General features: G+C 39.9%; 55 protein-coding genes. 16 read left to right on the forward strand and 39 right to left on the reverse strand.

Annotation, left to right across the window (positions count from 1 at the left end; all coding sequences use genetic code 11):
- On the forward strand, window positions 1-831 hold an 831-nt coding region (locus ACESK1_RS01820), incomplete at its 5' end, for a response regulator (protein WP_372917325.1).
- On the opposite strand, the gene ACESK1_RS01825 is transcribed toward ACESK1_RS01820, so the two are convergent.
- The 9 genes from ACESK1_RS01825 to ACESK1_RS01865 form a co-directional block, all read right to left on the reverse strand.
- Window positions 821-2167 carry a sigma-54-dependent transcriptional regulator gene (locus ACESK1_RS01825; RefSeq protein WP_372917327.1) on the reverse strand — a complete coding sequence of 449 codons (1347 nt, stop codon included), beginning with the start codon at window positions 2165-2167 and terminating at the stop codon, window positions 821-823. The two genes, ACESK1_RS01820 and ACESK1_RS01825, sit on opposite strands and share 11 nt — an antisense overlap.
- Before the next feature lie 424 nt (window positions 2168-2591).
- On the reverse strand, window positions 2592-2936 hold the full coding sequence (locus tag ACESK1_RS01830; protein WP_372917329.1) for a hypothetical protein: 345 nt from the start codon (window positions 2934-2936) through the stop codon (window positions 2592-2594).
- A 474-nt stretch (window positions 2937-3410) separates the two neighbouring features.
- Window positions 3411-3812 (reverse strand): alternative ribosome rescue aminoacyl-tRNA hydrolase ArfB, encoded by a 402-nt coding sequence (arfB, locus tag ACESK1_RS01835; protein WP_372917331.1) that lies wholly within the window; start codon window positions 3810-3812, stop codon window positions 3411-3413.
- Window positions 3813-3817: 5 nt separating this feature from the next.
- Entirely contained in the window at window positions 3818-5371 is a 1554-nt protein-coding gene (locus ACESK1_RS01840; protein ID WP_372917333.1) for a DUF4301 family protein, read from the reverse strand.
- 3 nt (window positions 5372-5374) lie between these two features.
- Window positions 5375-5941: an AAA family ATPase gene (locus ACESK1_RS01845; protein WP_372917335.1), complete on the reverse strand. Its 567-nt coding sequence runs from the start codon at window positions 5939-5941 to the stop codon at window positions 5375-5377.
- A complete protein-coding gene (gene pnuC / locus ACESK1_RS01850; RefSeq protein WP_372917337.1) occupies window positions 5902-6534 on the reverse strand; it encodes a nicotinamide riboside transporter PnuC in 633 nt (210 codons plus the stop codon). Before pnuC ends, ACESK1_RS01845 begins: the two co-directional genes overlap by 40 nt.
- Window positions 6518-6778 carry a YkoF family thiamine/hydroxymethylpyrimidine-binding protein gene (locus ACESK1_RS01855; protein ID WP_372917339.1) on the reverse strand — a complete coding sequence of 87 codons (261 nt, stop codon included), beginning with the start codon at window positions 6776-6778 and terminating at the stop codon, window positions 6518-6520. The genes pnuC and ACESK1_RS01855 overlap by 17 nt, the downstream gene beginning before the upstream one ends.
- A gap of 76 nt (window positions 6779-6854) precedes the next feature.
- On the reverse strand, window positions 6855-7547 hold the full coding sequence (locus ACESK1_RS01860) for a geranylgeranylglyceryl/heptaprenylglyceryl phosphate synthase (RefSeq protein ID WP_372917341.1): 693 nt from the start codon (window positions 7545-7547) through the stop codon (window positions 6855-6857).
- Between the two features lie 3 nt (window positions 7548-7550).
- Complete coding sequence (locus tag ACESK1_RS01865; RefSeq protein WP_372917343.1) at window positions 7551-8195, reverse strand: 4'-phosphopantetheinyl transferase superfamily protein; 645 nt, start codon at window positions 8193-8195, stop codon at window positions 7551-7553.
- A 64-nt stretch (window positions 8196-8259) separates the two neighbouring features.
- Here ACESK1_RS01865 and ahcY point away from each other — a divergent pair, with 64 nt between their 5' ends.
- Window positions 8260-9576 carry an adenosylhomocysteinase gene (gene ahcY / locus ACESK1_RS01870; RefSeq protein WP_372917345.1) on the forward strand — a complete coding sequence of 439 codons (1317 nt, stop codon included), beginning with the start codon at window positions 8260-8262 and terminating at the stop codon, window positions 9574-9576.
- Between the two features lie 78 nt (window positions 9577-9654).
- Here the strand turns inward: ahcY and ACESK1_RS01875 are convergent, their stop codons facing one another.
- From ACESK1_RS01875 to ACESK1_RS01890, 4 genes are all read right to left on the reverse strand, one after another.
- Window positions 9655-10023, reverse strand: coding sequence for a hypothetical protein (locus ACESK1_RS01875; protein WP_372917347.1), 369 nt, complete (start codon window positions 10021-10023; stop codon window positions 9655-9657).
- An 87-nt stretch (window positions 10024-10110) separates the two neighbouring features.
- Entirely contained in the window at window positions 10111-10371 is a 261-nt protein-coding gene (gene rpmA, locus ACESK1_RS01880) for a 50S ribosomal protein L27 (RefSeq protein ID WP_372917348.1), read from the reverse strand.
- 28 nt (window positions 10372-10399) lie between these two features.
- Window positions 10400-11098, reverse strand: a complete 699-nt coding sequence (rplU, locus tag ACESK1_RS01885) for a 50S ribosomal protein L21 (protein ID WP_372917350.1) — start codon at window positions 11096-11098, stop codon at window positions 10400-10402.
- A 102-nt stretch (window positions 11099-11200) separates the two neighbouring features.
- Complete coding sequence (locus ACESK1_RS01890; protein WP_372917352.1) at window positions 11201-11665, reverse strand: DUF4199 domain-containing protein; 465 nt, start codon at window positions 11663-11665, stop codon at window positions 11201-11203.
- Between the two features lie 180 nt (window positions 11666-11845).
- Between ACESK1_RS01890 and ACESK1_RS01895 the strand changes: the two genes are divergently transcribed.
- Entirely contained in the window at window positions 11846-13168 is a 1323-nt protein-coding gene (locus tag ACESK1_RS01895; protein ID WP_372917354.1) for a M16 family metallopeptidase, read from the forward strand.
- A 19-nt stretch (window positions 13169-13187) separates the two neighbouring features.
- Window positions 13188-15251, forward strand: a complete 2064-nt coding sequence (locus ACESK1_RS01900; RefSeq protein ID WP_372917356.1) for a M16 family metallopeptidase — start codon at window positions 13188-13190, stop codon at window positions 15249-15251.
- Window positions 15252-15307: 56 nt separating this feature from the next.
- Here the strand turns inward: ACESK1_RS01900 and ACESK1_RS01905 are convergent, their stop codons facing one another.
- The 5 genes from ACESK1_RS01905 to mutY all read right to left on the reverse strand — a co-directional run bounded on the left by ACESK1_RS01905 (window position 15308) and on the right by mutY (window position 19802).
- Window positions 15308-16213: a DMT family transporter gene (locus ACESK1_RS01905; protein ID WP_372917358.1), complete on the reverse strand. Its 906-nt coding sequence runs from the start codon at window positions 16211-16213 to the stop codon at window positions 15308-15310.
- A gap of 60 nt (window positions 16214-16273) precedes the next feature.
- Complete coding sequence (gene gldD / locus ACESK1_RS01910) at window positions 16274-16846, reverse strand: gliding motility lipoprotein GldD (RefSeq protein ID WP_372917360.1); 573 nt, start codon at window positions 16844-16846, stop codon at window positions 16274-16276.
- The gene (locus ACESK1_RS01915) at window positions 16843-18165 is read right to left on the reverse strand and encodes a gliding motility-associated protein GldE (RefSeq protein ID WP_372917362.1); all 1323 of its coding nucleotides are present in this window, start codon (window positions 18163-18165) and stop codon (window positions 16843-16845) included. Before ACESK1_RS01915 ends, gldD begins: the two co-directional genes overlap by 4 nt.
- Window positions 18166-18186: 21 nt before the next feature.
- On the reverse strand, window positions 18187-18633 hold the full coding sequence (locus ACESK1_RS01920) for a single-stranded DNA-binding protein (protein ID WP_372917364.1): 447 nt from the start codon (window positions 18631-18633) through the stop codon (window positions 18187-18189).
- A gap of 119 nt (window positions 18634-18752) precedes the next feature.
- Window positions 18753-19802 (reverse strand): A/G-specific adenine glycosylase, encoded by a 1050-nt coding sequence (gene mutY / locus ACESK1_RS01925; protein WP_372917366.1) that lies wholly within the window; start codon window positions 19800-19802, stop codon window positions 18753-18755.
- Window positions 19803-19927: 125 nt separating this feature from the next.
- Here mutY and ACESK1_RS01930 point away from each other — a divergent pair, with 125 nt between their 5' ends.
- The 3 genes from ACESK1_RS01930 (at window position 19928) to ACESK1_RS01940 (ending at window position 22649) form a co-directional block, all read left to right on the forward strand.
- Window positions 19928-20236: an HU family DNA-binding protein gene (locus ACESK1_RS01930; RefSeq protein WP_372917432.1), complete on the forward strand. Its 309-nt coding sequence runs from the start codon at window positions 19928-19930 to the stop codon at window positions 20234-20236.
- 296 nt (window positions 20237-20532) lie between these two features.
- Window positions 20533-22074 carry an Rne/Rng family ribonuclease gene (locus ACESK1_RS01935; protein ID WP_372917368.1) on the forward strand — a complete coding sequence of 514 codons (1542 nt, stop codon included), beginning with the start codon at window positions 20533-20535 and terminating at the stop codon, window positions 22072-22074.
- A gap of 92 nt (window positions 22075-22166) precedes the next feature.
- On the forward strand, window positions 22167-22649 hold the full coding sequence (locus ACESK1_RS01940) for a regulatory protein RecX (RefSeq protein WP_372917370.1): 483 nt from the start codon (window positions 22167-22169) through the stop codon (window positions 22647-22649).
- Here ACESK1_RS01940 and ACESK1_RS01945 read toward each other — a convergent pair.
- The 13 genes from ACESK1_RS01945 to ACESK1_RS02005 all read right to left on the reverse strand — a co-directional run bounded on the left by ACESK1_RS01945 (window position 22642) and on the right by ACESK1_RS02005 (window position 36121).
- Window positions 22642-23523, reverse strand: a complete 882-nt coding sequence (locus ACESK1_RS01945) for a cupin-like domain-containing protein (RefSeq protein WP_372917372.1) — start codon at window positions 23521-23523, stop codon at window positions 22642-22644. The two genes, ACESK1_RS01940 and ACESK1_RS01945, sit on opposite strands and share 8 nt — an antisense overlap.
- A 184-nt stretch (window positions 23524-23707) precedes the next feature.
- Window positions 23708-24133 carry a monovalent cation/H(+) antiporter subunit G gene (gene mnhG, locus ACESK1_RS01950; protein ID WP_372917374.1) on the reverse strand — a complete coding sequence of 142 codons (426 nt, stop codon included), beginning with the start codon at window positions 24131-24133 and terminating at the stop codon, window positions 23708-23710.
- On the reverse strand, window positions 24130-24405 hold the full coding sequence (locus ACESK1_RS01955; protein ID WP_372917376.1) for a cation:proton antiporter: 276 nt from the start codon (window positions 24403-24405) through the stop codon (window positions 24130-24132). The genes mnhG and ACESK1_RS01955 overlap by 4 nt, the downstream gene beginning before the upstream one ends.
- Window positions 24402-24881 (reverse strand): Na+/H+ antiporter subunit E, encoded by a 480-nt coding sequence (locus ACESK1_RS01960; RefSeq protein WP_372917378.1) that lies wholly within the window; start codon window positions 24879-24881, stop codon window positions 24402-24404. Before ACESK1_RS01960 ends, ACESK1_RS01955 begins: the two co-directional genes overlap by 4 nt.
- Window positions 24881-26404 carry a proton-conducting transporter membrane subunit gene (locus ACESK1_RS01965; RefSeq protein WP_372917380.1) on the reverse strand — a complete coding sequence of 508 codons (1524 nt, stop codon included), beginning with the start codon at window positions 26402-26404 and terminating at the stop codon, window positions 24881-24883. Before ACESK1_RS01965 ends, ACESK1_RS01960 begins: the two co-directional genes overlap by 1 nt.
- Window positions 26401-26754, reverse strand: coding sequence for a Na+/H+ antiporter subunit C (locus ACESK1_RS01970; protein ID WP_372917382.1), 354 nt, complete (start codon window positions 26752-26754; stop codon window positions 26401-26403). Before ACESK1_RS01970 ends, ACESK1_RS01965 begins: the two co-directional genes overlap by 4 nt.
- 3 nt (window positions 26755-26757) lie before the next feature.
- Window positions 26758-27171 (reverse strand): Na+/H+ antiporter subunit B, encoded by a 414-nt coding sequence (locus ACESK1_RS01975; protein ID WP_372917384.1) that lies wholly within the window; start codon window positions 27169-27171, stop codon window positions 26758-26760.
- Window positions 27172-27182: 11 nt separating this feature from the next.
- The gene (locus ACESK1_RS01980; protein WP_372917386.1) at window positions 27183-29492 is read right to left on the reverse strand and encodes a putative monovalent cation/H+ antiporter subunit A; all 2310 of its coding nucleotides are present in this window, start codon (window positions 29490-29492) and stop codon (window positions 27183-27185) included.
- A 242-nt stretch (window positions 29493-29734) separates the two neighbouring features.
- A complete protein-coding gene (locus ACESK1_RS01985) occupies window positions 29735-30022 on the reverse strand; it encodes a F0F1 ATP synthase subunit epsilon (protein ID WP_372917388.1) in 288 nt (95 codons plus the stop codon).
- 42 nt (window positions 30023-30064) lie between these two features.
- A complete protein-coding gene (gene atpD / locus ACESK1_RS01990; RefSeq protein ID WP_372917390.1) occupies window positions 30065-31579 on the reverse strand; it encodes a F0F1 ATP synthase subunit beta in 1515 nt (504 codons plus the stop codon).
- A gap of 271 nt (window positions 31580-31850) precedes the next feature.
- Window positions 31851-33698, reverse strand: a complete 1848-nt coding sequence (glmS, locus tag ACESK1_RS01995) for a glutamine--fructose-6-phosphate transaminase (isomerizing) (RefSeq protein WP_372917392.1) — start codon at window positions 33696-33698, stop codon at window positions 31851-31853.
- Between the two features lie 35 nt (window positions 33699-33733).
- Window positions 33734-35296, reverse strand: coding sequence for a DUF4270 domain-containing protein (locus ACESK1_RS02000; protein WP_372917394.1), 1563 nt, complete (start codon window positions 35294-35296; stop codon window positions 33734-33736).
- A gap of 12 nt (window positions 35297-35308) precedes the next feature.
- The gene (locus ACESK1_RS02005; protein WP_372917396.1) at window positions 35309-36121 is read right to left on the reverse strand and encodes a glycogen/starch synthase; all 813 of its coding nucleotides are present in this window, start codon (window positions 36119-36121) and stop codon (window positions 35309-35311) included.
- A gap of 110 nt (window positions 36122-36231) precedes the next feature.
- On the opposite strand from ACESK1_RS02005, the gene panC reads away from it, so the two are divergent.
- The 6 genes from panC to ACESK1_RS02035 are packed head-to-tail and all read left to right on the forward strand — an operon-like array spanning window position 36232 to window position 42155.
- The gene (panC, locus tag ACESK1_RS02010; protein ID WP_372917398.1) at window positions 36232-37080 is read left to right on the forward strand and encodes a pantoate--beta-alanine ligase; all 849 of its coding nucleotides are present in this window, start codon (window positions 36232-36234) and stop codon (window positions 37078-37080) included.
- Between the two features lie 6 nt (window positions 37081-37086).
- Window positions 37087-37437 (forward strand): aspartate 1-decarboxylase, encoded by a 351-nt coding sequence (panD, locus tag ACESK1_RS02015; protein ID WP_372917400.1) that lies wholly within the window; start codon window positions 37087-37089, stop codon window positions 37435-37437.
- Between the two features lie 4 nt (window positions 37438-37441).
- Window positions 37442-38410: a YbhN family protein gene (locus ACESK1_RS02020; RefSeq protein ID WP_372917402.1), complete on the forward strand. Its 969-nt coding sequence runs from the start codon at window positions 37442-37444 to the stop codon at window positions 38408-38410.
- A 36-nt stretch (window positions 38411-38446) separates the two neighbouring features.
- Window positions 38447-39592, forward strand: coding sequence for an alpha/beta hydrolase (locus ACESK1_RS02025; protein WP_372917404.1), 1146 nt, complete (start codon window positions 38447-38449; stop codon window positions 39590-39592).
- A 21-nt stretch (window positions 39593-39613) separates the two neighbouring features.
- On the forward strand, window positions 39614-40978 hold the full coding sequence (gene radA, locus ACESK1_RS02030) for a DNA repair protein RadA (RefSeq protein WP_372917406.1): 1365 nt from the start codon (window positions 39614-39616) through the stop codon (window positions 40976-40978).
- Between the two features lie 34 nt (window positions 40979-41012).
- Window positions 41013-42155 carry a peptidoglycan DD-metalloendopeptidase family protein gene (locus ACESK1_RS02035; protein WP_372917408.1) on the forward strand — a complete coding sequence of 381 codons (1143 nt, stop codon included), beginning with the start codon at window positions 41013-41015 and terminating at the stop codon, window positions 42153-42155.
- Here the strand turns inward: ACESK1_RS02035 and ACESK1_RS02040 are convergent.
- The 6 genes from ACESK1_RS02040 to ACESK1_RS02065 form a co-directional block, all read right to left on the reverse strand.
- A complete protein-coding gene (locus ACESK1_RS02040; RefSeq protein ID WP_372917410.1) occupies window positions 42152-43186 on the reverse strand; it encodes an aldo/keto reductase in 1035 nt (344 codons plus the stop codon). The genes ACESK1_RS02035 and ACESK1_RS02040 overlap by 4 nt on opposite strands.
- Before the next feature lie 25 nt (window positions 43187-43211).
- A complete protein-coding gene (locus ACESK1_RS02045; protein WP_372917412.1) occupies window positions 43212-44159 on the reverse strand; it encodes an OmpA family protein in 948 nt (315 codons plus the stop codon).
- An 18-nt stretch (window positions 44160-44177) separates the two neighbouring features.
- Window positions 44178-44939 (reverse strand): exodeoxyribonuclease III, encoded by a 762-nt coding sequence (locus tag ACESK1_RS02050; RefSeq protein ID WP_372917414.1) that lies wholly within the window; start codon window positions 44937-44939, stop codon window positions 44178-44180.
- 105 nt (window positions 44940-45044) lie between these two features.
- Window positions 45045-48017, reverse strand: a complete 2973-nt coding sequence (locus tag ACESK1_RS02055; protein WP_372917416.1) for a GEVED domain-containing protein — start codon at window positions 48015-48017, stop codon at window positions 45045-45047.
- Window positions 48018-48128: 111 nt separating this feature from the next.
- Window positions 48129-49670, reverse strand: coding sequence for a glycine--tRNA ligase (locus ACESK1_RS02060; RefSeq protein WP_372917418.1), 1542 nt, complete (start codon window positions 49668-49670; stop codon window positions 48129-48131).
- 64 nt (window positions 49671-49734) lie between these two features.
- Window positions 49735-50619: a hypothetical protein gene (locus tag ACESK1_RS02065; protein ID WP_372917420.1), complete on the reverse strand. Its 885-nt coding sequence runs from the start codon at window positions 50617-50619 to the stop codon at window positions 49735-49737.
- A 62-nt stretch (window positions 50620-50681) separates the two neighbouring features.
- Between ACESK1_RS02065 and ACESK1_RS02070 the strand changes: the two genes are divergently transcribed.
- Window positions 50682-51362, forward strand: coding sequence for a ComF family protein (locus ACESK1_RS02070; RefSeq protein WP_372917422.1), 681 nt, complete (start codon window positions 50682-50684; stop codon window positions 51360-51362).
- A gap of 57 nt (window positions 51363-51419) precedes the next feature.
- Window positions 51420-53033 carry an Ig-like domain-containing protein gene (locus ACESK1_RS02075; RefSeq protein WP_372917424.1) on the forward strand — a complete coding sequence of 538 codons (1614 nt, stop codon included), beginning with the start codon at window positions 51420-51422 and terminating at the stop codon, window positions 53031-53033.
- Here the strand turns inward: ACESK1_RS02075 and ACESK1_RS02080 are convergent.
- Window positions 53020-53799, reverse strand: a complete 780-nt coding sequence (locus ACESK1_RS02080; RefSeq protein WP_372917426.1) for an amidohydrolase — start codon at window positions 53797-53799, stop codon at window positions 53020-53022. The two genes, ACESK1_RS02075 and ACESK1_RS02080, sit on opposite strands and share 14 nt — an antisense overlap.
- A 103-nt stretch (window positions 53800-53902) precedes the next feature.
- Between ACESK1_RS02080 and ACESK1_RS02085 the strand changes: the two genes are divergently transcribed.
- Window positions 53903-54409 (forward strand): DUF1440 domain-containing protein, encoded by a 507-nt coding sequence (locus ACESK1_RS02085; protein ID WP_372917428.1) that lies wholly within the window; start codon window positions 53903-53905, stop codon window positions 54407-54409.
- A gap of 1 nt (window position 54410) precedes the next feature.
- Here ACESK1_RS02085 and ACESK1_RS02090 read toward each other — a convergent pair.
- Window positions 54411-56507: ligase-associated DNA damage response DEXH box helicase (locus tag ACESK1_RS02090; protein WP_372917430.1), on the reverse strand; the 2097-nt coding region annotated here is incomplete at its 5' end.

Consider the following 56507-nt stretch of genomic DNA (forward strand, 5'->3'; position numbering starts at 1 on the left):
GAGGGCAGTGAATTTATCATTTATCTTCCGGTGATTAAATTAAAAAAACAGGAACATAAAATCACCCCTTTAGAAAACCACGTCCCCCCACCCGCACTGCTGGCAAATAAAAAAGCACTTATTGTCGATGATGAACCTTCTCAACTTGCCTTAACCCAGGAATTGGTGAAGTCTATAGGTCTTAATTGCGAAAGCAGCTTGAATGGTTATGATGCCTTGAATAAGCTAAAAACCGGGAAATTTGATCTAGTGCTTACCGATATTCAAATGCCCAGGATGGATGGATTGGAGCTCGTCTCCCAAATTAAGGAGGACCCTGAAATTAAGAATACACCTGTGATTGCAATTTCAGGAAGAACTACCCTTGAGCCTGATTTCTACACCCGGGCCGGATTTGCAAAAAGTCTTATTAAACCTTATAAACCACAGGAACTCTTAAATAGTATTGCCGAGATATTCCAGGTTAAGGTTAAGTCAAATAATTATCTACCGCCCAGCAAGAGACCCGGCACCGAATATGATCTTGAGGAGATCTACCAGTTTTCGGGTGGTGATGAAAACGCTATGCACATCATCATAAATGCTTTTCTGGAGAGTTCGGAAAAAAATCTGGAGATTCTGGAAGAGTCTTATAAGAAACAGGAAAAAGAGAAAATGGCATCGGTTGCCCATAAAATGCTACCCATGTTCCGGCAAATGAAAGCTGATTCAATAGCCGAAAAGTTAAGGGAAATTGAAACTTATAATGATTTACAAGAAGCCGAATTTCAGGATCTTATTAGAAACATCAGGTTGCTTATGAATAATTTGAAGACCGAGATTACAGTTTGATCCCGTATTGTTTCAGTTTGTTATAAAGCGTTTTGCGATCTATTGAAAGCAACCTTGCAGCTTTACTTTTATTTCCGCCTGATTTTTCCAATGCCTCGATAATGAGTTGCTCTTCGTTCTTATTTTTAAAAAGCCCATATTCGGTTTCAGATTTTTGAGCGGTAGAGATCTCGTGAGGTAAAACTTTTAAAGGAATAAGATCGTCCTGGGTTAACAGTACGGCACGTTTCACCATATTTTTTAATTCCCGTAAATTCCCCGGCCAGTTGTAGTTTTTAAATGCTTCGATGGCTTCTTCTGTAAAACCTATTACATTTTTTTCCAATTCAGCATTTGCTTCATCCAGAAAGTAATTGGCGAAGATCATTAAATCTTCTTTTCGGTCTTTAAGCGCTGGAACTTTAATTGAAAATTCATTAAGTCGGTGATACAAATCTTCCCTGAATTCTCCTTCCCGTACTGCCTGGGCAAGATCCTCATTGGTGGCGGTGATCACACGAATATCAACTTCAATTTCGTTGTTACTGCCCACGGGTTTGATCTTTCTCTCCTGGAGTGCGCGTAGCAGCTGCACTTGTAAATCATAGCCCAGGTTCCCTATTTCATCAAGGAACAATGTTCCTCCATTGGCAGCTTCAAAGTGACCGGTTTTATCATTTATCGCCCCGGTAAAGGAGCCTTTTAGATGTCCGAAAAATTCACTTGAAGCGAGTTCCCGTGGAATCGCTCCACAATCTACAGCGATAAATGCGGCATCGTTTCGCTTGCTTTGCAAATGGATACTTTTAGCGACCTGCTCTTTTCCTGTTCCGCTCTCCCCCATTATGAGTACCGACATGTTTGTGGGAGCAACCAGCTCAATATAATCGTTTAATTTATGAGCGGCATCACTTACTCCTTTTACAAAACTATCTTTTTGCAGTTTAATATTTTCAGCTTTTTTAGCCGGTTTTACGGTCTCTGCTTTTACTGCATTATTATGTTTAAGAGCATTTTCAATAGTTTGTAATATTGATTCCGGCCGGAAGGGTTTAGATACATAATCAAAGGCACCATCCTTCATGGCCTGTACTGCCATACTTATTTCAGCATAGCTGGTCATAACAATAACCTGCGTCTTGGTGTTTTTAGCCTTAACTTCTTTTAGAATATCAAGTCCATCTTTGTCGGGAAGGCGAACATCGGTAAGAATAAGGTCAAAATCCTTCTGCCCTATTTTATTTAATGCTTCAGAAGCTGAAAATGCAAGGTCCACCTCATAGTCTCTCTTATGTAAAAAAGTCTTAAGCATTGTGCCAAAAGCAACATCATCTTCTACTATGAGGATTTTAGTCATAAATAACACTGAATTAAAATGTTCAATGCAAATTTAACAATCTTATGTTCATAGGTTTTAAAATTAAACATAAAAAAAGAGGCCAATTCAATTGACCTCTTTTCCTGACAAATCTAAAAATTTATACTTGTCATTTGTGGTGGTATCCATTTCACGGAAAAAATGCAGAATATTCTTCAACATCTTACAAACGACTTTTTAGTGTTAGTTGATCAAAGAAACCTGGTTCTCTGAAAGTCGTTTTGCTCAATTTCAACACCCTTTGGGGGGTGATTAAACTATTCGAATTCGTCCGTGCCGAAAGAGTTGGCTTCTCTTAAGCTTCGGCTTTTATTTTTTTAAAAAACCACCGTACTCTATGGTAGGGTAAATACGGCGGTTTTTATGTTGGTTAGTTAGTAAGCGGTTAAGAAAATTAGCAGATCTATTTATCTTCTTTATCCTTCTTGTCTATCCAGTTACCATCTTCATCAGCATAAACTTTCTTTTTCTCACCTTCTACATTAAGGGATAGTTTATACATTTTTTTACCTTCTTTTTCCTTCACCCATGCTTCTTCAGTAACAGCGCCATTGAAATCGGTCATTACAGCATCTTTAACTGCCTGTGGTAGTGCCACAACATCGATTTCTTTAAAATCTGATTTTTCCTGAGCATGAGCTTCCATTTCTACGTCGGTATGTACTTCACCTTCTACCTGGGCGTTTACATTTTCAGTAAAAAAGAACATTGCAGCTGCAGCTATTAAGCTTAATCCTAACTTTTTCATAATTCTTTATTTTAAGTTTTTAAAGTTTTAGTTGTTAATTATAAAGGAAGAATTATACCAATTTAAACTTTTATTGAATAATTACCTCAAAAACAGCGTATTATGTGTATTTCGAGTAAGTACTTCTGAAAAAATTATGTAGAATTCCCCTCTTTTTAAGAATTTGTTATGTAGAAATACTACCACAATTGGACCTCCAAATTGTAGAAAATGAAAAAGAGGCCCGAAAGCCTCTTTTTCTCCGAAAATCTAAATTATACAACAGTTATCCACGCTGTTGTGCTAGTTAGTTTGAATCAAGTTTTTATCAAACTCAATTAATTAAAGGGAAAACCATACCATCACCACGATTTTGGTTTATTTCACTGAAAATAAATAATTTATAAGAATACCATTTATATAAGGTCCGGGAAATTATGGGGAATTTGATTCCATATTCCTCAAACCTGTAGAAAACTTACACAGTTTTCATCTCTATTGAAGCGGACTTTTCCTCCCGGCTTTTTTCTCAGCCTGGATTTTCTTCTTTTTTAATCGCTTTTCCCGCGCAGCACGGGATGGCTTAGTCTTTTTACGAGTTTTCCGTCTTTTCAGGGCCTCTCTTATCATATTAAGAAAACGCTGAATTACATCCTCTTTATTTTTATGTTGACTCCGGGAAACCTCACTTTGAATAACCAGTTCTCCTGCTCCGGTAATTTTCCTCCCGAGTTTATTTTGGATCCTGGTTTTTTCTTCTTCCGATAGGGCTTCAGAGTTCTCTACTAAAAAATGAAGCTCAACTTTTGAAGAGGTTTTATTCACATGTTGACCACCAGCGCCCGAACTTCGCACTGCTTTAAAGCTGAGCTCCTGTCTGATCTTTTCTTCGTCCACTATACTTAGGCTGTACGATGACTCGGCTTCAGCAAATCTGCCACAGTCTTCACAGGATTAAACGTTGTGACCGGAACTTCTACAAAAACAGTATTCCACATGGCCATCCCTCCGTTCCAGAGACCCGGACGCTCCAGAGCCTTTAAAGGCTTTCCGTCCTTGGTTTTGTGAGCGATAAAACTCATACTTTCATCTACATAATTATGAAGATCGTATTTCTCTTTTTTCCAGTTATAAATACCACAAACGATATCCACTGGATTGAAGTGGGTAGAGTTATTCAGGATCTTAAGCTGCTCTATATTGTCTTTGTCGATTTGAGCACCTTCAATAATTTGCAAAGAAATTTCCCCTGTTTCATCCTTTACAAGAAAAGGACCTCCCCCAGGTTCTCCTTCATTTTTTACCATCCCACAAACCCGTAATGGTTTATCCAATCTTCTGCACAAATACTGAATTTTTTCTTCCCCGGTAAACTTATTAAAGGAAGCAGTGACCTCCTGGAAAAGTTCATTTTTAAGGAAATCGGCGATCTCATCCAGTTTCGCTTCTGAAATATTTCCGGCATCCAATTGCTGTAAATATCCAAAGATCTGCTCCTGAAGCTCCAGCAATTTTCCGCCAAGCATTTTTTTGTGCTCTACAACTTCACCAAGGTTTTTCTCAACCACAACATTGTCAATATTCTTAATAAAAATAATATCAGCTTCCTGGTTATTAAGATTTTCAATAAGGGCTCCGTGCCCACCGGGCCTGAAGAATATATTACCCTCTTCATCTCTAAAAGGTTCATTATCTTCATCTACAGCAATGGTATCGGTTTTTGGATCCTGGTAGGAATAGGTGATCTCAAATTCTGTATTGGTTGCCTGCTCCACGCGCTCCTGAATGGCATCAAATTCATCTTTAAATTTATCCTTATCACCATGGGCAACCGTAAAATGCAAATTAGCAAGGCCATTGACGCTAAGGTATTTGGCCGCACCGTATAGATGCTCCTCGAAAGCGGTGGCTACTCTGTCTTCGTATTTATGGAATGGCACCAGGCCTTTTGGATAATTACTAAGATTAAGGCCATCCTCAAAAAGCATAGTTTTAACCAGGATTAATTGTTGTTCATCATTAGATTTATCTTCAAAACCGGAATAGCTTTCCCTGGCAAGTTTAAGGGCTTTATCATAAAAAGGTAGTTCAGTAATTCCCTCGAAAAAACGCTGCAAAGTGGCATCTTCCTTTTGATCAAGATAATCTCTCAGACTTTGCTTTTCAGGATTAAATTCATCGGCAAAATTATGTAAAGCTTTAAACATCCTGGTGGCGGCACCTGAGGCCGGCACAAATTTCAGTAGGTTCAAACCAGACATTCTTGTTTCATATTTCGCGATAAGGTCTTTCTTTTTCTTTTCAGAATACACAAAGATTCCATTTCCGGGAGTTGCGGCCTCCTGAATATCAACTTTTATATTTCCCCGCTCAAAAATTTGAAGCTGGCGTTCTATTTCTTTGGAGCTTAATCCTTTCTCTTCTATCTGTAAAATATCTATTTCACTAAATCCCACGCTTTACCTGTTTTTTAAAAGTTTATTAATTTCTGAAACCGCAGTTTGAAAACGCTCTTCCAAATCACCCTTTAAAACCACATAGGGTTTGCCGGCTTCTTGCAAGGCTTCTTCAAATCGCTTAAACATCCCGTCACGGTCGTATGGCTTATCCCGAAGATCGTCGGGGGTCCAGGGAACGTCAATATACATTAAAAAGTATAAATCATACCGGTTGTTTAACGCATGTTTAAGAAGTTGAGGATCACAAAACCCATCGTAATATGCTTCGGAATAGACCTTTAATTCCAGCAGGTCTGTATCGCAAAAAAGAAGCCTGTTTGCTTTCCCGGTCAATTCATTTTCACGTTGCATTTGCCCCCGGGCAATGGGCAACATATCTTCGGGTTCACAGATTTTCTGCTGTTTATCCCATTTTTCCTGGAGATACTCCCGCATATATTCCTCTACCCAGACGGTATCGAAATGTTCGGCTAACATTTCGGCCAGGGTAGTTTTTCCGGTTGATTCCGGACCAAAAAAAACAATCTTTAAGACGGACGAAGGTCGTTGCGCAAGTTTTTCTGCCATGCTTTATAACCGTATATAGCGATGATGGTGAATACAAAATACTGAATTGCTGTAAAGGTAAGGCCCTTATAGAAATATAGTGGCACCGAAATTATATCTCCTACAATCCAGAAAATCCAATTCTCGATCTTTTTATTTGCCATCTGCCACATTCCGACAAAGAAAATAGCAGTGGTTAGAGTATCAACATAGGCAGTCCAGTTATCCCATTTATCAAACCATTCATAAACCACAAAAACAAAAAGAAGTGTAATTAGAAAAATGTATAAACTCTGCCAGTTTTCCTTTCTCGTGGTATTTGTAATAGGTGTGAAATGGGTAGCATCTACCTTTCTTGTCCATACATACCAACCATAAATACTCATGGAAAAATAATATGCGTTAATCATCATATCCCCAAGCAGTTGCCACTGCCAAAGTAAATAGACAAAAATGAGGGTGCTCACGATCCCCGTTGGATAAACCAGGATATTGTTTTGTTTTGAATACCAAACGGACAAGAACCCAAAGATCACCGCAATGATCTCTAGAATTATATAAAGAGTAGGGTAACCTGAATACTGATCAAAGAAAAAATCAAAAATCGGCTGCATAGTCGCTGCGATCAGATTTTACAATTTTCATATACAACAGGCCACGGTCTATGGCTTCAAAAGCGTTTTTGATTTCTGAATTGAGCAGGGACATAACCTCATCATAATCTCCATAAACCTGGGTGCTAAGCGGATTTTCCTTCAACGTTAGGCCCGATTCTCTCATCTTTTTAATGAAGTTGATAATTGCAGGCTCAAAATCGTCCTGAATTGGAGTTAAAGTAAGTTCTACTGAAATTTTCATTTTTAGGGTTTTTCGTCGTAGCCAAATTTAAAGATTTGAAATGGGTAATGGAGAGACGAAAACAACAAATCTATTTTCATTCTTCAAAATGCGTCCCCATTACCAGCATATCGGCGCCCGCGTCATAGGCTTTCTTCTGTTGCTGTATGCTGCGGATACCTCCTCCCACGATAAGTGGAATATCTATGGCTTTTTTCACCGCTGTTATTATTTCTTCCGAAACCGGCAACTTCGCCCCGCTTCCCGCTTCAAGATAGATGAGCTTCTGTCCTGAATACTGGCCGGCAAGTGCGGTATCAACTATTGTGTCAATCTCAAATTGAGGTATTGGTTCTGTATTACTAACCCTTTGTACAGCAGAAATGTTTCCGCCGTCAATTAAAATGTAGCCCGTTGGAATAATTTCCAGACTGGTATTTTTCAGTTTAGAAACCGACTTCACCTGCTGGCCGATAAGATATTCAGGATTTCGTCCTGAAATCAGGCTCAGGAAAAGGATTACATCAGCATCTTCAGAGATCTGGTTGTGATCTCCGGGAAAAAGGAAAACCGGCAAATTAGTTTCGGTTTTAATCGCCTTTACGGTTTGGGCAGTTTTATTGTTTTCTACCGTACTTCCACCTACAAAAATGTGAGAAGTGCTTTCAGGAATGCTTTTCAAATAAGATTCAGTGCGGGTTTCTTCAAATTTATCGGGATCGATAAGTATTGCCAGTAGTTTCTTATTTTCGGCGCGTGCCGTGTAGATTTCCCGATAGAAATTCAGCATCAATTAGTTTTCTTTTGCTCTCGAAGCCCAACCATAAACGCAGGTAAAACCTTCAAATTCCAGGAATTTCATTTCATAGAAGGATTTTCTACCCTTGAATAACACTTTAGCGGTAGTTTTGGTATCCTCAAAATCAAAATCGGTTACATTGATATGCTGTAAAAAGCCTAATCCCGGCTCGGCATACATTTTATAAACCGATTCCTTGGCACCCCAAACGATGGTTAGCTTTCTAATGAGCGCTTCTTCATTGGCCAGGGTGTGATATTCCTTAAGCGGAGTGAATTTATGAGCAATTCTAAGAATTTTCTCCCGTTGTTTTTCAATATCTATCCCCACTTTTTCATCACTCACGATAATTCCGGTAAAATTAAAAGAATGAGTTATGGAGATATTTTTACCGTCTTTCAGGTGGGGTTTCCCAAGTTCATCATAATAGAGGTCTGAGTCTACATATCCAGCTTCCGCCATAAGGTGGCGAATGCTCATAAACCCACGACGATGAATTTCAGATTTCATTCCTTCCACTCTGTTCTGGCAATGGTCTGTAAGTTCTATCCCATCGCTAAGTTGTTCAAGAGGTTCTTCTACCTTCCAAATGAAGACTTTAGTATGAGGGTTTGCTGTTATTGTTTTGTAAAGGGGCATGTGGGTTTATTATAGTTTGCTTATTTTTGCCAAAATAAAATTGCTAATATTCAAATATAATAATATGTCTACTAAAACAGTGTCTTACACTCCTTATAAAGTTAAAGATATTTCCCTTGCAGACTGGGGAAGAAAAGAGATAGAACTTGCCGAATCTGAAATGCCGGGACTAATGTCTCTTCGTGAAGAGTATAAAGATGAGCAACCTTTAAAAGGTGCTAGAATTGCAGGCTGTTTACACATGACCATTCAAACTGCCGTGCTCATTGAAACCCTGGTTTCCCTTGGAGCCGAAGTTACCTGGAGTTCCTGCAATATTTTCTCAACCCAGGACCAGGCTGCAGCTGCGATTGCTGCTGCCGGAATCCCTGTTTATGCGTGGAAAGGCATGACCGAAGAAGAATTTAACTGGTGTATCGAGCAAACCCTGTTTTTTGGTGAAGATCGCAAACCCCTGAACATGATCCTCGATGATGGAGGAGATCTTACCAACATGGTTTTTGATAAATACCCCGAACTCGCCGAAGGCATCCGTGGACTTTCAGAAGAAACCACTACCGGAGTTCACCGTCTATATGAAAGAATGAAGAACGGAACGCTAGTAATGCCGGCCATAAATATTAACGATTCGGTTACTAAATCAAAGTTCGATAATAAATACGGCTGTCGGGAGAGTGCCGTAGACGCAATTCGTCGTGCTACAGATATTATGCTTGCCGGTAAACGAGTGGTAGTTTGCGGATATGGAGATGTTGGTAAAGGTACTGCAGCTTCCTTTAAAGGAACCGGAGCTATCGTGACAGTTACCGAAATTGATCCAATTTGCGCCCTTCAGGCTGCAATGGATGGTTTTGAAGTGAAAAAACTTGAAACCGTTGTAGAAAAAGCTGATATCGTGATTACTACAACAGGTAATAAAGATATTGTTAGAGGTGAGCACTTTGAAGCGATGAAAGACAAAACCATTGTTTGTAATATTGGCCACTTCGACAACGAGATTGATGTTTCCTGGTTAAACAACAATCATGGAGAAACCAAAGACACTATTAAACCTCAGGTTGATAAATATACTATCAACGGAAAAGATATTATTCTTTTAGCTGAAGGCCGTTTGGTAAACCTTGGTTGTGCCACTGGTCATCCTAGTTTTGTAATGAGTAATTCTTTTACCAACCAGACGCTTGCTCAGATAGAGCTTTGGAAAAATGCCGATAAATATAAAAATGAAGTATATATGCTTCCGAAGCATTTAGATGAAAAGGTAGCCAAACTGCACCTGGAGAAAATTGGTGTGGAATTAACCGAGCTAAAACCAGATCAGGCTGAATATATCGGAGTTGAGGTAGAAGGACCTTTCAAGCCGGAGTATTACAGATACTAAACGTCATTTCTGTAAAGACGAAAATCTTGGTGATATTATACCAAATCCCTTTTGAAGTAAAATTCAGAAGGGATTTTTTTATTCAGGAATCATAAACCAGGTAAACAGAATTATCGCTATTAATACTACCAGGGCCACGAGAAGAAAAATCATCCATTTACTAATCATAGGTTTTGCTCTGGAATCTGGCAAACGACTTCTATGAGGCTTCTCAAAGTGACTGTCTGTTTCAGAATATCCATGTTGAGTTAAAATTCCTTCAGCTCTATCCTTCTGATTTTCTTCTACCTGGATACGGCTATCCGAAGTTTTGAGGCCAGTATCTTTTTCTTCCGGAATAGTATCTGCTTCAAGGATCTTAAAATTGATACTTTCTCTAACAAGGATTTCTTTTATCTCTGAAACTTTAGAAATATCGGTGGTGCGGTATACAGTGACATATTTCATCGCTTGATCGGTTGGTTTACTTAAAGATACAAAAAAAGCCTTTTCGTTTCCGAAAAGGCTTTTGATATTATACTAAAGCAAAGTTAATTAAGCTTCAAACGGTTCTATAGAAACGTAAGATTTATTATTCTTTGTTTTAGAGAATTTTACAAGACCATCTATTTTGGCGTGTAAAGTATGATCTTTTCCTGCATACACATTCTCACCTGGATTGTGCGCAGTACCTCTTTGTCTAACGATGATGTTCCCGGCTGCGGCTGCTTGGCCACCAAAGATCTTAACACCTAAGCGTTTTGATTCTGATTCCCTACCGTTCTTCGAACTACCAACTCCTTTTTTGTGTGCCATGGCTTAAAGTTTTTTCAGGTTATTTATACTATTTGTTTTTAAGCAATGCTTTGGCTTGCTTCACCCATTCTTCTGATTCAATCTTCTCACGGGTAATTCCTTCTAAAGCAGAAAGCTCATCTCTATCGGCTGCCTTCAATTTGCTAATTTGCTCGTAGGTATAAATACCCACTTCATTCAGCCTTTTTTCGTAAGCTGGACCAATCCCGTTGATTAATTTTAAATCTTCGGCTTCGGCTTTGGTTGCAGTACCAATACTGTTCAATACTTTATCAATATTGATCTCGATATTGCTTTCATCGGCACGCTTTTCAGCACGACTTACCAAATTCTCACTTACTTCCTCTTCCTTTTTAACTTTAGGAGAGGTTTTCTTAGGCTCTTCTTTTTTGGCTGAAGTTTCTTTTTTTCCGCCTTTAGCAGTAATACTTTCAATAACGATCTCGGTTAAAGATTGACGGTGACCGTTTTTCTTCTTGTAACCTTTACGTCTTTTCTTTTTGAAAACAATTACTTTGTCCCCCTTTAGGTGACGGGTGATTTTGGCTCCTATAAGAGCACCTTCTATAGCCGGGGCGCCTAAAGTAATGTTGTCACCATCGCCGGTAAGAAGAACCTGGTCAAAAGAAACACTGTCTCCCTCTTCTCCTGCTAAACGGTTTACAAACACTCTTTGGTCTTTTGCAACTTTAAATTGCTGCCCTGCTATCTCTACAATTGCGTACATAGTGTTGTTATAATTAGATTTATGCTTTACAAACGCCTGCTTTTTAGCAAGCGGGTGCAAATATACTTCTAATTAATTAATTCACAAACTCTTCTAAAGTTTTTAATAAGTATGCTTCTTTCCTTCTTTGGTGTTCCAGGAATCTTTGAAAAGCTGCATAAATGTCAGGGTAAGGACAATTGTGGTGGCAAATCCCATTAAGGCAACCGTAAAGAGCAACATTCCTATGTTTATAAACCAGTCGTCTAACCACATAGTCACGAGCTCTTCTTCAAAACCAGGATTTATCTCGGTAGTATAAATCCCAAAGAAAATTGTGAATATAATAGTGGCGTTGAACCCGGTTAGCAAGCCGGTCATAAAACCTTTTTGATATTTGAATTTATTTCCTGCAGAAAGTCGATAATACTTTATTGCTTCCCACATTCCGTAAGCCATTATTACCCCATTAAATAAACTGTAAATAGGATATTTATGTGCCCCGAATAAAGACAATATTAGAAAATAAGCAATAAGTCCTGCAGCAGTGGCTACTCCATGTTTAATTGGAATACTGAATTTTTTCATAATCTTCTTTTGGTTTACATTAGTAAATTTCCTAAAAAAGTACGGGTTTCTGCCTTAACACCTTGTTAATTTTGGCGTAGCCTGAGTTTAAGTGTTATTTTTATAAAATATCCGGGGAAGTTGTAACAAATCAACATTCCTTCATACTTATACCTATACATTAATAAAAACCATCTAAACATGATTAACAAAATTAAGCTGACTGTCTGCGCCTTGTTGGTGAGTGCCGCAGGCGTTGCCCAGGAGGTCGAATTCACAGAATACGAGCTGGACAACGGATTACACGTAATATTACATCAGGATAAAACAGCACCAATAGTTTCTACTTCGGTGATGTATCATGTGGGCGGAAAAGACCTGAAAAATGACAAAACAGGATTCGCTCACTTTTTTGAGCACCTTTTATTCGAGGGAACTAAAAACATTAAAAGAGGGGAGTTTATGTCTATTATAAGCTCAAATGGAGGCTCTTTCAATGCCACAACCTCTTTGGACAGAACCTATTACTTTGAAACCTTCCCATCCAATAAACTGGAACTCGGTCTTTGGCTCGAATCTGAAAGAATGCTTCACCCGGTAATTAGTGAAACAGGTGTAGAAACTCAAAACGAAGTTGTAAAAGAGGAAAGAAGAAGAAGTTATGACAACAGACCTTACGGTAATCTACTTCAGGTTGTACAAAGCAATCTTTTTACCGAGCACCCTTACAAAGATCCCAACATTGGATATATGGAAGACCTAGATGCGGCAACCCTTGAAGAGTTCAATGAATATTTCGATGAATATTACGCTCCGAACAATGCTACTCTGGTAGTAGCCGGAGATTTTGAAATAGAAGAAACCAAAAAACTAATCGAAGATTATTTTGGACCAGTTCCTTCAGGAAATGAGGTTTCCAGAACCCGTGTGGAGGAGAAACCAATAAACAATACGGTAACCGACACTTTTTACGACCCAAACATACAACTCCCAATGTTTATCATGGCCTATAGAACCCCGGGAATGGCCACAAAAGATGCTCAGGTACTCGATATGGTATCCACATTACTTTCAGGAGGAAAATCATCCAGGCTCTACAAAAAACTTGTAGACGATCAAAAGCAGGCTTTACAGGTATCTGCTATAAACCTTGCCTTTGAAGACTATAGTGCGTACGCAATCTTAAGTTTGCCTCTTGGAGACACTGAACTGGAAACCTTAAAACAGGAAATTGACGAGGAAATAGTTGAACTTCAAAATGAAACAATTTCTGAGCGGGAATTTCAGAAACTTCAAAACACTTTTGAGAACAGGTTCGTAAACGCCAACAGCAGCGTTTCAGGAATTGCAGAGTCTCTTGCTACTTACCATGTACTTCATGGAGACACCGATTTAATAAATGAACAAATAGACATTCTACGATCTATTACTCCGGAAGACATTAAAAGAGTGGCTAACGAGTACTTAAACGAAAACCAAAGAGCGGAGATCTATTATCTTCCTAAAAAGGACGATGTTCAATAAAAATTATAAAGAAAATAAAATGAAAAAATATATTCTTACTATAAATGCCCTACTGTTTCTGGCATTTACAAGCATTGCACAGATAGATCGAAGCACGCCGCCGGAAGCGGGGCCTGCACCAAAGATCAATCTTGAAAAACCTCAAACCTTTACTTTAGAGAATGGCCTTAAAGTGATGATCGTAGAAAACCATAAACTACCAAGGGTTAGTATGACTCTCTTACTGGACAATCCTCCTCATTCTGAAGGAGAAAAAGTAGGAGTTTCTTCATTAACCGGCGGTTTGCTGGGAACCGGCACTGCTAAAACTTCAAAAGATGAATTCAACGAAGAGGTAGACTATCTTGGTGCCAGGCTTAATTTCAGTGCCGGAAGCGCTAGCGCAAATACCTTATCAAAATTTTTTCCCAGGGTATTGGAATTAATGGCCGAAGGTGCTTTGGAACCACAATTCACCCAGGAAGAATTTGAAAAACTTCAGCAACGCCAGATCGAGAACCTCGAAAGCAATGAAAAGGATGTGGCTTTTAATGAAGGACGTCTAAGAAGAGCCCTCACTTATGGAAAAGATCATCCTTATGGCGAATTCAGCACTCCGGAAAGCCTGGAAAAAGTGACTTTAGAAGAAGTTCAATCCTACTATGACACCTTCTTCGTTCCCGAAGATGCTTACCTGGCAATTATTGGAGACGTAGATTTTGATGAAGCTAAGAAACTGGTTGAAGAAAATTTCAGCAATTGGAAACCAAAGAATCTTCCTAAGGAAGAACTACCCGAGGTGAAGAATGTTGAAACTACCCAGATCAATATACTTGATATGCCCAATGCAGTTCAGAGCCAGATTGCCGTGGTTAACAGTGTAGACCTTAAGAAGAAAAATCCTGATTATTTTCCGGCCCTTATTGCCAACCAGATTCTTGGAGGAGGTGGCGATGCCCGTCTTTTCATGAATTTGAGAGAAGATAAAGGATATACTTATGGTGCTTATTCCTCTTTAGGGAATGACAAATATGCTGCTGCTTTCACCGCAACTGCGCAAGTTCGTAATGAAGTAACCGATAGTTCGGTTGTTGCTTTTCTTGAAGAGATCCATAAGATTCGCACGGAAAAGGTTTCCGAGGAAGAATTAAGTAACGCCAAGAACAAATATGTAGGTAATTTTGTGCTTTCTCTTGAACAGCCATCTACAATTGCTCGCTATGCCCTTGACATCGAGACAGAAGACCTTCCTGAGGATTTCTATGAGACCTACCTACAGAAGATCAATGATGTAACCGTAGAGGATGTACACCGTGTAGCAAAAAAATACTTTAAGTTAGATAAGGCAAGAATTATAGTTGCCGGGAAAGCTTCAGAAATCGCTGAAGACCTGGAAAATATTGAATTCAAAGGAAAAACACTGCCGGTTAAATACTACAACAAATTGGGTGAAGAAGTAGAGAAACCTACTCAAAAGGAGCTCGACCCTTCCATGAGCGTAGAAGATGTATTTAATAAATATATTGATGCGATTGGCGGAAAAGAAGCTGTGGAAGCTGTAGAAAGCGTAGTTATGATCGCTGAAGCCACTGTACAGGGAATGGCATTAAATCTAGAGATGAAACGCACCCTTGACGGGAAACTTGCACAGCAAGTATCTGTTGGAGGAAATGTAATGAGCAAGCAGGTATTTGATGGCAAAACAGGTTTTGTAGTAGCGCAGGGACAAAAGATTCCTTACAACGAAGATCAGATCAAAGCGGCTAAAATTGACGCCAATCCCTTCCCTGAACTGGAAGTTGGCGAAGCAAGCCTTGAAGGGGTGGAAAATGTCGAAGGAAAAGACGCTTACGTGGTAGCCCTTGGTGAAAACAATAAGAGTTTTTATGACGTTGAAACCGGATTAAAGATCAAGACGGTACAAAGCGTATACCAGGCGGGTGAAACTATGAGTATACCAACAGGATACAGCAATTATGAGGAAGTTAAAGGAGTTAAATTCCCTTTCTCTATTTCACAGGCTGCAGGTCCACAAACCTTTGAATTTAAGGTTAGTGAGATCCTTATAAATGAAGGTGTAAGCGAAGAAGATTTTCAGGAATAGTCTTTTTTATTAATGTTAGAGTGTGAGAAAACCGGCTTCAGGCCGGTTTTCTCTTTTTATACAGCTTGCTTTCTGAATTTACTAAAGAGTTTTTTAGACCTGTTTACTATAAAAACTCCGACCAGGATAACCATGGCAGAAATCAATTGCCAGAAGCTAAAAACCTCGCCATCCAAAATTCCCCAGCCAAGGGCTACTACAGGAATTGTATAAGTAACAGAAGTAGTAAATACCGGGTCTGATATCTGCACGAGTTTATTAAAAATTATCATGGCTATTCCCGTACCTATTATCCCTAAAACAGCCACATAAGCTACCGATAGTTGAATTTCGGAAGTGGTTATTTCTTTCTGAAAAAAGCCTGATAAAAATAAAATTGTAAAAGCAGGAATGAGCAGCACTATAAAGTTTCCGGCCGCGATTGCCAGCGGAGAAATATCGCTCATTTTTGTTTTAAGAATATTTACGTTTACCGCATAGCAACCGGCAGCCATAACCACCAGCAGGGAATACATATAATTTTGATCGGGATTTATTTTAGCTCCGCTAAGTATCAACCCAATTGCCCCAAGCAAGCCAATTCCAACTCCAATAAGTTTATTCTGGGTAAATACCGCTCTGAAAAAGAAAGCGCCAAAAATAAGTGTTAGAATAGGAGTGGTGGTATTTAAGATAGAAGCAATGGCGCTGTCGATTTCGGTTTCAGCATAGGCAAATAAATAAACCGGAAAAAAGGATCCGAGGAATCCGGAAATTACAATCCACTTCCACTGACTTGAAGATAACTTTCGCAGGCTTTTAAAACCTACCAGGATGAGAAAAAGCGCGGCAAAAATTATTCTGAAGGAACCGACTTCGGTTGCTGAAAGTCCAACAAGGCCTTTTTTGATAAGAATAAAAGAACTTCCCCAGACAAGGGAAAGGAGTAAAAGATAGATCCATTTGAGTTTCTGAAGGGGCATATGATTTCTGCTTTTTCAGGAGCAAAAATCGATATTAAATAATGCAAACCAAGCTTTCTCTTACTTTTTCTCCTGCCAGCGCAGACTTTCCATCAAATGCTTCATGTCCTTCTTAAGATAATCGGCAGCTGGAACGATGGAATCAAAATTTGGTTGGCGGTTAAAATAAACCGAGCCGGTTAGGAAATGTTCTACACTATCGGTAAGATAAAACTGGGCCTGAGAGGCGGCATTACCTTCAACTTCATAAAACATTCCGTAGGTGTTATGAAGCTCGTTGGTGTACATATCGCCTTCAATCACATCAGCTTTTATAGTGTGTTGCAAGGGCAGGTTTTGGGCGTCTTTAAGTAAAGAATCCAGGTTATTCCGAACAGGTTGATAGGTTATAAAGATCATCCCGTTCATATCCTTATATTCAAGATTGATCCAGCAGGGAATATTGTTTCTGGAAGGAGTAATCACCGCCTGCTGATTCTTCTCAAAACTATAAGGACAATCCAGGTTTATGGGTTCGTAAACTGCTTCAGGGTATTCCAGAGCAAGAAAAGCTTTCGGCTTAGGTTTACTATCATCATTCCCACAGGAAGAGAACATCAGTATTAAAGATAGTATCGCAATGGTTATTCTCATACAGGGGTTATGCTTAGCTTTATTTGTTTTATTCGTTTATCGTCTACGGCCTCTATTGTGAAAGTGTAGTTTAAAAAATAGATTGTATCGCTTCTCTTCGGAAAGCCTGCCGAAATCTCCAGGATGAAACCGGCCAGGGTTTCAGCATCTCCTTTTTGTTCTTCGAAGGTTTCTGGATCTTCCAGTTTTATGATCTTATAAAAATCTTTAAGCGGAGTTTTTCCTTCAAAAATGAAGTTATGCTCATCTAATTTAGAAAAGATAAGGTCTTCATCATCAAATTCGTCGCTAATATCCCCAACGATCTCTTCAATAATATCCTCGAGGGAGATCAATCCGCTGGTTCCTCCATACTCATCTACGACAATTGCCAGGTGATTTTTTTTCCCCTTGAAATCATTAAGCAAATCGTCAAGCTTTTTATTTTCGGGAACAAAATAGGGCTCTCGTAATAATTTAGTCCATTCAAATTTATTTTCTTCTATATAAGGCAAAAGATCTTTCACATAAAGAATACCAATAATATTATCAATATTCTCCCTGTAAACCGGAATTCGGGAATAGCCATTTTCAATAATTTCACCAATAATCTCCTTATAATTTTGGCTTTCATTCAGGGCAAAGATATCCATCCTTGGACGCATAACCTGCTTGACGTCGGTATTACCAAATGAAACAATTCCCTTGAGTATTTTTTGCTCCTCTTTTGAAGTTCCTTCGTTACTGGTTAGGTCCAGGGCCTGGGAAAGATGATCTACATTTAAAAAAGAACGTTGTTTGCCTAACCTTTCATGAATATATAAGGTAACCGATCGCATAGGCAAACTTAAAGGTGAGAAAAAAGTATCCAGAAAATTAAGAGGATGAGCCATAAAATTTGAAAACTGAACTTTATTCCTACTGGCGTATACTTTTGGCAGGATCTCTCCAAAAAGCAGAATAAGAAAAGCTACCACGCCAACCTCAATAATCAATTTAATATCAACTCCCCAGAATTCCGTCTGCATCCTGTTAAACAAAGAATCTGTAAGGGTATCAAATAATAGAACAATGGCGATATTTATGGAATTATTAGCCACCAGAATTGTCGCAAGCAATTTTTTAGGCCTATCTAAAAGGTTTACAACAATTTTTTGGGCCTTGCTCCTCTTTCCGTCCTCGGTAATTATATCGGCCGGGGTCAGAGAAAAAAATGCCACTTCTGCCCCCGAGATCATCGCAGAACAAAGCAGCAAAAGCAATAAGATAACTATATTAATTATCTCGGTGAAATCTATTGTGGCCCAAAACAGAAATAAACTGGGAGGTTCCGAGTCCAAATGCTATGCTTTTAGTTAAACTTAAAACGGGAGATCATCTTCATCTTCTTCCTGTGCAAAGCTATCATTTTTCGGCTGGTTTTGTGGTTTTTGTGTCTGAGTTTCCTGCGGAGCACTTCCACCTGCCTGATCTTTTGGAGTTAAAAAGGTAAATTCTGAACAATGAATTTCAGTAGAATACTTATCGTTTCCCTGATCATCCTGCCATTTACGGGTCTTTAAACGACCTTCGATGTAAACCTTATCTCCTTTTTTAAGATATTTCTCGCAGATTTCTGCCGCCTTGTTACGCACCACAATATTATGCCACTCGGTATTGGTAACTCGTTCCCCGGTAGTTTTGTTGGTGTAGGTTTCGTTTGTTGCCAACGGAAAACGCCCTAGCGAATTTCCACCTTCAAAATAATGCATTTTCACATCATCTCCTGTATGCCCTATCAGCATTACTTTGTTAAGTGTACCAGTCATTGTATTAAGTTTTATTTGAACCCAAAAACATAGGGTTCTGTGTTTAAATTTATTCTAAAATACTCAAAAATTCTGAGCAGACTAAAATTGAGTGAAATAAAAGTTTCAACATTTCTTAATTAGTAATCCTCAAAGCCCGATTCCTCGAGGAAATTCTGGATTAAAACGGGAACAGGATAATTCCTTACTTTTTCTTTCGGAATGCCTTTCTCATTTAAAGCTTCGGAGTTCACCATCCAGAAATGAGTGTAAATATGCTGGTGGGAGAGCTTGTGCACTACCGGTTTTTCATTGTATAAAACAACATTTCCAGCCAAAAGACCTGTCTCCTCCTGGATCTCTGCTTCGGAAATGAATGTTTCAGAAGTTATCGGTTCGCCGGTTTCGATAAGCGGAAACTCATAGAGCCCTTCCCAGATTCCTTTTCCCTGGCGCTGTTGAAGCAGGGTTTTATTCTCTTCAGAAGAAAAAACCAAATAATTGAAATAACGCTTCTTCACCTTTGTTTTCTTAAGCTTAACCGGCAAATCCTTGATTTTATTATGTTTTAATGCCAAACACCTGTCATTAAAAGGACAACTTTCACAAAGCGGGTTGCGCGGTTTACACTGTAACGCTCCAAATTCCATCAATCCCTGGTTGAACAAGGAAGGATTCTCCCTATCCAGTAATTCACCGGCCAACAATTTAAATTCCTTGATTCCGGCGGTGGAATTTATAGGCGTTTCGATATTGAAACACCTGGAAAGAACCCTGTACACATTCCCATCAACTACAGGCACAGCTTCATTATAACATATAGAAGCGATGGCGCTGGCGGTGTAATCGCCCACTCCTTTCAGCCTCTTAAGTTCCCGGTAATTATCAGGAAAAACACCGTTAAGTTCAAAAGCCACATATTTGGCGGTTTCGTGCAGGTTACGGGCGCGGGAATAGTAGCCTAATCCCTGCCATAGTTTAAGCACTTTTTCCTGGGAAGCATCAGCAAGATCAAAAACATTCGGAAAAGCCTCAGTAAAGCTCAAATAATACGGCAAACCTTGTTCCACCCGGGTTTGCTGCAGCATTATTTCACTAAGCCAGATATGATAAGGATCGGCAGTTGCCCGCCAGGGCAACTCGCGTTTATTGTTTAAATACCAATTAATCAGAATTTTAGAAAAATCCATATAAATTATTGTCGGGTTGCAATATTAAAAGTTTATTCCGTTATTATTTAATGAATTAGGCTTGAAATATTGGAGATTTAATTCTTATATTTGCGCCCTTGAAAATTTAGAAACCCCAATTTATAATATTAAATAGTACGAAAATGACGAAAGCAGATATCGTAGCAAACATTTCAGAAAAACTAGGAATGGAAAAAGGTGATGTTCAGGCTATTATTGAGACCTTCATGGATGAAGTTAAAACTTCACTGGAAAGTGGAGATAACGTATATTTAAGAGGATTTGGAAGCTTTGTAGTTAAAACAAGAGCTGAAAAAACCGGAAGAAATATTTCCAAGAACACTACCATTAAGATTCCAGCACACAACATCCCGGCATTTAAACCGGCAAAAATATTTGTTGAGGGCGTTAAGTCTAATGTTGAAGTAAAGTAAATGTTTGCAACTGTAGGCAAAAGAAAATAAATTATTAATTTAAAACGCACACTATGCCAAGTGGTAAAAAAAGAAAAAGACATAAGGTAGCTACGCACAAGCGTAAGAAAAGAAGAAGAGCTAACCGCCATAAGAAAAAGTAGTTTTCACACTACTTTTTTTATTTAAAAAGTTCATTGAAATCGAAATCCTATTTCCCGCCAATGGTGGGAGCTAAGATTTCTTCAGGAATAAAAACCCTGTGAGAAAATAATGTTTAATCCATCCCGATCACATCGGGACAAAAATCTAAAAGAGTGGACAAAGAATTAATTATCAGGTCCGAATCCTCTGCTGTAGATTTTGCCTTACTAAAAGATGGAAAACTTATTGAACTCAACAAGGAAGAAGACAGCAATAAATTTAATGTTGGCGATATATTTCTTGCCAAAATTAGAAAAGCTGTTCCCGGGCTTAATGCCGCATTTGTAAATGTAGGTTATGAAAAAGATGGTTTTTTACACTATCATGACCTCGGGCCTCAAATCTCTTCCCAGCTTAAGTTCATCAAACGTGTAAGCACAGGTAAATTAAAAGATTATTCACTTAAGAATTTTACTTTTGAAAAGGATATTGACAAGAACGGACAAATTACCGATGTTCTTAAGTCAAATCAATCGGTACTGGTTCAGGTTGTAAAAGAACCTATTTCTACCAAAGGCCCCAGGATAAGCTCAGAGCTTTCCATTCCGGGCCGCTATATAGTGCTGGTTCCTTTTTCCAATCGGGTTTCGGTTTCACAAAAGATCGAAAGCAAGGAAGAAAAGGACCGCCTAAAAAGACTGGTAAAAAGCATTAAACCCAAAGGATTTGGAGTTATTGTAAGAACCGTAGCCGAAGGCAAAAAAGTAGCAGAGCTGGACAAAGACCTTCAGAATTTAGTTGGTCGCTGGACAGCCATGTGTAAAAAACTGTATAAAGCACCACACCCCTCGAAGGTACTGGGAGAACTCAACAGAGCCTCTTCCCTGCTTCGGGATATCTTCAACGACACTTTTACTTCTATTATCGTAGACGATGAAACACTTTATACACAAATTAAAGATTATGTGGGCGAGATCGCCCCAAGTAAAGAAGCAATTGTAAAATTATATCAGTCGAATGTTCCAATCTTTGAAAAATACGGTATCGAAAGACAAATAAAAACTACGTTCGGGCGCACCGTTTCAATAAGTAAAGGCGCCTACCTGGTGATAGAACACACCGAAGCTATGCACGTTATAGACGTGAATAGCGGAAACCGTTCTAATAAATCAAGAAACCAGGAGGATACCGCATTGGAGGTGAATATGATAAGCGCCACCGAAATTGCCCGCCAGTTGCGACTTCGCGATATGGGAGGCATAATTGTGGTAGACTTTATCGATATGGGTAAAGCCGAAAATCGTAAAGCTCTTTACGATCACCTAAAAAATGAGATGAGCGACGACCGGGCAAAACACAAGATTTTGCCACCGAGTAAATTCGGATTGATACAAATTACAAGACAACGCGTACGGCCGGAAATGAATATTAAAACCCGCGAGGTAAACCCTAACGGAACTGGTGAAATTGAGGCACCAATACTTTTAATAAATAAAATAAAAACCGACCTGGAAAAGCTCTTAAAGAAAGATCAGAAAAAGATCACTTTGAGTGCGCACCCATTTATTGCAGCCTTTTTAACCAAAGGCTTTCCATCACCCCGCGCGCAGTGGTTTTTAGACCATAAGCGATGGGTTAAAATTTTACCAAGAGACGCTTACACGTACATGGAATATCATTTTCACGATAAAGAAGGAAATGAAATTCAACTTTAAGAGAAACGCCTTTCGTTAAATCGGAAGGCGTTTTTTTTATGGCGTTTTTTACAGTTAATAAAATTTTATCTGCCTTTGCTATCTTTGCCAAAATGGAATTCAACAAACCCCATAAATCATATACCGTCAAAGAAGCCACGATCAAACTTATGCAGTTTTGTGCCTACCGTGACCGTTCCCACAAAGAAGTTGAAGAAAAATTAAGGGAGATGAACATGATCCCTGCGGCGCAGGAACAGATCATCATTCAGCTGATGCAGGAAGATTTTTTAAATGAAGAACGCTTTGCCCGCAGCTTTGTACGCGGGAAATTCAGAATAAAAAAATGGGGAAGGATAAAAATCAAACAGGAACTCAAATTCAGGGAGATTTCTATTCCCATAATAAAACTGGCATTGACCGAAATAGAGGAGGAAACATACCTTAAAACGCTTGAAGAATTAGCGATTAAAAAACTAGATTTAGTTAAGGAGAAAAACTCTTTTAAGAAAAGGAAGAAAATAGCCGATTTCCTGCTTCAAAAAGGTTACGAAGCTAATCTTGTATACGATCAAGTGAATTCGTTAGTTAAATAGGCTTATTATGCTTCTCAGTACGTTTTATAGCCAGCTCGTTCTTGTAGTCTATCCACTTTTGACCTTTCCATTTGCGCATATAATTATCGAAATGGCGCATAAAGAGTAGGTTGTAAACCGCTTTTGAAAAGTTTGGGGCATTCCTGGGGAAAGCTCTCAGGCTCATTGAAAAACCGGGAGTAAGATAAGTCATCTGGTGCCAGTAGCCTTCTGGCATATAAAGGCATTCTCCGTGTTTTAATTCCGTAACGAAACCTTTTGCTTTAGCCAATGCCGGAAACTTTTTAAGATCAGGATCATGAAAGTCAATATCTTCTCTTGAAATCAGAGCGTGGGGCACTTTATACAGGTATTTTGTTTCTGAAGGCGGAAACAGGATACATTGTTTTTTTCCGTGGAAATGAAAATGAAGAATATTTGCAAAATCGATATCATAATGCATAAAGACTTTCGAATTTTCACCGCCAAAAAATAAAGTTGGTAACTTTTTAATAAACCGCAGGCCTATATCAGGAAATTTAAAATCCTGTTGAAGTGAAGGCACTTCCTTAAGCAAATGGTAGAGAAAAATACGATAACTGGTAGGACCGGAAGTTAACAGATCTATATATTCTGTCATCTTCATTCTCGTATGAGGCTCGTTAAATTTGAATTTTGAGGAGATAGGCCGATCGTCGTAAAGGGGGACAATTTTCTCGCCTGCAATTTCTTTTATGTATTGTAAATCCCATTTTTGGTAAGCCGGCCAGTCTTCCGCCAGATGTTCAATAACCACAGGTTTTTGGGGCTTCACATAATTCTCGAGAAATTCCCTTTTTGTAATACTGGCTACCCTTGGAATTTCGGTTAATTGCAGTTGATTTTTTGTCTTCATCGCTCCTCTTCTTCAATCAAATTCAGCGCTATTATGATTATACTCAAAAGTTATGGCATTGGTTATCTTATCCATTTTTACAGGAAGCTGCAAAGTTATAAAATATGCTGTGGAGGACCTCGTCCTAACAGGTTAAGTTAAGGAATGGTCGTAAAATTATAAGAAGAAAGTAAGGTATAAAACTTTATTTCACCAGATCATCCTCATCATCAGAATTTAAATGGCTGTGATCAATATTATCCCCAGGCGTATTATCGGTTTTACTTTTAAGTACATGGTCCTTTTTCTGGTATTTTCCCCTAAGATCATCCATCACGGATTTATCCCAGAGTTTAACCCCCATAAAATAGGAAGCCCTACCAATTAAATGTGCACTCACCGGGGCGGTAAGCAGTACGAAAAGAATAATTACGAGAGCTCTTGAAGTAGTAGAAAGATCATTAAAATAAATCGCTGCAGAAATCAGCAAAAGACCAACTCCCAGAGTTGCAGCCTTTGTAGTCACCGAGATTCTTAGGTAAGTATCCGGCATTCTTATCATTCCAATAGCAGCAAGAAGTACAAACAAGGCTCCCAAAGTTGTTAATATGACTATTATGATAGAACTCATTTCTTTCGGTTTCTTTTTTCAATATAATAGGAAAAGGCCACGGTACTTAAAAACGCAATAAGAGCAAGGATCATTGCAGTATCAATAAATGTAGATCTTCCATTTACGATACTGTAAACAGCTATAAGTCCGATCCCTGTTGTTATCAAAAGATCCAGGGCGATAATTTTATCCACAATGCTTGGGCCTTTAACAAACCTGTAAAATATCAGCAGGATAGAAAAAGCCAGAACAGGCAGAATGATATAATATAGATAGTCGTTTAATGTCATTTCTTAAAAATATCCAATAAGCGTTTTTCAAATCCGTTTTTAATCCCATGAATAAATTGGTCCCTATCATGTATGTACATGGCATGTACAAAAAGAACTTTTTTGTCATCAGACACATCCAGACTCAGTGTTCCGGGGGTTAGCGATATCATATTAGCAAGGAGAGTAATTCCTATATCTGATTGGATATCCAGGGGAACCATAACGATTCCGGGCTTCATTCTTAGTTTTGGTGTACTTACCTCGTAAGCCACTTGCAAATTAGCTTTAACAAGCTCATACAAAAAATAGAATACAAAACTTATCACTTTAGGGACCAGCGTAAAATAGGTGGATTCCTTTTTTTCCTTGCTAATTACCCAAAGAATGAAAAAGCTCAGTATAAATCCGAAGATATAATTGCCAAAGGCAAAATTCCCGGTTAGTGCAACCCAGATGACTGTTAGTAAAATATTTGCTACAAACCTGGTTTTCATTATTCGGAAATTTGAGTTTTATTCAGTACCGCGTCAATATACAACTGATTATCCATTAGTTCCTGGGCGACCCGGGATGATAATATCTGAATATTTTCAGCACCGAAACCAATATACAGAGAAACAATACTTAAAAAAACTATTGGAGCCACAAAGCCCATTTTTCGGGAGCCTCCCATTTTATGAAAGTAATCAAATTTAAACCTTTTAGGAATTTCCCCGGGATTTTTCCAGAATACCTCTGCCCAAAGCTTTGCAATTACCACAAGCGTTATAAAACTTGCAAAGATAATAGCTGCGAGGGCCCAGTAACTTTCGGTATTAAAACTTGCTGTTATAAGTGAGATTTTAGGCCAGAACCCAGAAAGCGGTGGAATTCCAACAAGGGAGAACAAAGGAATAAAGATTAGCAGACTTAGCTTTGGGTAATCGCTGTAAAATCCACCCAGGGCACGCATACTACTTGACCCCTTTATTCTATAAATAAGACCGCTTACCATGAAAAGATTGGTTTTTACAACTATATCATGAATAAGATAGAAAATTGTACCTGCAATGGCAACCTCGGTAAACATTCCTAATCCTAAGATCATATAACCTATATGACAAATTATGAGGTAAGAAAATACCTTTTTAATGTTATTCTGAATAAGTGCGCCCACAGCTCCACTAAACAGGGTTAAAATGGCTATAACAATCAGCAATTCATCGAGGAAAGCATCGCCAACAAAGATGAGCGTAAATACCCTAATGAGGGCATATACTCCAACTTTGGTAAGTAAGCCTCCAAAAATTGCTGAAACGGCTGTTGGCGGAGTATGATAAGAAGCCGGAAGCCAAAAATAGAGTGGAAAAACAGCTGCCTTAATTCCAAACCCAATTAAAAACAGCACCGCAGTGATCTGCACTAAGGCCCTGTTTTCAACTGCAGCGACCTTGTTGGCAAGATCGGCCATATTAAGACTGCCGGTTAACCCATACAGCACTGCAATTGCAGTAAGGAATATCATTGAAGCCAGGAAGTTAAGGGTAAAATATTTTACTGCTCCTTCCAACTGAGCCTTTTCCCCTCCCAGAGTGATCAATACAAAAGAACTTATAATAATTATCTCAAACCATACATACAGGTTGAAAATATCGCCAGTTAAAAATGCCCCATTTAAACCAAGTAGCAGAAAATGAAATATCGGAAAATACCCAAATTTAAGCCTGTCGGGAATCATTGATGAAGCAGAGAAAATCGAAACTGCAAGTCCCGCTATCGCGGTAAGCAAAACCAGTGTAATAGAAAGCGTATCGGCAACAAAAGTGATCCCAAACGGAGCTTCCCAGTTTCCGGCTTGTATTGTTTGTGTTCCGCTATTCCAGATATAACTAAAGACATAGATAGTCAGCCCAAGATGAAGGATACTCCCCAAAATACTTATAACCTTCTGTGCATTGATCCTGTACCAGAAAAACATCAAAACAATGGCTAACAGTAGCTGCAGCAATAATGGATATAGAATTAACTGTTGTGTCATGAATCTTCGTCGGTTGCGTTCATTTCGTCAAGGTCGTCGGTCTTTACCACTTTGTGAGCTCTTTTCACAAGTATAATAGCGAAAGACTGTAAACCAAAACTAATTACGATAGCTGTTAATATAAGGGCCTGCGGCACAGGATCGGCATAGGCTTCGAGAAAAACTTTTGATTCCTCAGGAATAATAGGTGGCGCTCCTTTTGTTATTCTCCCCAGAAGAAAGATCAGGAGATTGGCCCCATTACCAAGTAATATTATTCCAATAATAAGTTTAACCAAGCTACGACGTAGGATCATATAAATACCCGCAGCGTAAAGCACCCCTATTATTATTGCAAAAAGTATCTCCATAATCTAAGCCGATTCTGATATTGTAAATATTATTGTTAAGGTTACTCCAATTACTACAAGATAAACCCCAATATCAAAAAACAGGGCCGTTCCCACATTCCCTATTACCGGAAAAGGATCCGGGAACCAGAGTCCGGTCATAAATGGATCATCTAAACCAATCACGGGAGCTACCCCGCTAAGAAAAGCCAGGGCTAAACCTACAGGCATCAAAAAACCGGGATGTATTCTCAGGAGGTTTTTAGATTTATCGAGGCCGTTAGCAAAGGCATGTAAAACAAAAGCTATGGCAGCAATTAGGCCACCCACGAAACCACCTCCAGGTAGATAATGCCCCCGCAGCAAAATAAACACGGAAAACACCAGCAATACCGGTAAAAGGTAAGTTGAGGCGGTTTTTAATATTAATGTCTTCATTATCTTTTCTTTTAATTAGGCCTGTCTGAACTTTTTACACGCAATTTCAGCAAACCAAATACTCCTATTGCAGCTATGACCAGCACGGCGATCTCCATGAAGGTATCAGAACCTCTGAAATCCACCAGGATAACATTCACCACATTCTTTCCGTGTGCCAATATATAGGCATTTTTCGCATAGTAATCCCCAATTTCATTATTCACCGGTTCAGCTAAAACCTGTAATGCCAATACACTAATTAAACCCCCAAATGCAAGCGACAGTATCCCATCCCGAATCCTCATCTTATAATCAGTCAGTACAAGGTATTTTGGCAACCTGTAGAGAACCAATACAAAAAGTATAACTGTTAGAGTATCTATAGAAAACTGGGTCATGGCAAGATCAGGTGCACTGTAAAAAACAAAAAGTAAACAAATGGCAAGTCCTACCACTCCCATCGCTGCTACAGCACCTATACGCGATTTTGTAAATACCGTATAAAAAATCCCTGCTAAGAGAATTATTGTAACGGCCACATCATATGCAGTTATTTCAGTTAATTTTGCGTAATCTATTACCAGACTTGTATTCCCTATCAAAATATAACCTACCAGAATAACAAGAAAAAGAATAATAGTGGTCACATAATTCCGAAGATATCCGTTTTGGAAAACATTTGTCCAGAATTTCGAAAATACCCCAAAAAAGTATGTCAGTTTTTTGAGAATGCTTTCCGGGGAAACCGGTTCTAACTTACCGATTCGGTTTTCAAGTTTTTCTGAAGGCTTCAGAATAAAATATAGCAGGATCCCAACTGCAATAGTAATTATACTTAATATCAGAACCGTATTGACCCCGTGCCATAAAGCCAGGTGAATATCTGAAGCATCTTTCCCAAGGGCCGTAACCACAGGTTTCACAAGTGAAGATTCAATTAAAGCAGGAAATAATCCGAAGACGATTCCCAGAATTGCCAGTAACAACGGAGGCATCCACATCAACGGATCGGGCATTTTAACTTCAGTGAATTTTTCCGGTAGTTTCCCTGTAAAAGGTTTTATTCCGGCAACAAAACCGGCATACAGCAGTAAAATTTTTGTGAGCACGATGGCAGCAACAATAAGAACCACCAGTCCGGTTGAATGTGTACTGGCTTCGTAGGTGAGTTCTTTTCCAAGGAAACCGACACTCGGTGGAATTCCAGCACTGGAAATCGCAGCAAGGAAACCTGCTACGGCCACAGGCATCATAACTTTTCGCAATCCTGCCAGCACAGTTAAATTTCTCGTTCCCGCCTGAAGATCTATAACCCCGGTAACCAGGAATAAAGTAGCCTTATACAATGCGTGTACGATTATAAAAACAGCCGCCGCAAGGAATGCACCCTGACTTCCAAGTCCAATTAAGAATACTAATATACCAAGGGCCGAAATTGTGGAATAGGCAAGCACTCCTTTAAGATCGGTGCGAAATAAAGTATGAACCGCCGAGTAAAGCATCGTGATCGCTCCAACGACAATAAGGGTAGTATTCCAGAAATTGGTGTCTCCTAAAACCGGCGTAAAACGCATGAGCAAATACACCCCGGCCTTTACCATGGTGGCCGAGTGTAAATATGTAGACACCGGCGTAGGTGCTTTCATCGCGCCCGGCAACCAGAAATGAAACGGGAATTGCGCCGATTTTGTAAAGGCAGCCCCAAAAATAAAGATCACGGCTAAAATATAAAACTCATGCCCTGCTAGAGCCTCCTTCATACTGAGCATTTCAGCAATGCTGTAGGTGCCTGTCATGCTTCCAAGCAGCAATGCCCCCGCCAATAGCGAAAAGCCTCCGAAACCTGTAATTCCAAGGGCGGTTAGTGCCGATTTTCTTGAAGCTTCACTGGTGTTATTAAACCCGATAAGGAAAAAAGAACTTATACTGGTAAGCTCCCAGAATACAAACATAGAAATAATGTTGTCTGAAAGCACTAAACCTAACATCGCTCCCATAAAAACGCTCAAATAGGCGTAAAAGCGATCCAGGTATTGATGATTTTTTAAATAGGTAGAAGTATATACATACACCAGAAAACCTATCCCTGTTATCATTAATGAGAACAAAAGCGAAAGGCCATCTAAACTAAACCCGAGATTTACTCCAAAAGAAGGAACCCATTCATAGGTTCGGCTCACAACCTCTCCAGAGGCTATTCTAGGGATAAATGATGCAAAATAAATAAAAAGGGATAAGGGGACAAGCGCAGAAACAACAGCCAATTTACCTTTAAAAAACTTCCCTGCAAAAACAAGGAATAAAGCAAATAAAAACCCTAAAAGTATAGCTGTTAGCATATTTTTCTTTCAAATTCCGTTCTCAGCAAATATAGCAGATATTATTTAAGTTTAATAAGGAAACCGGGGCATAAACTGCGGTTTTAAAGGCTTCTGAATTTAGATAATCATAAAAAAGCAAAAATTCAGCTACTTTCTTAAATTACTGAAAATTCATTATTGCTAAAGTACCGTCTGAACTAAGCAAAAAAAAGCCGAAGGAACACCTTCGGCTTTTTGCTTTTTTATTCAGAAACTAAAACCTAATCTGCGAGGATTATCGCTTTGTTATCTTTCATTTCTAAAACCCCACCCTGAATCGGGTAATAAAGAACCTTTTCACCTTCTTTCCTAAAATCAGAAGAAAGATCTTCTAAAAAATCCCTGCTTACATTGGTAAGGCTGATCTTCACTTCACCTTCGGTTAAAGTAGAAACGATGGGCGCGTGATCATTAAGCATCTGGAATTCACCATTTGCTCCCGGCACTTTTACTGCATCAACTTCAGCCTGGAAAACTACCGCTTCGGGGGTTACGATTTCTAATTGCATAGTTATCTAATGTTTTGAACTTCCGCTGTTGCGGAAAGGCTTTTAGTCTTCTTCAGCAAGCATTTTCTCTCCGGCCTCGATAGCTTCTTCTATAGAACCTTTAAGGTTGAAAGCTGCTTCCGGCAAGTGATCTAATTCCCCATCCATGATCATATTAAACCCTTTAATCGTTTCTTTAATATCAACAAGCACTCCTTTAAGTCCGGTAAACTGCTCGGCTACATGGAAAGGCTGAGAAAGGAAACGCTGTACACGTCTTGCACGTGATACCGCAAGTTTATCTTCTTCAGAAAGTTCTTCCATACCCAGAATCGCGATAATATCCTGCAATTCTTTGTAGTGTTGTAGCAGCTCTTTTACTCGCTGTGCACAGTTGTAATGATCGTCCCCTAAAATTTCCGGGGTAAGGATTCTTGAAGTTGAATCAAGAGGATCTACCGCTGGGTAAATACCAAGCTCGGCGATCTTACGAGACAATACTGTTGTTGCATCCAGGTGGGCAAATGTTGTTGCCGGCGCCGGGTCGGTAAGGTCATCGGCAGGTACGTAAACAGCCTGTACCGAAGTAATCGATCCGTTTTTAGTAGAAGTAATACGCTCTTGCATTGCACCCATTTCGGTAGCAAGTGTTGGCTGGTATCCTACCGCTGAAGGCATACGTCCAAGAAGTGCAGACACCTCTGAACCGGCCTGGGTAAAACGGAAAATGTTATCTACGAAGAAAAGTACATCTTTCCCTTGTCCTTCTCCGGCTCCATCACGGAAGTATTCTGCAATGGTAAGACCAGAAAGGGCAACACGCGCACGTGCTCCCGGTGGCTCATTCATCTGTCCGAATACGAAGGTAGCTTTAGACTCACGCATCACGCTTTTATCTACCTTTTTAAGGTCCCAACCACCTTCTTCCATAGAATGCATGAAGTCGTCACCATATTTTATAATACCAGATTCAAGCATTTCCCTAAGAAGGTCATTTCCTTCACGGGTACGCTCTCCAACTCCGGCGAAAACCGAAAGACCACCGTGGCCTTTGGCAATATTGTTAATCAATTCCTGAATAAGTACTGTTTTACCTACCCCGGCACCACCAAAAAGACCAATTTTACCACCCTTAGCATAAGGCTCAATAAGGTCGATCACTTTAATACCGGTAAATAAAACTTCAGTAGAAACAGATAAGTCCTCAAATTTTGGAGCATCCCGGTGAATTGGCAGACCATCTTTTCCGGCTTTAGGCAAGTTTCCAAGACCATCGATAGCATCTCCTACCACATTGAATAATCTTCCGTATACATCGCCACCAACAGGCATTTGGATTGGAGCACCGGTAGCAACTACCTCAACTCCACGGCTCAAACCATCGGTAGAATCCATAGAAACCGTTCTTACAGTCTCTTCACCAATGTGAGATTGAACTTCCAATACCAATAGGGAACCGTCTTTTCTTGTAATTTCCAAAGAGTCGTAGATCTTTGGTAATTCAGTATTTTCTGAGTCGAACACAACGTCAACTACAGGACCAATAATCTGGGCAACTTTACCTGTTACTTTAGACATTATCTAATTCTTTAATGTTTAGTATTTAAAAAATCTTAAAAACACCGGCGGGAAAATTATATTATTCAAAATTCCAAACAGGTTGTTTTCAGGCTGCAAAGATAGTTTTTTCTTGATAAATTCATACCCCTGTCTAAATAACTTTTCTTCCCATAAACATATAGCCGCAAAACCCAGATTATTATTAATTTCTGCGGAAAGGAGGACAGAAAAAAAGCCCTTCAAAATCTAGTCTGAAAGGCTTTTTTTAAAATATTTTATACTGAATTATCTATTCAACTGTCACCGATTTAGCAAGATTCCTCGGCTGATCTACATTTTTGCCAAGCATTACTGCAATATGATACGATAACAACTGAAGCGGAATAGTAGTCAATAACGGAGTTAAAAGTTCCATAGTTTCCGGCACTTCAATTACGTGATCTGCGAGGTCCCTAACTTCTTCATCTCCTTTGGTAACAACCGCGATGATCTTTCCGCTTCTGGATTTGATCTCCTGAATATTGCTCACCACTTTCTCATAATGTCCTTTTTTGGTAGCGATAACAATAACCGGCATGTGCTCATCAATAAGTGCGATAGGACCGTGCTTCATTTCGGCAGCAGGATAACCCTCTGCGTGTATGTAAGAAATTTCTTTTAATTTTAAAGCACCTTCCAAAGCTACAGGGAAATTAAAGCCTCTCCCTAAATAAAGACAGTTTCTGGCGTCTTTATAAATATCGGCAACAATCTTAATATGTTCATTAGATTCAAGAGCCTGTTCTACCTTTCCGGGAATACGTTCCATCTCCTGAAGATGAAGCATAAAATCTGAATTTGAGATAGTTCCTTTGTGCTTAGCCAGCTTCAAAGCCATCAAGGTCAATACCGTAATTTGAGTAGTAAAGGCTTTGGTAGAAGCTACACCAATCTCAGGCCCTGCGTGGGTATATGCTCCGGCATGCGTTTCACGTGAAATAGAAGAACCTACCACATTACACACTCCAAAAACAAAAGCACCTTTCTCTTTGGCCAGTTTGATCGCAGCCATAGTATCTGCGGTTTCCCCACTCTGTGAAATTGCGATCACTACATCATTTTCTGAGATGATCGGGTTACGATATCGGAATTCAGAAGCATATTCCACCTCAACAGGTATACGCGCAAGATCTTCAAAAACATATTCTGCAACTAACCCGGCATGCCAGGAGGTTCCACAGGCTACAATTATAATTCTTTTAGCATTCGAGATTCGCTCAATATTGTCATCAACACCGGCCATTCTAATGATGCCCTTATCAGCAAGCATTCTTCCGCGGAAGGTATCACTTATTGCGCTAGGCTGCTCATAGATCTCCTTCAGCATAAAGTGTTCATAACCACCTTTTTCAATTTGCTCAAGGTTTAACTGAAGCTCCTGAACATAAGGATCCACAAGAGAATCATCCTGAATTTTTCTAACTTTTACACCTTTATCTCTTCGTACAACGGCCATTTCACCATCTTCAAGATAAATAGCATTGCTGGTATATTCAATAAAGGGTGAGGCATCTGAAGCGATAAAAAATTCATCTTCCCCAACTCCAATTGCAAGTGGACTACCCAAGCGGGCAACAACTATTTCATTGGGCTTTCTTTTATCAAAAACGGCTATGGCATAAGCACCGATAGTCTGGTTAAGTGCGATTTGCACAGCTTTTCCTAATTTAACGCCTTCTTTTGTAGCTACATCTTCAATAAGGTTCACAAGAACCTCGGTATCTGTGTCACTTTCAAAAGTATATCCACGGGTTTTTAGTTCTTTCTTTAGGGCATCATAATTTTCGATGATCCCGTTGTGAATTATAACAAGATTTCCTGAATTTGAGTAATGCGGGTGAGAATTCACATCGTTTGGCACTCCATGCGTAGCCCAGCGGGTATGCCCAATTCCAACGTTTCCGTTAGTGGAGATAGAATTTTCAAGTTTTTCTTTTAGATCTGCAACTTTTCCTTTGGTTTTACAAAGTTTAAGTTCTTCTCCATCATATAAGGCGATCCCGGCACTATCGTAACCGCGATATTCCAGTCTCTGGAGTCCTTTAAGCACTACAGGATAAGCATCCCTATGCCCAATATAACCTACAATTCCGCACATAATGTTAGTTATTGGTAGTTAAGTTAATAGTTTTTTTATTCTGTGGTTCGAGTATAAAAAATCCGAAGTTTAGGCTCCTTTTCCTCATCCTGGGCAGCACTTCCATAAAGCACCGTACCTTCAGGTGCCAATACAGACATAGCGGGAACCCGTGTTACTTCCCCGCTTTCTCTCACAGCAGAGTTAGCGGTTTGATTTATATTTTGTGTTATCACCAACCCAAGTTTCACGTTTTCCCCATCATTACTAAGGATTTCATTTACATGCTGGGTAAGGTTCAAGGTGTATTTTATTCCATTTTCATTTTCATCGCGTTCCAGAGGTGTTGAAAAAGTCTTCATAGATTCTGAAGGCATTTCCGGATTTACGTCCCCAATGTAATTCTGAGCAAAACTATAATCGGCAAGAACACGATTGTTGTCCATGTCGTAAATATACAGTCTGTCAGGTTCCTGGGCACCAGCCATAAAATCCTGGTTCACATAAAACTGAAGATTGACTTCATTGATAAGCCAATTATTATCTTTAAGATCTTCCAATTCGGTTTCGTCTTCAAAGAGCTCGATTATCGCCATGCTTCCTTCTCCGCCTTTCAGAAATAGATTTTCATCACCATTTTCAGAATCAGCACCTGTAATAGCTTGAAGAACATCGGCAGGAAACTCTCCTTCAAAGGTATTCATCGCATTACTGCCAAAATTCAATTTATACGCTCTTCCTCTTTCTATAGTTTCAGGGTTTCCATCATCATCGGTTTCTTCCGCTTCATAGGTATAATGAAGGCTTACATCTCCCTCGTCGAGATCAAAAAGCATCAGACTTCCCTCTTCATTATTAGCCTCGGCTTTCAGGAAAAGTCCGCGGAAATAATCTCTGAAATTATTATTGTTACTTAATTCTGAAGCTCCCTGCTTATCTATTATTTTCTGCTGAAAATAATCTACCGGAAGTTTTATCCTTAACGCAGGGCCGGTGGTAGTGGTGTCTGCCTCTCCAACCTCATCATATCCAAAGTTTACAATAGCATCTGATGAAGGCTGAAAATTATCGTTTTCATAAAGTACCTCTCCTACAAGATTTTGCTCGATAAGATCTTGTTGATCTGAATAATATTTTTGTCGGCTCTGGAAATCAGCATCAGGATCAAAATCAGCTAAAAAATAACGTGATTCCTGCACTGAAAGCTTAAAGCTACCGTCTCCGTAGATGGAATCCAGGATATATTGAATATTACCCTCATCATCGCTATCATCCTCAGTACTATAAAAAGGGATGGTAAGCACTACGCTATCCAGCTGGGCATTGGCCCCAAAATCAGGATTGGTATTTGTTAGCGAAAGTTGAGTAAAAATACTCGAGGTGGTTTTCCCGTAAACCGGATCATTATAGACCCCAAGTAAGTAATCTGAAAGGTTGTTTGTTTGAACCGAATTTAGTTTGTTACTGTAAGTTTTCACTTCCAGCTCCTGTAATTCAACATCGGCAGGATTTTCAATAATTTCTCCTCCTACAGTACTAAACTCATCATCACATGCTACTAAAACAAAACCTGCAGCCACAAGCGCCACAATTTTGCTTGTCAATCTTTTAAAATTCATTCGGTATTTTTTCTATTGAGATAAAAGTTTTTCAGTATAAAAATCCTGATAAGCCTGGCTAAACTCCTCCCGATTCTTATAAGGGAGAACAGGTTTTTTGAGTTTGCTTATATAATCGGTCAACTCGGCAGGTATTTCTTCGCTGCCCTGGATTAAAGCATCAGAATTATCGGCAGCTGTTTTCATTAAGTTTACATAAGTAGGATTTTTAAGATGTTTTACGTCTTGATTTTCCATACCATCAAACAATACTTTTTCCTGCATGTCTTCACTTAACGCGCCATCGAAACTTTGATTGTATATAGAGGTCACAATTTTTGCGCCGCTAAACAAAGGTTCATTTCCATAGTAACGCCTTAAGTAAAGTGGCAATAAAGATGCCAGCCAGCCATGCACGTGTATTACATCGGGAGACCAGTTTAATTTCTTAACGGTCTCAATTACACCTTTGGCAAAAAAGATCGCGCGCTCATCATTATCATCGAAAAGATTTCCCTCCTCATCGGTAAGAGTAGCTTTTCGTTTAAAATAATCTTCATTGTCTATAAAATAAACCTGCATCCTCTCTTTTGGTATCGAGGCCACTTTAATGATTAGCGGCATATCCAGATCGTTGATCACCAGGTTCATTCCCGAAAGTCTTATTACTTCATGTAGCTGGTGCCTGCGTTCATTGATATTACCAAACCTGGGCATAAATATTCTAATTTGTCCCCCAAGGTTATTTACCATTTTTGCGGCTTCAAAAGACGTGGATGATATTTCGGTTTCAGGTAGGTAAGGTATAACTTCAGACGAGACGTACAATATCCTCTTATCTTTCATAAATTCATTGCTTTAATTGCAGTTGCGAATAAAAAACACGCAAAATTACAAAATTTTATGCAGATTGCCCTTAATATATTAAGTTTGCACGCTGTTAATTTTTTAATAATATGCAGATTTTTAAGGAAAAAGAAGCTCTTCAAACGGCTGTAAGTAAGCTTAAATCGGAAGGCAAAACCCTGGGATTAGTCCCTACTATGGGCGCGCTTCACGAAGGGCATTTATCTTTGGTGACAAACGCTGAAAAGATCTGCGACCAGGTGGTGGTAAGCATCTTTGTAAATCCCACGCAATTCAATAACCCTCAGGATCTTGAGAAGTATCCACGAGGCCTTCAGAAAGATCTAGACCTGTTGGAAACCGTTGATCCTGATGTATGGGTTTTTGCACCCATGGCAAGCGAACTATACGGAGAAAAGGTTGTTTCTGAAAAATTCGAATTTGGCAACCTTGCAGAAGTCATGGAAGGGAAATTCCGGGCAGGACATTTTGATGGGGTTGGCACCGTGGTAAAAATGCTTTTTGAGATCATAAAACCTCATAAAGCCTTCTTCGGCCAAAAAGATTTTCAACAATTACAGATCATCCGAAAATTAACCGAAGACCAGAAACTCCCGGTAGAAGTAATTGGCTGCCCAATTTTAAGAGAACCTAACGGATTGGCCCGTAGTTCCAGAAACGAACTTTTAAATCCCAACCAAAGGGAAAGCGCCTCCTTTATACACGAAACCCTACTGAAATCCAGGGATCTATTTGGCACAAAAAGTGTTAATTACATCACCGATTGGGTAAACGCTCAGTTTAAAGATCATCCTGTTTTAAAACTGGAATATTTTGAAATTGCCGAAGCAGATACCCTGAAAAAAATAAACAAAAAAAGAGAAGGTCAGAATTACCGCGCTTTTATCGCGGCCTATGCCGGGGAAGTTCGCTTGATTGATAATTTGGCCCTAAATTAATTTGAAATGCAGGTACACGTAGTAAAATCTAAAATTCATCGCGTAAAAGTGACGGGAGCCGATCTTAATTATATTGGCAGCATTACCATAGATGAAGATCTCATGGACGCCGCTAACATTATAGAGGGTGAGAAAGTTCAGATCGTGAATAATAATAACGGGGAACGCCTTGAAACCTATGTTATTCCAGGACCCCGAAACACAGGTGAGATAACCCTTAATGGCGCCGCAGCAAGAAAAGTGGCTAAAGGAGATGTGCTAATTCTCATCGCCTATGCCATTATGGAATTTGAAGAAGCCAAATCATTCAAACCATCTCTGGTTTTTCCTGATGAAGAAACCAACTTGTTGAGCTAATTTTTTGAACAGAAAAACCGCCAAAATACTAAAGATCATCCTCCCGCTATTGCTCGGGTTTATTTTCATTTGGTATTCCCTTCAAACAGCAACTCCAGAAGAACGCAGAGAGCTGTTAGATAATATAGTTAATGCCAATCCTCTCTGGCTCATTCTTTCTTTATTTTTCGGAGTCCTTTCACACCTATCCAGGGCTTACAGATGGCAATATATGCTGGAACCCATGGGCTACAAACCTAGATTTGCTAATTCCTTTATGGCAGTAATGGCAGGATATCTGGCCAATTTTGGGATTCCTCGATCAGGAGAGGTTTTGAGAGCTGCCACGCTCTCCAGCTATGAGAAAATACCTTTTGAAAAGGCTTTCGGTACTATCATTTCTGAAAGAATTGCCGATGTAGTGGTTATGCTTGCAATTATGGGTTTCACTCTTCTTCTCCAGACCGAACACCTACTCACTTATTTCAAAAATCACCAAATAAATCCGCTAACCACTGCCCTGATTCTGATTTTGTTTATACTGGCGGCTATAGCAGGTCTCTGGTTGATCAAACGATCTAATCTCCCTTTTCTGAAAAAGATAAGAAAAATGGCTCAAGGTCTTGTTGAAGGAATGCGTAGCATTTTAAGAATGAAACAAAAGTGGGCTTTCCTTTTCCATACCCTGTTTATCTGGCTCATGTACATCTTGATGTTTTACGTGATTAGCTTCTCAATTCCTGAGATGGTACCGCCAGGTGCAGGAATGATGCTGGCAGCTTTTGTAGTTGGTTCTCTGGCAATTTCAGCAACCAACGGCGGAATTGGAGTTTATCCGGTAGCTATTGGGGCAATTCTGGTGCTTTTCGGAATAAGCAAACAATCTGGTGAAGCTTTTGGCTGGCTCACATGGGGCACACAAACCCTGTTAGTTCTCGTTTTAGGCGCTCTCTCCTTCATTCTACTTCCCGTTTTTAACCGTAAGAATAATTGATTATCTTGGGCTGTTGTAACCATTTTAACACCTATGATGAAAAAATTACTCTTAATGGTAGCTTTTCTTGCTCCAATTTTTGCATTTTCACAAACACTTTACGAAACAATTAACTCTGAAAAACTCGGAGAAGAAAGACAGTTAAAAATTCAGCTACCGCGCAATTATGACGCAAATACTGAAAAGTCTTATCCGGTAATGATCGTTTTGGACGGTGACTACCTCTTTGAACCTATTGCCGGAAATGTAGATTTTTACTCCTATTGGGAAGATGCTCCTGAAATGATCGTTGTTGGAATAAATCAGGATGGTAGTCGTGAAAATGACGCCGCATACGACGAGCAGAATTTTCTGCCAATCGGCGATGGTGCAGCCTTTTTCGAATTTCTCGGAATGGAATTGATGCAACATTTGGATAACAAATTTCGCACGACCGATTTCAGAGTGATAGTGGGTCATGATTTTACTTCAAATTTTATCAACTATTATCTTTTTAAGACTGATCCACTTTTTGATGGTTATATTAACCTTAGCCCAGATCTCGCTCCACAAATGACAGAAAGGATAGTTAATTCCCTTGCGGAATCTGAGACGAAAAAATGGTATTACCTGGCCACCGGCAGCGATGATATTGCTCAATTAAAAGAGAAAATACTGTCTTTTGATAATGAGCTTCAGGGTATAGACAACAAAATGGTTGAATACCATTTCGACAATTTTGAGAACACTAACCATTATTCTTTGGTGGGTAAAGCTATTCCTTCAGCATTATCAAGTATGTTCAAGGTTTACAGTCCTATTTCGGCAAAAGAATATAACGAGATCTTGTTGCAGACCTCAATTTCACCGGTTGAATTTTTATCAGAAAAATATGAATCGATTAATGAGCTGTTCCATGTGAAAAAGAAAATCCGGTTGAATGATTTTATGGCGGTTTACAATGCCATAGAGAAAACCCGCCGTTGGGATGATTACCAGGAATTAAGTAAACTGGCTCAGGATCATTACCCCGGCACAATGTTGGCTACCTATTTTGAAGCTCGCTATGAAGAGGAAACCGGAAATCCCAAAAAGGCGATGCGAACCTACCAAAAAGCATACGGGCAAGAGAAGATCGCCTTCCTGGACACCGATTTTATGCTAGCCAAAGCCGATGCGATTAAAAAAGATTTCGGTTATTAGCATAAAAATTCAGGAGCTGAAATGGCCAAGGTTAAGACTACTTTTTACTGCCAGAATTGTGGCAGCCAATATTCTAAATGGCAGGGAAAATGCTCTGCTTGCGGGGAATGGAATACTATAGTTGAAGAACTGGTACAGAAACCCGACCCCAAGGACTGGAAAACCCCTGCTTCTAAAGATAACAAAAGGACTAATCGGCCGCTTAAAATTGCCGAGATCGAGACCTCCCCCGAAAACCGCTGGAAGACTTCCAATACAGAGTTAGACAGGGTTTTAGGAGGTGGACTTGTGCCCGGTTCACTTACTTTGTTGGGCGGCGAACCAGGAATAGGCAAAAGTACCTTACTCCTACAAATCTCGCTTCAGCTAATTTATAAGGTGCTATATGTTTCCGGTGAGGAAAGCCAGCAGCAGATAAAAATGCGGGCTGAACGAATCAATCCCAATCCGGCGAACTGCTATATCTTAACAGAAACCAAAACTCAGAACATCTTTCGGCATATAGAAAGCATAGATCCGCAGGTAGTGATCATAGATTCCATTCAAACTCTTCATAGCGATTATATAGAAAGTTCTCCTGGCAGTATTTCCCAGATACGTGAATGCACCGCCGAACTTATAAAATTCGCCAAAGAAACCGACACCCCCGTAATTCTTATTGGTCATATTACTAAGGAAGGCAGTATCGCAGGACCAAAAGTTCTGGAGCACATGGTTGACACCGTTTTACAATTTGAAGGTGATAGAAATCACGTGTACCGGATTCTTCGCGCTCACAAAAACCGCTTTGGTTCTACCCATGAACTGGGGATTTACGAGATGCAGGGGAGCGGTTTGCGAGAAGTTTCAAACCCATCTGAAATTCTTATTTCTAAAAACGACGAAGACCTCAGCGGAACCGCTATTGCAGCTACCCTGGAAGGAATGCGTCCGTTGATGATTGAAATTCAGGCTTTGGTTAGCACTGCGGTTTATGGCACACCTCAACGCTCAGCCACAGGTTATAATGCAAAACGCCTGAATATGCTGCTTGCAGTTTTGGAGAAACGTGCCGGGTTCCGCCTGGGGGCAAAAGACGTTTTTTTAAATGTCACCGGGGGAATTAGTGTAGATGATCCCGCAATCGATCTGGCGGTTGTTGCAGCTATTCTCTCTTCCAATGAAGATATTGCCGTAGAAAAAGACATTTGCTTTGCGGCTGAAGTTGGTCTCGCAGGAGAAATAAGGCCTGTAACCCGGGTTGAACAGCGTATTATGGAAGCCGAAAAACTAGGTTTCGCAAAAATTATGGTCTCCAAACAAAGTAAGATCCCTAAAAATAATTTTACAATAGAAATTATTAAAGTTGCTAAAATTGAAGATGTTGTGACCCATCTCTTCGGTTAACAGTGGCATAGTTCCTGCTCTAATGTGGACGACTATGAAAAAGACGCTGCAGATAAAATTACTTTTAATTAGCCTTGTTTTACTAACCGCCGCCTGTTCCCAGATAAACAAGGCCTCCGATTTTATCACGAATCCCACCGCAAAGGAGAAATACCAGCGGGATTTCGATATTTCTGATGAGTTATATAAGCTTTGGCAATCCAGGGTTGATCTTGCCCTTATAGATAGCGTGAGTATTGAGCTTCCTTATGCCGAAGCGGGGAAATTTTCACCCCGAAGTTTCCAGATCTATTCCTATGAAATAGAACTTCAACCGGGAGAAATTCTCTCATTTGAGGCAGAAACAGATTCCGTGAAAAACCTCGTTTTTATTGAACTTTATCAGAAAAAGGGAGATTCCACTTCAGTTTTCGAAAAAGTTGAAACTGCAGACTTTCAGAAGAAGAAATTTTGTTTTGAACCTGAAGAGGCGGGAAATTACAAATTGGTAATTCAGCCCGAAATTGAGGCCAACACCCCATTTTTATTTAAAATTCAGAAGAGACCGGCTTATATTTTCCCGGTTTTGGCTGGCATGAATAATTCCATTCAAAGCTACTGGGGTGCAACCCGGGATGGAGGAGCCAGAAGCCATGAAGGAATAGATATTTTCGCTAAACGCGGTACCCCGGTAGTAGCAGCAACAGATGGCCGTATTACTTATACAGGCGAAAAAGGTTTGGGCGGTAAGCAGGTGTGGCTACGCGACAATAAAAGAAATCAATCTTTGTATTACGCACATTTAGACAGTATTCATCCAATTTCGGGAAAAGTAAAGATGGGTGACACCCTTGGTTATGTAGGAAACACTGGAAATGCACGTACCACGCCTCCTCATTTACATTTTGGAATTTATAAAAGTTATCGCGGTGCAATAGACCCCTTAAAATTTGTATTTCAAACCCCAAATCTTGAGCTCGAAAATTCCATCGGAGAAATTCATCCTGAAAAACTTCTGGTCACTTCTTCAAGGGCTAATTTGAGAAACCGTCCGGAAACAGGAAATTCCATAGTCCTGAAAACCCTCACCGCAAATGACACCTTAAATTTCCTGGGAAAAGTAAGGGATTGGTATCACGTTAGGACTTTCGAAGACAAAGCAGTGTATATTCATCAGAGCCTGGTTAGCCCAATCTAAGGAGCGGGATTCGGAATTCTTTCGTGAACAGCATTTATCTCTTCAATTATTTCAGGGGAAAGCTCCAGATCAATACTGCCGATGTTTTCAGCAAGTTGATCCAGATTGGTCGCGCCAATAATATTACTGGTTACAAAAGGCTGCTGATTTATAAAAGCGAGTGACATTTGTGCAAAACTCAGCCCGTGCTTTTTAGCAATTTCGCTGTATTCCCGCGTGGCTTCCATCGCCTGTTCTCCTGAATATCTTTTATACTGCGGAAAGAGATCGAGCCTGCTATTATTCTTTATACCGTTCAAATGTTTTCCGGTTAACACTCCCATCCCAAGAGGAGAATAAGGCAGATACCCCACCTTTTCACGGTGCAGAACTTCGGTCAATCCAATCTCATCCTTTCGGTTTAAAAGGTTATACGGATTCTGGACCGTAAGAACCCTTGGCAGATCTTTTTTGCTTTCCTCAAGAAAACGCATCAGGCCGTATGGAGTTTCATTGGAAAGACCAATGTATTTTATCTTCCCCTTCTTAACGAAATACTGAAGATTAGAAAGCACTTGCTCAAAATTTTCCTCCCAGGCTTCATCCTTGTTTACTGTAAAGCCCCTTTTCCCGAAGAAGTTAGTTTGCCTTTCAGGCCAGTGCAATTGATAAATATCAATCACCTCGGTTTGCAGACGTTTTAAGCTTTTATCGAGTGCATCTTCCAGCGATTCTTTAGAATAATCAAGTTTCTCACGAATATGAGCAACCTGCTCACCCGGGCCTGCAATTTTGGAGGCCAAAACAATCTCATCTCTTCTTTTGGTTTTATTAAGCCAGCTCCCGATTATCTCTTCGGTTCTTCCCTGAGTTTCGGGGCGAGCAGGAACAGAATACATTTCGGCTGTATCAAGGAAATTTACTCCTTTATCCAGTGCAAAATCGATTTGCTCGTGGCCTTCGGCTTCGGTATTTTGTTCTCCCCAGGTCATGGTACCCAGGCATATTTTACTAACTTTTATATCGGTATTCGGTAGGTTGGTGTATTTCATATTTTTTGATTCCAGAGGATAATCCTTATTCCTCTTCGTTTAGCAATTTGGTTACCTCATCAAGTTTTGGAGTAAGAATAACTTCAATTCTTCTGTTTTTGGATCTCCCTTCGGCGGTATCATTTGTAGCAACCGGGGCATGTTCACCACGCCCGGCAGCGGTTAGGTTTTGAGGTTCTATATTGCTATTCTCCCGAAGAATTTGAACAATGGAAGTTGCTCTCTTGGTTGAAAGATCCCAATTATCTTTTAAAGCTCCGCTTCCGCCGTATGGAACATCATCGGTATGACCTTCTATGAGCACAGCAATATCGGGGTTTTGAGCTAAAACCTGTCCTAATTGCTGTACCGCTTGTCTTCCTTCGGCATTTACCGCCCAGCTTCCCGAGCTGAACAATAATTTATTTTCCATAGAGACATATACTTTTCCATCGCGTTGCTCTACGCTTAAACCTTTACCTTCAAAATTGGTAAGTGCTTTGGAGATAGCCTCCTTAAGCGCGTTCATTTTTGCATCTTTAGCGGCGATAAGGCTTTCCAACTCATCAATTCTTCTCGATCTGGATTCCAGATCCCGCTGCAGTTTGGCCAGACGTGTCTGCTCTTGAGTTAAAGCATTTTCTTTCTCTTCCAGCTCTGCCAGAAGTTGACGATTCTGGCGGGAATTATCTGCTATGGCCGCTGAACTGTTTTCTTCCAGAGCATCATAAGAATTCTTAAGGGTTTCGTAGTTTCTCCTGGTACTTTCCAGCTCATCCCTTAATTCATTTCTTTCGGCAATTAATTCAGCATACTTTTCCTTTAATTCTGAAAAATCTTCATCTAAATCTTTGTATTTATCGAGATCGGTTTTAAGGTTTCTGTTTTCTCTTTTAAGATCGGCGTGTTTGCTTTCAAGGTCATTGTACACTTTTGAGGATACACATGATCCTAACGAAAAAACCAAAATCAGCAATAAAGCTATTTTTTTCATAATTAATTTTTTTCAGGATTATTTCAGCTCCAGCAATACGGGGCAATGGTCGCTGTGATACGCTTCCGGTAATATAACGGCTCGTTTTAATTTATCTTGTAGTGGTTCTGCCACTAAATTATAATCTATTCTCCAGCCTTTGTTATTGGCGCGGGCATTGGCGCGATAGCTCCACCAGGAATATTGGTCAGGTTCTTCATTAAAATACCGAAAAGAGTCAATAAAGCCGCTTTTCATAAAATTATCCAGCCACTCGCGCTCCACAGGTAAAAATCCGGAAACATTCTTCAAACGAACAGGATCATGAATATCAATAGGCTGATGACAAATATTATAATCTCCGCAGATAACCAAATTTGGAACTTCCAGTTTAAGATTATCTATATATCGCTGAAAATCGTCCATATACTGAAGTTTGTGTTCCAGACGATTGATATTTGTTCCTGAAGGCAAATAAAGGCTCATAACAGAAAAATTCTGAAAATCCACTCTAATGTTACGACCTTCAAAATCCATGTAGTCTATCCCCGTACCGAATTCTACATTTTCAGGTTCGGTTTTACTTAGGATAGCCACGCCGCTGTAGCCTTTTTTTTGTGCAGGATACCAGTAATGATATTGATAACCGGCTTCTTCAAAATCTTCCAGGTTAAGTTGTTCAGGATGGGCCTTTATTTCCTGGAGGCAGACCACATCTGGATCTACCTGCTGTACCCAATCTAAAAATCCTTTTCTAAGTGCTGCTCTTATTCCGTTTACGTTATAGGAAATGATCTTCATTTAATCTGTTTTGCTCAAAAATAAGGCTTCCGGGAAAAACCACAAGTCCCGGAATTCAATTAAAAAAATAATGTTATTTGGAAATTTTATGAAGGTAGAAACTCATTATTTTACGATGATTCTTTTAACCCTTCCCACTTCCCGTGTACCCACCCGCACCAGGTAAACTCCTCTGGCGGCATAGCTCATATCAAATTCATAAACATAGGCGTTGCCATCGCTCATTATTTGATTTTCTATCATTTGTTGGCCAAGGATATTGTATACGCTTATTCTTAGTGGTTGATCATAGGTGGTTTCGAGAATGGCCTTAAAATGCTTCTGGTCCTTGGAAAGGATAACGAATTCTGCTTCTGAAAGCAGGTGATCATCAATATCCAACGTGCTATCTGTTATGGATACTGTATAATCGTGGGTAGTACCATATTGCATAACAGAACATGGAGAATTTAGATCTCCACTCCATTCCGGATTTGTATCTCCCGCCCTTATTCTTAAAAGATGTTGCCCCAACGGCGCATCTTGCGGAAGATCAAATTCAAAAGTTTCCCAGGCCTTATAGCGAGTTAACGGCTGAGATTCAATAACCAATTCAGAATCTTCAAAAACTGCATTGTCATTGAAATCTATCCACATAGAAAATTGTTCCCTCTCCTCGGCAACAAAGGAAGTTTGCACTGACACTTCCTGCGAGCCTTCAGAGCGGTCTATTATAGTTGTCTGATCGGTAAAATCGATGTAGCCGTTTCCGCAGGGAATATTTTCATTTAAAATATCGCCGAGTTCAAAGGCCCAGATTCCATCTCCAAAGCTACAATCACTCCCTCGAGGAATACAATCCATACTAACAATGGTTTCTTCTACTGAATCGTTTTCTGTTTTTGTGTCGGTCTCGAGCAAGGTACTGGCTGTTATTTCATACCATCCCGAGCTGGAAAGATCTACAGTTTCAGAAAATGTGAAGACCTCATCTTCCCCAACGCCTAAAACGCCCGGGAAATTCTCAACCACGCTAAAATTATTTCCCAACTGATAGCTTACCTGAAAACCTTCCTGCGGCATACCACCAAAATTTTCGATAGTAACTACTACTTCCTCTGTTGAATCCAGGAATTCCCCTGTTTCAGGTGCATCAATAGAACTTATTCCAATATCGTTAGGAGATAGGTGCCGTATTGTCTCTGTAATACTGTTGTTTGTGTCATTCTCATCGGTAGTTGGATTTACACTTACCGTAATTTCATACTCTGCCCCGGGTTCTGAAAGGTCTACCGTTTCACTGAAAGTATATTCCATCATTTCGGTGCTTTCAAGGGTTTGGTTCACCGTCTCTGTGATTGTTTCTCCTCCATTTATAGAATAACTCACTTCAAAATCAGTTTCGGAATTTCTTCCCAGGTTTCTGATTCTAATAATTATTTCTTCATTCTCTCCCAGTGTTGACTCAACAGGAGCCACTAATTTTGTAAGCGCAAGGTCATTGTTATATTCCGGAGCGATCCTGAAGGTTCCTACCTGGTTAATGCGCTGCTCTCCTTCAAATACTTCCCCTATATACCAAAAAGTCAACCCGTCTTCGGCGTCCACACTCATATGTGAATAATCTCCATATCTAAAACTGGGATTTGGACTCAAACCTTCAATAATACTCTCTTCCTCGACAGTCATAACGCCTCTGGGATCCCCCTCAAATCTGCCGGTAAAACGTAAAGAAGGAGGAATTGGCCGCTCTGGGCTGTCATCCAGCACGGTATAACCTAAACCAATATTCCCTTCAGTATCTATTGCGATACTACCACCAAACCTGTCACTTTTATCAGGAGCATATGTTCCTTCCTGATAAACCTGCCATGCATCACCATTAGAAGCCTGGCGAAGCTCATACCATCGCACAGCGGCATGTTCGGCTGCACTGGGTTCGATATCTACCACAAAGTTCATCACCACCGAATTATGTGTACCAAACCTACGGTACTGAGTAGCATACATCATAGTAGCCTGTAATGCATCCATATCTGGAGCATCAAATGGCTGCGATAAATTCTTAAAAGAACCACCATCAAAAGTTGATTGGAAAGGAGAAACTCCTTCCGCAGCACCTAGTTCCTGAGATTCCGAAATAGTTGAATTTCCCGGCTGATTCCAGTCTACATTTACCAGCCATAATTTTAAATGATCTTCATTTACCCCTTCCCAGGAGTCATCCTGCATATAAACTATGGGAGAATTTCCCGGAGGCGGTAATTCCTTTCCGTTAACATTGAAGGCAGCCGGACTATAAAACCTGGTGGTTTTGATTCCCGGAAGTGGGAAACCAATTACCTGGGCTGATTCTCCTCTTAACATTTTATCGCGTTCCATTACATAAATCACCTCACTTTGGTCGGCGGTAGTGTTGTCTTTATTGGTGGTGAAATAATAACCATCGCTCCAAACAGACATTTTCGGATAATCGGGATACATTCCATTTGTTGGAAAACGATAAGTGTACCAGCCGGAATTAACCGGGTCTGGCCCCTGGGAAACCGCTATAAGAAAACTTCCCGGAAGCGTGTCCATTTGACTAATAACATACCGATCGGCATTTTCGTCGTAAACAACAATTGGATCTCCTCCTCTTTCGTTTGCAAACTCCCCGCCTATACTTGCAAGATCTGCCGGCGGAGTTAACTGGTTTCCTTCTTTATCGAATATTGAAAAAGCAGCGTTCCATGCATTCACATAATGATTTGGCCCGGCAACTGCTGTAGGATCTGAAGGAGTTGCACGAGTACTTACCGCCTGAAAATTGAGTTTTTTTTCACCTGAAAGTTTCACATCTCCCATTTTACTTTGCCTTACCGGATCTTCTCCATGAGGCAATCCTTTTCCGGGGACTACTTTGTTAATTCCTCTATTTCTGGGGTTAAAAAGTTTAAAATCTGTTCTGGGCGGGACTATTTGACTTTTTGAAAATGCTGCTGAGGGTACTGCTTTAGCTGAATCTATATAACCCGGGCCGGCAACTTCCCTTTGTTGAGCTATGGTAATATGTTGAAAAACAAAAAACAGCGTAATAAGTAATAGTATCTTTTTCATCTACAGCGCAACTTGATATATTGTTTAAAAATAATCATTATCAGGATAATAGAAACAAAAGAGGCACCTAATAAATATTAAATGCCTCATTTTTATTAATTCTAAAGGAAATTATTTTCCTTTTAACCATTTCTTAAAATCGACTTCTTGTTTAATTAATGCCGACAATTCAGAGATTTTCACTCGTTTTTGCTCCATGGTATCTCTGTAACGAAGTGTTACTGTTTTATCCTCTAAGGAATCGTGATCTACAGTAATACAAAATGGCGTTCCCGCAGCATCCTGACGACGGTAGCGACGGCCAATAGCATCTTTTTCATCATACTGCACCTGAAGATCCCATTTTAAGTCATCTATAATTTCCTGCGCGAGTTCAGGCAGGCCATCTTTCTTAACTAACGGAAGTACGGCAGCTTTGGTAGGAGCCAGCACCGCAGGCAATTTTAAAACCGTTCTGCTGCTTCCATCTTCAAGTTCTTCTTCTTTGAGTGAAGATGAAAACACGGCAAGGAACATTCGGTCTAAACCAATAGAAGTTTCAATTACGTAAGGCACATAATTCTCCTTAAGCTCGGGATCATAAAAACGCAGTTTTTTTCCTGAATGTTCTTCGTGAGCCTTCAGGTCAAAATCTGTACGGGAATGAATTCCTTCCAGTTCCTTAAATCCGAAGGGGAAATTAAATTCTATATCTGTAGCGGCATTGGCATAATGCGCCATTTTTTCGTGGTCATGAAAACGGTAATTATCTTTTCCTAAACCAAGGGAATCATGCCAATTCTGGCGGGTTTCTTTCCAGTGTTCAAACCATTTTAACTCTTCACCGGGACGAACAAAAAATTGCATTTCCATCTGTTCAAACTCTCTCTGGCGGAATATAAACTGCCTGGCTACGATCTCGTTCCTAAAAGCTTTACCTATTTGTGCTATCCCAAAAGGAATTTTCATCCTTCCGGTTTTTTGTACGTTAGAGAAGTTTACAAAGATTCCCTGGGCAGTTTCAGGTCTGAGGTATAGATCTGAAGCTGTATCGGCCGAAGCTCCCAGCTTGGTTCCAAACATAAGATTGAACTGTTTCACATTCGTCCAGTTTCTTGAACCGCTTTCGGGACAGGCTATCTCCAACTCTTCAATTAGTGCCTTAACATCAGCAAGGTTTTCTTCCGTTAGCGATTTTGCAAGGCGTTCAAGAATTTCTTTTTGTTCTTTTCGATAACGAATTACCCTTGGGTTAGTTGTAACGAATTCCTCTTCATTAAAGGCATCCCCAAAACGCTTTCGGGCTTTGGCGATTTCCTTTTCTGCTTTCTGATGGATCTTTTCAGCATAATCCTCCACCAGCACATCGGCGCGGTAACGTTTTTTAGAATCTTTATTATCGATAAGCGGATCATTGAAGGCGTCTACGTGGCCTGAAGCCTTCCAGGTAGTAGGATGCATAAGGATTGCAGCGTCAAGGCCAACAATATTCTGGTGTAGCTGCACCATGCTCTTCCACCAGTATTCTTTAATGTTCTTTTTTAACTCGGCTCCGTTCTGACCATAATCGTAAACAGCGCTTAATCCGTCATAAATTTCACTCGACGCAAAAATATACCCATACTCTTTAGCATGGGATATTACATTTTTAAATAAATCTTCTTGTTTTGCCATAGCGCAAAAATAAAAAAACCGCCTCGATATTAGTCAAGGCGGCCTTTAATTTTAAAATTTTTAATTATCTAAGGCTAAAAGATCCGGTGCCTAGCAAAATATCTTCTGCATAAACATAAACCTTATAAGTACCTTCTATTAGTCTTTCTTCCTGGGTATTGGCCAGAATACAAACATCAAGTTCATTGTTTTCGTAATAAACTTTTGATGCAGCACTGTAAACCATTGGACCACCCTCATGGTTCACCACAATCTCTTCTCCTACCAACTCATTTTCCGGATTATATACCTGAACATACATATTCCTTTCTCCTGGTCCGGCAAGATCATTGGCAGTAATGGTGAAGCAAGTTCTTATCTGGTCTATCCTTCGGGTACGGTCATTTTCAACCAGTTTCCCACTGTTTCTCACAATAACTCCCTCTCCTGAAAGACCTGTTATTTTTAGCTGCGATGCTCTGTCAACCTGGTTTGAAAGGCTCTGATTGGTATTTTGAAGCGAATCTGAAATTCGGGTTCTTTCCTGAAGCGCAATACTGGTACTATCAAGGCTTGTTGCCATACGCCTGTTTTGATCGCTTAAACTATCTACTATTCTGAATAATCGTTCCCGCTCTACTTTAAGATTGGAGACCTCCCGTTGAAGACGGGTATTCATCGCATAAGTAGCATCATAATCCTGAACCGAATCCAGGAGTCGTTCTATGCGGTCACGTGCATTAACCAGATCCTGGTCCATAACTTCATTCTCCTCGATCGCCTGGTCATATTTAATAATAAGGTCATTGAGTTCATCTTCGATCACTGTTTTTTCTTTCTGCAGGATCGCTTTATTTTCTTTTTCTTCATTATAAAACTTTACGGTGTAAATACCCAGCGCTAAAAGTGCAACTGCTAAAATACCGGTTAAGACTTTCAAGGCTGTATTGTTCTTCTTTTCGGTCATCATGTAAATAGGATTTAATTTGTAAATTTATGAGTTTAGTAAGGTAACAGACAAGATGTTAACAAATGTTTCACGATTTACTTAATTTATTCTACCCAAAGATCTGCAATTGCTGTGAAACTGAGCTGGTATCTCACGAAAAAATCGTTTGTACAACTTGTCTTCATCAACTTCCACTCACCAACTTTCATCTTGATAACGAGAACACTACCAAAAAAGTATTTTCGGGAAGGCTCAGTATTGAAAATGCTACTTCCCTGCTGTATTTCAAAAAGAAAGGAATGGTCCAAAATCTTATCCATAATCTAAAATACCGCGGAAATAGGGAAATAGGCACTTATTTGGGGCAATGGTTGGGAGAAGAACTTGCGAAAACCAGGAATTACACCCAGATTGAAGTGGTTATTCCCGTTCCTCTCCACCGAAAAAAATTAAAATCCCGCGGTTTTAACCAGGTTGAGGATTTTGGAAAGGAGATTGCAAATTGCCTTAATGCCCAATACATTGACGATGTACTTGTCAAAAGATCGGCGACCACTACACAAACCCTTAAAAAACGATTAAGTAGGTGGGGGAGCATCGATGAGACTTTTTTTGTAGAAAATCAAGATAAAGTAGTAAATAAGCAACTTCTCCTCGTAGACGATCTTATTACCACCGGTGCTACAATGGAGGCCTGTGTTTCCAAACTTCAGAAGATAAACGGAGTTAAAATAAGCCTGGCGAGTATGGCAATAACCGATTGAGGCTTGCTGAAAAAACTAAAATAATCGTTTCTTTGTCTAAAGATTCATCTCGAAAATATGCTTAAACGTGTTCCTAACTTTTTGCTTGTAATAATCCTGGCCCTGGGATTGATTCAATGTGCCAAAAAAGGCATGCCAGAGGGAGGCCCTGAAGACGAAAAACCACCAGAATTTTTAAGAGCAAACCCAGAGAATTTCAGCACAAATTTTAACCGCGAGGAAATACGTATTTATTTTAACGAATATGTCAAACTGAATAAGCCGCAGGAGCAAATTATCATTTCGCCACCTATGGACCCTAAACCCTCCATCCTACCAATGGGTAGCGCAAGAAAAGACATTAGAATCGAAATATTTGACACTTTACAGGAGAATACGACATATACCATAAACTTCGGAAAAAGTATAGTGGATAACAACGAGGGCAACGAATTGCCTTATTTTAAATATGTGTTTTCTACCGGCGATTATCTTGATTCACTATCTGTAGAAGGAACGGTTAGCGATGCTTCATTAAAAGAGCTTAAAGAACCGGTTTCAGTATTTCTATATGAAGTAGATTCAACCTATTCTGATTCTATTGTATACAAAGAGAACCCCAGGTATGTCACCTATTCCCAGGACAGCGTTTTCACTTTTGAACTTGAAAACCTTAAGGCAGGAACTTATCGAATGGTCGCGGTTCAGGATAAAAACGCCAATTATAAGTTCAACCCTAAATCGGAGAAAATCGGGTTTATAGAAGAGGCTATTAGTCTGCCTACAGATTCCAGCTATCATATCAGGCTTTTTAAGGAGCAACTGGAATTTAGCGTGGAAAGACCAAAATTACTAAAGGGAAACCAGATCCTCTTTGGCTATGAAGGCATTACAGATTTTGATAGCCTTGAAATCAATTTATTAACCCCTAAACCTGAAGGTTTTCGCTCTAGGATTGTAAAAGATCCCAAAACTGATTCGCTTTATTACTGGTACAACCAAAGACCGGAAACCGACAGCCTTTCGTTCGAAATAGTAAGCCCTGAAAAGAGGGATACACTCTTTACAAAAATTTCTGAACTGGAGCGGGATTCCCTTAAAGTCACCGCTGAACCAACCGGAAACATTGAATTTGATCAAATCTTTAAATTCAGGGCCAATACCCCCCTTGTTGAAAGCAATGCGGACCTGATAAGAATTCTCAATAAAGATTCAGTTGAAGTGGATTTTTCAGCCGAGTTATTGCTGATTAAAAATGAGCTTCAACTTCAGTTTGAGAAGCAGGAAAACAACCAATACCAGATTCGCGCTTTACCCGGCGCCCTAACAGATCTCTTCGGAAAGACCAACGATACCATCAATCAGCAAATTTCAACAAAACCATATTCTGAATATGGCAGTGTAATGCTGAGACTGCAGAATGTAAACAACTTTCCGATAATTACCCAGCTAACTGATTTGGAAGGTGAAGTTCAGGCCGAAAGATTCTCAGAAAACGAAACAAGTTTCAACTTCAGATTCCTGAAACCGGGCAAATATCTGGTGCGAGTAATTACAGATAGCAATGGAAATCAACAGTGGGATACGGGGAATTATCTCCAGAAACAAAAACCGGAAAAAATTGACTATTACAATGACACCCTGGAAGTTCGCTCAAACTGGGATCTCAATGAGAGTTTTATATTAGAGTAAACTCATCCCGATCCTGGAGAAACTTTAGCTTCTTTCTTGTTTCCTCCAGGTGATCTTTATCAAGGCTAACCTCCTCCACAAAGGGTGATTCTCTGTTTTCGCCGGTCAGGTTTTCGCCTAAACAATCATATGCCGCGCTATGCCCTGAATAATTATGCCCCCCGCCATCGATGCCGGTTCGGTTTATGCCAATGCAGTAACTCATATTTTCTATCGCCCTGGCCTTCAACAATGCATCCCAGGCCGCTACCCTTTTATCGGGCCAGTTGGCCACATAGATAAGAAGATCATAATCTTCGGTATTTCGGGACCAAACCGGAAAACGAAGATCATAACAAACAAGCGGGCAAATTCTCCAGCCTTTATATTCCACTATTAATCGGTCTTTTCCGGCGGTGTAGGTTTCATCTTCTTTAGCTAAGGTAAAGGTGTGACGCTTGTCGTAGGTTTTGTAACTACCATCAGGCAAAACAAAAAACAGGCGGTTATAATACTTCCCATCTTCAGTAATAATAAGACTTCCGGTGACTGCAGCATTTTTAAGAGCTGCCATTTCTACCATCCAGTGAAAACTCAAGCCGTCATTCCTTTCTGCTAATTTTTCAGCATTCATACTGAATCCGGTGGTGAACATTTCAGGCAAAATAATAAGATCTACCTCATCTGAAAGCGCTTTAATTTCTTTTGAAAACAGACTGCGATTAGCCTGAGGGTCTTCCCATTTAAGGTTCACCTGTAACAAAGCTGTATTTAATGTATTACTCATACTTTAAAATTATCAATTTTTAAACAACTCATCCTAATTACATGTTAAACAATTGCAGAAAAAAGGGCTAATGGATAGCTTTAACTAATAAAATTTACAAAACATGAAACCAACTACCTTTTTGAACAAAGATACTTACACTCCTAATACACAGAGAGCACTCATCTCAGGATTCCTGGGAGGTCTCGCCGGAACTGCCGTAAAAAGTATAGTAGAACGCTACCTTCCGGTGAGAAAAGTTGAACAACGCTCGGCACAAATCAAAATTTTAGATGATCTTTCTACCCGGATCACAGGAGGCCCGATAAGCGTCGAAAACGAAGCTCTTGCTGAGCAACTGGTGAATTTTCCGGTTGGAGCAAGTGTGGGCGCCGCCTACGGCTACGGTAAAAAAGACAAGGATGAACTGAGAGTGATTGATGGAGTTATTCTTGGTGGCACTACCTGGTTCACTACCCATGAAACTTCACTACCGCTGCTGGGACTCGAAGAAAATCCAAAGGATATTCCTATTAAAACCCAGGCCAACGAACTTTTCGCTCATGTTTTGTTTGGAGTAACCACCGAGTTGGTGAGAAGTTATGTTAGTAAAAAGCTGAAAACCCGGTAGTTTATTTTTCCAACTGTTCAAGCATTCGCCGAATCCTGTCTTCCAGTTTTTCTGAAGAAAGTTTCTCCCGAAGCCGGTCAGTAATTATAGGAAAGGAAAATGGCGTTGGTTTTTCGCAGCTTTTCCAAACGATCTTTTGGGCAGCGATTCTCTCCAGAGCCATCCTCAACCGACCTTCCTCGAGCTGATGTTCAAAGGTTTCCCGAAATGCCTGCTGGTAAAGTAAATTTCCTTCCTCATAATCCCTGAATACGCTAAACAGCAATTGCGAATTGCTTTGAAGATGTTTGCTTTTTATCAGCTTATTGGGGTATCCGGTAAAGACCATTCCCGCAATTACAGCAATATCTCTGAATTTTCTCCGGGCCATTTCTGTCGCATTCAAACTCTTATAGAGATCGTCCATTAAGTATTCCGAAGAAAACAAGTTATTATCTATCACCTGCTGCATATCGATCTCCTGATCTGAAAGCAGTTCAAAACCATAATCGTTAAAAGCGATGGAAAAAGTAATTGGCATGAGCAAGCTGATACGATATGCCATCAAACTCCCCAAAGCCTCGTGTACAAACCTACCTTCAAACGGATAAAAGATCGCGTGATAACCTTCCCGCGTTTTAAAGGTTTCGATGAGAAATTCCTCCTTCCGGGGAATAATAGATTCCTTTTGCTGCCTCTTTAAAATAGGTTGCAAAGCCTGTAATTCCGGGGATCTTTTCCGGGGAGAAAACACCGATTCGGCGGCAGAATACATTTCCTCTCTCAGCAATTCACTCATCTGTGCCGAAAAGGTCATTCTTCCCCCTGCCCAACTGGGAACTTTGGAGGTTTTCTGCTTCGAAGATTTTACCAGCACCTGCATATTCTTAATTCGGATCAGCTCCAGGTTTCGACCGGCGAAAGTAAAAACATCCCCGGGATTTAGTTTAGAGATAAACCACTCCTCAATGGTGCCAATGTAACCACCTTTCAGATATTTCACACTTAACACCGCGTCACTTACTATTGTCCCTATCTGCAACCGATGCCGCATCGCAATCGCCCGATTATTCACCTTAAACCTGCCATCCTCTTCAATTTCTACTTTTTTATATTCATCGTAAGCCTGTAGGCTTTGACTTCCTTTCGTGATAAAATTCAAAACCCAACGCCATTCCTCTTCGGTTATTTCTTGAAAACAAAAAGTTGATTTCACTTCCGGCCATATTTCCTTCGGAAAAAATCCGTTGGACACCGCAAGGGTGGTGAGGTATTGCACCAGCACATCGAAACTGAGCAGGTAGGGAATCCTGTCTTCCACAGCCATTTTTTTAACCGCTTTCTGAAGCGCTGAAGCTTCTATGAGTTCAATAGCATGGGTTGGCAAAAAATAGATCACGCTTTCCTCCCCGGGTCTGTGTCCACTGCGCCCTGCACGTTGTAAAAACCTGGCTACCCCTTTTGGGCCGCCAATCTGAATTATGGTCTCCACCGGGGAAAAATCGACACCCAGATCTAGGCTGGAGGTGGCTACCACTGCTTTAAGACTTTCATTGCGAATGGCCTGCTCCACCCAAAGACGGGTTTCCTTATTGATGCTACCATGGTGCATCGCCACTTCGCCGGCAAATTCAGGATATTTATGAATAAGCTTCTGAAACCAAAGCTCACACTGGGAACGGGTATTGGTAAAAAGTAAAGTAGTTCTGGAATTTTTGATAATGGGAACAACCTCATCTATTAAATGCAATCCCAGATGCCCACGCCAGGGAAACCTTTCCATTTTCTCCGGAATAATTGAATGTACCTTGATCTTCTTTTTAATATTAGCCTTGATCAAAACCGAATTTTGAAAAGCTTCAGAGTTGGGTCCGAGCAGAACCTCCCTGGCTTGTTCCAGGTTGCCTATGGTTGCTGAAATTCCCCAGATACGTAAATCTTTTGAAACCGTTTTAAGTCGGGATAAAGCAAGCTCCATTTGAACTCCACGTTTGGTTCCCAGCAATTCATGCCATTCGTCTACCACAACGGCATTGAGGTTTTTGAATGTCATATCGTAGTTTTTTGAAGAAAGTAAAAGCTGAAGACTTTCCGGTGTAGTGATTAGCAAATCCGGCAT

The organism is Salegentibacter sp., from assembly GCF_041642575.1.
In the GTDB taxonomy this organism is placed as follows: Bacteria; Bacteroidota; Bacteroidia; order Flavobacteriales; family Flavobacteriaceae; genus Salegentibacter.

What these genes read in the sequence shown, in the direction of transcription:
- ACESK1_RS01825 (WP_372917327.1), bottom strand. Translation starts at nt 2,167, where the DNA reads ATGACTAAAATCCTCATAGTAGAAGATGATGTTGCTTTTGGCACAATG.
- ACESK1_RS01830 (WP_372917329.1), bottom strand. Translation starts at nt 2,936, where the DNA reads ATGAAAAAGTTAGGATTAAGCTTAATAGCTGCAGCTGCAATGTTCTTT.
- ACESK1_RS01845 (WP_372917335.1), bottom strand. Translation starts at nt 5,941, where the DNA reads ATGGCAGAAAAACTTGCGCAACGACCTTCGTCCGTCTTAAAGATTGTT.
- pnuC (WP_372917337.1), bottom strand. Translation starts at nt 6,534, where the DNA reads ATGCAGCCGATTTTTGATTTTTTCTTTGATCAGTATTCAGGTTACCCT.
- ACESK1_RS01855 (WP_372917339.1), bottom strand. Translation starts at nt 6,778, where the DNA reads ATGAAAATTTCAGTAGAACTTACTTTAACTCCAATTCAGGACGATTTT.
- ACESK1_RS01860 (WP_372917341.1), bottom strand. Translation starts at nt 7,547, where the DNA reads ATGCTGAATTTCTATCGGGAAATCTACACGGCACGCGCCGAAAATAAG.
- ACESK1_RS01865 (WP_372917343.1), bottom strand. Translation starts at nt 8,195, where the DNA reads ATGCCCCTTTACAAAACAATAACAGCAAACCCTCATACTAAAGTCTTC.
- ahcY (WP_372917345.1), top strand. Translation starts at nt 8,260, where the DNA reads ATGTCTACTAAAACAGTGTCTTACACTCCTTATAAAGTTAAAGATATT.
- ACESK1_RS01875 (WP_372917347.1), bottom strand. Translation starts at nt 10,023, where the DNA reads ATGAAATATGTCACTGTATACCGCACCACCGATATTTCTAAAGTTTCA.
- rpmA (WP_372917348.1), bottom strand. Translation starts at nt 10,371, where the DNA reads ATGGCACACAAAAAAGGAGTTGGTAGTTCGAAGAACGGTAGGGAATCA.
- rplU (WP_372917350.1), bottom strand. Translation starts at nt 11,098, where the DNA reads ATGTACGCAATTGTAGAGATAGCAGGGCAGCAATTTAAAGTTGCAAAA.
- ACESK1_RS01890 (WP_372917352.1), bottom strand. Translation starts at nt 11,665, where the DNA reads ATGAAAAAATTCAGTATTCCAATTAAACATGGAGTAGCCACTGCTGCA.
- ACESK1_RS01895 (WP_372917354.1), top strand. Translation starts at nt 11,846, where the DNA reads ATGATTAACAAAATTAAGCTGACTGTCTGCGCCTTGTTGGTGAGTGCC.
- ACESK1_RS01900 (WP_372917356.1), top strand. Translation starts at nt 13,188, where the DNA reads ATGAAAAAATATATTCTTACTATAAATGCCCTACTGTTTCTGGCATTT.
- ACESK1_RS01905 (WP_372917358.1), bottom strand. Translation starts at nt 16,213, where the DNA reads ATGCCCCTTCAGAAACTCAAATGGATCTATCTTTTACTCCTTTCCCTT.
- gldD (WP_372917360.1), bottom strand. Translation starts at nt 16,846, where the DNA reads ATGAGAATAACCATTGCGATACTATCTTTAATACTGATGTTCTCTTCC.
- ACESK1_RS01920 (WP_372917364.1), bottom strand. Translation starts at nt 18,633, where the DNA reads ATGACTGGTACACTTAACAAAGTAATGCTGATAGGGCATACAGGAGAT.
- mutY (WP_372917366.1), bottom strand. Translation starts at nt 19,802, where the DNA reads ATGGATTTTTCTAAAATTCTGATTAATTGGTATTTAAACAATAAACGC.
- ACESK1_RS01940 (WP_372917370.1), top strand. Translation starts at nt 22,167, where the DNA reads ATGGAATTCAACAAACCCCATAAATCATATACCGTCAAAGAAGCCACG.
- ACESK1_RS01945 (WP_372917372.1), bottom strand. Translation starts at nt 23,523, where the DNA reads ATGAAGACAAAAAATCAACTGCAATTAACCGAAATTCCAAGGGTAGCC.
- mnhG (WP_372917374.1), bottom strand. Translation starts at nt 24,133, where the DNA reads ATGAGTTCTATCATAATAGTCATATTAACAACTTTGGGAGCCTTGTTT.
- ACESK1_RS01955 (WP_372917376.1), bottom strand. Translation starts at nt 24,405, where the DNA reads ATGACATTAAACGACTATCTATATTATATCATTCTGCCTGTTCTGGCT.
- ACESK1_RS01960 (WP_372917378.1), bottom strand. Translation starts at nt 24,881, where the DNA reads ATGAAAACCAGGTTTGTAGCAAATATTTTACTAACAGTCATCTGGGTT.
- ACESK1_RS01965 (WP_372917380.1), bottom strand. Translation starts at nt 26,404, where the DNA reads ATGACACAACAGTTAATTCTATATCCATTATTGCTGCAGCTACTGTTA.
- ACESK1_RS01970 (WP_372917382.1), bottom strand. Translation starts at nt 26,754, where the DNA reads ATGGAGATACTTTTTGCAATAATAATAGGGGTGCTTTACGCTGCGGGT.
- ACESK1_RS01975 (WP_372917384.1), bottom strand. Translation starts at nt 27,171, where the DNA reads ATGAAGACATTAATATTAAAAACCGCCTCAACTTACCTTTTACCGGTA.
- ACESK1_RS01980 (WP_372917386.1), bottom strand. Translation starts at nt 29,492, where the DNA reads ATGCTAACAGCTATACTTTTAGGGTTTTTATTTGCTTTATTCCTTGTT.
- ACESK1_RS01985 (WP_372917388.1), bottom strand. Translation starts at nt 30,022, where the DNA reads ATGCAATTAGAAATCGTAACCCCCGAAGCGGTAGTTTTCCAGGCTGAA.
- atpD (WP_372917390.1), bottom strand. Translation starts at nt 31,579, where the DNA reads ATGTCTAAAGTAACAGGTAAAGTTGCCCAGATTATTGGTCCTGTAGTT.
- glmS (WP_372917392.1), bottom strand. Translation starts at nt 33,698, where the DNA reads ATGTGCGGAATTGTAGGTTATATTGGGCATAGGGATGCTTATCCTGTA.
- ACESK1_RS02000 (WP_372917394.1), bottom strand. Translation starts at nt 35,296, where the DNA reads ATGAATTTTAAAAGATTGACAAGCAAAATTGTGGCGCTTGTGGCTGCA.
- ACESK1_RS02005 (WP_372917396.1), bottom strand. Translation starts at nt 36,121, where the DNA reads ATGAAAGATAAGAGGATATTGTACGTCTCGTCTGAAGTTATACCTTAC.
- panC (WP_372917398.1), top strand. Translation starts at nt 36,232, where the DNA reads ATGCAGATTTTTAAGGAAAAAGAAGCTCTTCAAACGGCTGTAAGTAAG.
- panD (WP_372917400.1), top strand. Translation starts at nt 37,087, where the DNA reads ATGCAGGTACACGTAGTAAAATCTAAAATTCATCGCGTAAAAGTGACG.
- ACESK1_RS02025 (WP_372917404.1), top strand. Translation starts at nt 38,447, where the DNA reads ATGAAAAAATTACTCTTAATGGTAGCTTTTCTTGCTCCAATTTTTGCA.
- radA (WP_372917406.1), top strand. Translation starts at nt 39,614, where the DNA reads ATGGCCAAGGTTAAGACTACTTTTTACTGCCAGAATTGTGGCAGCCAA.
- ACESK1_RS02035 (WP_372917408.1), top strand. Translation starts at nt 41,013, where the DNA reads ATGAAAAAGACGCTGCAGATAAAATTACTTTTAATTAGCCTTGTTTTA.
- ACESK1_RS02040 (WP_372917410.1), bottom strand. Translation starts at nt 43,186, where the DNA reads ATGAAATACACCAACCTACCGAATACCGATATAAAAGTTAGTAAAATA.
- ACESK1_RS02045 (WP_372917412.1), bottom strand. Translation starts at nt 44,159, where the DNA reads ATGAAAAAAATAGCTTTATTGCTGATTTTGGTTTTTTCGTTAGGATCA.
- ACESK1_RS02050 (WP_372917414.1), bottom strand. Translation starts at nt 44,939, where the DNA reads ATGAAGATCATTTCCTATAACGTAAACGGAATAAGAGCAGCACTTAGA.
- ACESK1_RS02055 (WP_372917416.1), bottom strand. Translation starts at nt 48,017, where the DNA reads ATGAAAAAGATACTATTACTTATTACGCTGTTTTTTGTTTTTCAACAT.
- ACESK1_RS02060 (WP_372917418.1), bottom strand. Translation starts at nt 49,670, where the DNA reads ATGGCAAAACAAGAAGATTTATTTAAAAATGTAATATCCCATGCTAAA.
- ACESK1_RS02065 (WP_372917420.1), bottom strand. Translation starts at nt 50,619, where the DNA reads ATGATGACCGAAAAGAAGAACAATACAGCCTTGAAAGTCTTAACCGGT.
- ACESK1_RS02070 (WP_372917422.1), top strand. Translation starts at nt 50,682, where the DNA reads ATGTTTCACGATTTACTTAATTTATTCTACCCAAAGATCTGCAATTGC.
- ACESK1_RS02075 (WP_372917424.1), top strand. Translation starts at nt 51,420, where the DNA reads ATGCTTAAACGTGTTCCTAACTTTTTGCTTGTAATAATCCTGGCCCTG.
- ACESK1_RS02080 (WP_372917426.1), bottom strand. Translation starts at nt 53,799, where the DNA reads ATGAGTAATACATTAAATACAGCTTTGTTACAGGTGAACCTTAAATGG.
- ACESK1_RS02085 (WP_372917428.1), top strand. Translation starts at nt 53,903, where the DNA reads ATGAAACCAACTACCTTTTTGAACAAAGATACTTACACTCCTAATACA.